General features: G+C 41.0%; 58 protein-coding genes (2 of these 58 cut by a window edge). 36 read left to right on the top strand and 22 right to left on the bottom strand.

Annotated elements, in window-relative coordinates; all coding sequences use genetic code 11:
* Positions 1–168, bottom strand: partial view of a hypothetical protein gene (locus GYM62_RS15085; RefSeq protein ID WP_219957032.1) — the 5' portion only. The gene continues 87 nt to the left of window position 1, outside the view; 168 of the gene's 255 nt are visible here — the first part of the coding sequence; the start codon lies at positions 166–168; its stop codon lies off the left edge, out of view.
* A 54-nt stretch (positions 169–222) separates the two neighbouring features.
* Between GYM62_RS15085 and GYM62_RS15080 the strand changes: the two genes are divergently transcribed.
* The 26 genes from GYM62_RS15080 (at position 223) to GYM62_RS14955 (ending at position 21,305) form a co-directional block, all read left to right on the top strand.
* Positions 223–792 (top strand): GNAT family N-acetyltransferase, encoded by a 570-nt coding sequence (locus GYM62_RS15080; protein ID WP_103923802.1) that lies wholly within the window; start codon positions 223–225, stop codon positions 790–792.
* Positions 789–1,709, top strand: a complete 921-nt coding sequence (locus GYM62_RS21125; RefSeq protein ID WP_103923803.1) for a helix-turn-helix transcriptional regulator — start codon at positions 789–791, stop codon at positions 1,707–1,709. The genes GYM62_RS15080 and GYM62_RS21125 overlap by 4 nt, the downstream gene beginning before the upstream one ends.
* Positions 1,710–1,861: 152 nt before the next feature.
* On the top strand, positions 1,862–2,227 hold the full coding sequence (locus tag GYM62_RS15070; RefSeq protein WP_103923804.1) for a plasmid mobilization relaxosome protein MobC: 366 nt from the start codon (positions 1,862–1,864) through the stop codon (positions 2,225–2,227).
* On the top strand, positions 2,224–3,552 hold the full coding sequence (locus GYM62_RS15065; RefSeq protein WP_219957031.1) for a relaxase/mobilization nuclease domain-containing protein: 1,329 nt from the start codon (positions 2,224–2,226) through the stop codon (positions 3,550–3,552). The genes GYM62_RS15070 and GYM62_RS15065 overlap by 4 nt, the downstream gene beginning before the upstream one ends.
* The gene (locus tag GYM62_RS15060; RefSeq protein ID WP_246388494.1) at positions 3,536–4,189 is read left to right on the top strand and encodes a ParA family protein; all 654 of its coding nucleotides are present in this window, start codon (positions 3,536–3,538) and stop codon (positions 4,187–4,189) included. The genes GYM62_RS15065 and GYM62_RS15060 overlap by 17 nt, the downstream gene beginning before the upstream one ends.
* Positions 4,190–4,191: 2 nt before the next feature.
* A complete protein-coding gene (locus tag GYM62_RS15055) occupies positions 4,192–4,536 on the top strand; it encodes a hypothetical protein (RefSeq protein ID WP_103923806.1) in 345 nt (114 codons plus the stop codon).
* 2 nt (positions 4,537–4,538) lie between these two features.
* Positions 4,539–4,931 carry a hypothetical protein gene (locus GYM62_RS15050; protein ID WP_103923807.1) on the top strand — a complete coding sequence of 131 codons (393 nt, stop codon included), beginning with the start codon at positions 4,539–4,541 and terminating at the stop codon, positions 4,929–4,931.
* Positions 4,928–5,257 (top strand): DUF4134 family protein, encoded by a 330-nt coding sequence (locus GYM62_RS15045; RefSeq protein WP_103923808.1) that lies wholly within the window; start codon positions 4,928–4,930, stop codon positions 5,255–5,257. The genes GYM62_RS15050 and GYM62_RS15045 overlap by 4 nt, the downstream gene beginning before the upstream one ends.
* A gap of 57 nt (positions 5,258–5,314) precedes the next feature.
* Positions 5,315–5,620, top strand: a complete 306-nt coding sequence (locus GYM62_RS15040) for a DUF4134 domain-containing protein (RefSeq protein WP_103923809.1) — start codon at positions 5,315–5,317, stop codon at positions 5,618–5,620.
* The gene (locus tag GYM62_RS15035) at positions 5,620–5,901 is read left to right on the top strand and encodes a DUF4133 domain-containing protein (RefSeq protein ID WP_077353341.1); all 282 of its coding nucleotides are present in this window, start codon (positions 5,620–5,622) and stop codon (positions 5,899–5,901) included. The genes GYM62_RS15040 and GYM62_RS15035 overlap by 1 nt, the downstream gene beginning before the upstream one ends.
* A gap of 2 nt (positions 5,902–5,903) precedes the next feature.
* Positions 5,904–8,396, top strand: coding sequence for a TraG family conjugative transposon ATPase (locus GYM62_RS15030; protein ID WP_103923810.1), 2,493 nt, complete (start codon positions 5,904–5,906; stop codon positions 8,394–8,396).
* 11 nt (positions 8,397–8,407) lie between these two features.
* The gene (locus GYM62_RS15025) at positions 8,408–9,070 is read left to right on the top strand and encodes a hypothetical protein (RefSeq protein WP_103923811.1); all 663 of its coding nucleotides are present in this window, start codon (positions 8,408–8,410) and stop codon (positions 9,068–9,070) included.
* Positions 9,067–9,720 carry a hypothetical protein gene (locus tag GYM62_RS15020; protein ID WP_103923812.1) on the top strand — a complete coding sequence of 218 codons (654 nt, stop codon included), beginning with the start codon at positions 9,067–9,069 and terminating at the stop codon, positions 9,718–9,720. Before GYM62_RS15025 ends, GYM62_RS15020 begins: the two co-directional genes overlap by 4 nt.
* Complete coding sequence (locus tag GYM62_RS15015) at positions 9,717–10,379, top strand: hypothetical protein (protein WP_103923813.1); 663 nt, start codon at positions 9,717–9,719, stop codon at positions 10,377–10,379. The genes GYM62_RS15020 and GYM62_RS15015 overlap by 4 nt, the downstream gene beginning before the upstream one ends.
* Positions 10,376–11,164, top strand: a complete 789-nt coding sequence (locus GYM62_RS15010; protein WP_103923814.1) for a hypothetical protein — start codon at positions 10,376–10,378, stop codon at positions 11,162–11,164. Before GYM62_RS15015 ends, GYM62_RS15010 begins: the two co-directional genes overlap by 4 nt.
* Before the next feature lie 78 nt (positions 11,165–11,242).
* Positions 11,243–12,397: a plasmid transfer protein gene (locus GYM62_RS15005; protein WP_103923815.1), complete on the top strand. Its 1,155-nt coding sequence runs from the start codon at positions 11,243–11,245 to the stop codon at positions 12,395–12,397.
* A 2-nt stretch (positions 12,398–12,399) separates the two neighbouring features.
* Positions 12,400–13,008: a conjugative transposon protein TraK gene (traK, locus tag GYM62_RS15000; RefSeq protein WP_111390939.1), complete on the top strand. Its 609-nt coding sequence runs from the start codon at positions 12,400–12,402 to the stop codon at positions 13,006–13,008.
* Positions 12,986–13,417: a hypothetical protein gene (locus GYM62_RS14995; protein ID WP_219957030.1), complete on the top strand. Its 432-nt coding sequence runs from the start codon at positions 12,986–12,988 to the stop codon at positions 13,415–13,417. The genes traK and GYM62_RS14995 overlap by 23 nt, the downstream gene beginning before the upstream one ends.
* On the top strand, positions 13,407–14,630 hold the full coding sequence (traM, locus tag GYM62_RS14990; RefSeq protein WP_219957029.1) for a conjugative transposon protein TraM: 1,224 nt from the start codon (positions 13,407–13,409) through the stop codon (positions 14,628–14,630). Before GYM62_RS14995 ends, traM begins: the two co-directional genes overlap by 11 nt.
* A gap of 6 nt (positions 14,631–14,636) precedes the next feature.
* Entirely contained in the window at positions 14,637–15,473 is an 837-nt protein-coding gene (gene traN / locus GYM62_RS14985; protein ID WP_219957028.1) for a conjugative transposon protein TraN, read from the top strand.
* A gap of 32 nt (positions 15,474–15,505) precedes the next feature.
* On the top strand, positions 15,506–17,497 hold the full coding sequence (locus GYM62_RS14980) for a type IV secretory system conjugative DNA transfer family protein (RefSeq protein ID WP_219957027.1): 1,992 nt from the start codon (positions 15,506–15,508) through the stop codon (positions 17,495–17,497).
* 12 nt (positions 17,498–17,509) lie between these two features.
* On the top strand, positions 17,510–18,142 hold the full coding sequence (locus GYM62_RS14975) for a M23 family metallopeptidase (protein ID WP_219957026.1): 633 nt from the start codon (positions 17,510–17,512) through the stop codon (positions 18,140–18,142).
* Positions 18,143–18,152: 10 nt separating this feature from the next.
* A complete protein-coding gene (locus tag GYM62_RS14970) occupies positions 18,153–19,079 on the top strand; it encodes a DUF4099 domain-containing protein (protein WP_219957025.1) in 927 nt (308 codons plus the stop codon).
* The gene (locus GYM62_RS14965; protein WP_219957024.1) at positions 19,057–19,722 is read left to right on the top strand and encodes a hypothetical protein; all 666 of its coding nucleotides are present in this window, start codon (positions 19,057–19,059) and stop codon (positions 19,720–19,722) included. Before GYM62_RS14970 ends, GYM62_RS14965 begins: the two co-directional genes overlap by 23 nt.
* Before the next feature lie 39 nt (positions 19,723–19,761).
* A complete protein-coding gene (locus GYM62_RS14960; protein ID WP_219957023.1) occupies positions 19,762–20,511 on the top strand; it encodes a hypothetical protein in 750 nt (249 codons plus the stop codon).
* Between the two features lie 299 nt (positions 20,512–20,810).
* Entirely contained in the window at positions 20,811–21,305 is a 495-nt protein-coding gene (locus tag GYM62_RS14955) for a hypothetical protein (protein ID WP_219957022.1), read from the top strand.
* Between the two features lie 152 nt (positions 21,306–21,457).
* On the opposite strand, the gene GYM62_RS14950 is transcribed toward GYM62_RS14955, so the two are convergent.
* Positions 21,458–21,976, bottom strand: coding sequence for a hypothetical protein (locus GYM62_RS14950; RefSeq protein WP_219957021.1), 519 nt, complete (start codon positions 21,974–21,976; stop codon positions 21,458–21,460).
* 591 nt (positions 21,977–22,567) lie between these two features.
* On the opposite strand from GYM62_RS14950, the gene GYM62_RS14945 reads away from it, so the two are divergent.
* From GYM62_RS14945 to GYM62_RS14935, 3 genes are all read left to right on the top strand, one after another.
* Positions 22,568–22,894 (top strand): hypothetical protein, encoded by a 327-nt coding sequence (locus tag GYM62_RS14945; RefSeq protein ID WP_219957020.1) that lies wholly within the window; start codon positions 22,568–22,570, stop codon positions 22,892–22,894.
* A 334-nt stretch (positions 22,895–23,228) separates the two neighbouring features.
* Positions 23,229–25,061, top strand: coding sequence for an ATP-binding protein (locus tag GYM62_RS14940; protein WP_219957019.1), 1,833 nt, complete (start codon positions 23,229–23,231; stop codon positions 25,059–25,061).
* Positions 25,062–25,586: 525 nt separating this feature from the next.
* Complete coding sequence (locus GYM62_RS14935) at positions 25,587–25,808, top strand: hypothetical protein (RefSeq protein WP_219957018.1); 222 nt, start codon at positions 25,587–25,589, stop codon at positions 25,806–25,808.
* A 75-nt stretch (positions 25,809–25,883) separates the two neighbouring features.
* On the opposite strand, the gene GYM62_RS14930 is transcribed toward GYM62_RS14935, so the two are convergent.
* The 17 genes from GYM62_RS14930 to GYM62_RS14850 form a co-directional block, all read right to left on the bottom strand.
* Entirely contained in the window at positions 25,884–26,705 is an 822-nt protein-coding gene (locus tag GYM62_RS14930; protein WP_219957017.1) for a hypothetical protein, read from the bottom strand.
* Positions 26,706–26,931: 226 nt separating this feature from the next.
* Entirely contained in the window at positions 26,932–27,381 is a 450-nt protein-coding gene (locus GYM62_RS14925; RefSeq protein WP_219957016.1) for a hypothetical protein, read from the bottom strand.
* 123 nt (positions 27,382–27,504) lie between these two features.
* Positions 27,505–30,471: a type I restriction endonuclease subunit R gene (locus tag GYM62_RS14920; protein WP_219957015.1), complete on the bottom strand. Its 2,967-nt coding sequence runs from the start codon at positions 30,469–30,471 to the stop codon at positions 27,505–27,507.
* A gap of 68 nt (positions 30,472–30,539) precedes the next feature.
* Entirely contained in the window at positions 30,540–33,053 is a 2,514-nt protein-coding gene (locus GYM62_RS14915) for a S8 family peptidase (RefSeq protein ID WP_219957014.1), read from the bottom strand.
* A 3-nt stretch (positions 33,054–33,056) separates the two neighbouring features.
* On the bottom strand, positions 33,057–34,031 hold the full coding sequence (locus GYM62_RS14910) for an AAA family ATPase (RefSeq protein ID WP_219957013.1): 975 nt from the start codon (positions 34,029–34,031) through the stop codon (positions 33,057–33,059).
* A 91-nt stretch (positions 34,032–34,122) separates the two neighbouring features.
* The gene (locus tag GYM62_RS14905; protein WP_219957012.1) at positions 34,123–34,653 is read right to left on the bottom strand and encodes a hypothetical protein; all 531 of its coding nucleotides are present in this window, start codon (positions 34,651–34,653) and stop codon (positions 34,123–34,125) included.
* Positions 34,650–35,129, bottom strand: a complete 480-nt coding sequence (locus tag GYM62_RS14900; protein ID WP_219957011.1) for a hypothetical protein — start codon at positions 35,127–35,129, stop codon at positions 34,650–34,652. The genes GYM62_RS14905 and GYM62_RS14900 overlap by 4 nt, the downstream gene beginning before the upstream one ends.
* On the bottom strand, positions 35,126–35,743 hold the full coding sequence (locus GYM62_RS14895; protein WP_219957010.1) for a hypothetical protein: 618 nt from the start codon (positions 35,741–35,743) through the stop codon (positions 35,126–35,128). Before GYM62_RS14895 ends, GYM62_RS14900 begins: the two co-directional genes overlap by 4 nt.
* Positions 35,731–36,420 carry a hypothetical protein gene (locus GYM62_RS14890; protein WP_219957009.1) on the bottom strand — a complete coding sequence of 230 codons (690 nt, stop codon included), beginning with the start codon at positions 36,418–36,420 and terminating at the stop codon, positions 35,731–35,733. Before GYM62_RS14890 ends, GYM62_RS14895 begins: the two co-directional genes overlap by 13 nt.
* Positions 36,421–36,434: 14 nt before the next feature.
* Positions 36,435–37,535 (bottom strand): hypothetical protein, encoded by a 1,101-nt coding sequence (locus tag GYM62_RS14885; protein ID WP_219957008.1) that lies wholly within the window; start codon positions 37,533–37,535, stop codon positions 36,435–36,437.
* Between the two features lies 1 nt (position 37,536).
* The gene (locus tag GYM62_RS14880; protein WP_219957007.1) at positions 37,537–38,097 is read right to left on the bottom strand and encodes a hypothetical protein; all 561 of its coding nucleotides are present in this window, start codon (positions 38,095–38,097) and stop codon (positions 37,537–37,539) included.
* 97 nt (positions 38,098–38,194) lie between these two features.
* The gene (locus GYM62_RS14875; RefSeq protein WP_219957006.1) at positions 38,195–38,554 is read right to left on the bottom strand and encodes a hypothetical protein; all 360 of its coding nucleotides are present in this window, start codon (positions 38,552–38,554) and stop codon (positions 38,195–38,197) included.
* A gap of 30 nt (positions 38,555–38,584) precedes the next feature.
* On the bottom strand, positions 38,585–39,715 hold the full coding sequence (locus GYM62_RS14870; protein WP_219957005.1) for a restriction endonuclease subunit S: 1,131 nt from the start codon (positions 39,713–39,715) through the stop codon (positions 38,585–38,587).
* 2 nt (positions 39,716–39,717) lie between these two features.
* Positions 39,718–41,178, bottom strand: coding sequence for a class I SAM-dependent DNA methyltransferase (locus GYM62_RS14865; protein WP_219957004.1), 1,461 nt, complete (start codon positions 41,176–41,178; stop codon positions 39,718–39,720).
* Complete coding sequence (locus GYM62_RS14860; protein WP_219957003.1) at positions 41,175–42,980, bottom strand: DUF262 domain-containing protein; 1,806 nt, start codon at positions 42,978–42,980, stop codon at positions 41,175–41,177. The genes GYM62_RS14865 and GYM62_RS14860 overlap by 4 nt, the downstream gene beginning before the upstream one ends.
* Before the next feature lie 2 nt (positions 42,981–42,982).
* Entirely contained in the window at positions 42,983–44,464 is a 1,482-nt protein-coding gene (locus GYM62_RS14855; RefSeq protein WP_219957002.1) for a class I SAM-dependent DNA methyltransferase, read from the bottom strand.
* Positions 44,465–44,473: 9 nt separating this feature from the next.
* Positions 44,474–45,022: a DUF6642 family protein gene (locus GYM62_RS14850; RefSeq protein WP_219957001.1), complete on the bottom strand. Its 549-nt coding sequence runs from the start codon at positions 45,020–45,022 to the stop codon at positions 44,474–44,476.
* Positions 45,023–45,794: 772 nt separating this feature from the next.
* Between GYM62_RS14850 and GYM62_RS14845 the strand changes: the two genes are divergently transcribed.
* The 3 genes from GYM62_RS14845 (at position 45,795) to GYM62_RS14835 (ending at position 47,381) form a co-directional block, all read left to right on the top strand.
* The gene (locus GYM62_RS14845) at positions 45,795–46,700 is read left to right on the top strand and encodes an ArdC family protein (RefSeq protein ID WP_219957000.1); all 906 of its coding nucleotides are present in this window, start codon (positions 45,795–45,797) and stop codon (positions 46,698–46,700) included.
* Positions 46,701–46,825: 125 nt separating this feature from the next.
* Positions 46,826–47,041 (top strand): hypothetical protein, encoded by a 216-nt coding sequence (locus tag GYM62_RS14840; RefSeq protein ID WP_219956999.1) that lies wholly within the window; start codon positions 46,826–46,828, stop codon positions 47,039–47,041.
* Between the two features lie 112 nt (positions 47,042–47,153).
* Positions 47,154–47,381, top strand: a complete 228-nt coding sequence (locus GYM62_RS14835) for a hypothetical protein (protein ID WP_219956998.1) — start codon at positions 47,154–47,156, stop codon at positions 47,379–47,381.
* 38 nt (positions 47,382–47,419) lie between these two features.
* Here the strand turns inward: GYM62_RS14835 and GYM62_RS14830 are convergent, their stop codons facing one another.
* Positions 47,420–47,620: a hypothetical protein gene (locus tag GYM62_RS14830; RefSeq protein WP_219956997.1), complete on the bottom strand. Its 201-nt coding sequence runs from the start codon at positions 47,618–47,620 to the stop codon at positions 47,420–47,422.
* Between the two features lie 395 nt (positions 47,621–48,015).
* Here GYM62_RS14830 and GYM62_RS14825 point away from each other — a divergent pair, with 395 nt between their 5' ends.
* The 4 genes from GYM62_RS14825 to GYM62_RS14810 are packed head-to-tail and all read left to right on the top strand — an operon-like array spanning position 48,016 to position 54,103.
* Positions 48,016–49,080 (top strand): ComEC/Rec2 family competence protein, encoded by a 1,065-nt coding sequence (locus GYM62_RS14825; RefSeq protein ID WP_219956996.1) that lies wholly within the window; start codon positions 48,016–48,018, stop codon positions 49,078–49,080.
* Positions 49,077–50,414, top strand: coding sequence for an ABC-three component system protein (locus GYM62_RS14820; protein ID WP_219956995.1), 1,338 nt, complete (start codon positions 49,077–49,079; stop codon positions 50,412–50,414). The genes GYM62_RS14825 and GYM62_RS14820 overlap by 4 nt, the downstream gene beginning before the upstream one ends.
* A complete protein-coding gene (locus GYM62_RS14815) occupies positions 50,392–50,949 on the top strand; it encodes an ABC-three component system middle component 1 (protein ID WP_219956994.1) in 558 nt (185 codons plus the stop codon). The genes GYM62_RS14820 and GYM62_RS14815 overlap by 23 nt, the downstream gene beginning before the upstream one ends.
* Complete coding sequence (locus GYM62_RS14810) at positions 50,939–54,103, top strand: hypothetical protein (RefSeq protein WP_219956993.1); 3,165 nt, start codon at positions 50,939–50,941, stop codon at positions 54,101–54,103. Before GYM62_RS14815 ends, GYM62_RS14810 begins: the two co-directional genes overlap by 11 nt.
* Positions 54,104–54,270: 167 nt before the next feature.
* On the opposite strand, the gene GYM62_RS14805 is transcribed toward GYM62_RS14810, so the two are convergent.
* Together GYM62_RS14805 and GYM62_RS14800 are read right to left on the bottom strand one after the other, a co-directional pair.
* Positions 54,271–55,869 (bottom strand): hypothetical protein, encoded by a 1,599-nt coding sequence (locus GYM62_RS14805; RefSeq protein WP_219956992.1) that lies wholly within the window; start codon positions 55,867–55,869, stop codon positions 54,271–54,273.
* Positions 55,870–56,749: 880 nt separating this feature from the next.
* On the bottom strand, positions 56,750–57,671 hold the 3' portion of the coding sequence (locus GYM62_RS14800) for a Fic family protein (protein ID WP_219956991.1). The gene runs 458 nt beyond the window's last position; the window shows 922 of its 1,380 coding nt (coding positions 459–1,380); its start codon lies beyond the right edge, outside the window; the stop codon is at positions 56,750–56,752.

Below are 57,671 nucleotides of genomic sequence, written 5' to 3'. Positions count from 1 at the left end.
GAGGAATGTTGAAGAAATATCTTTGCTTTTTTCAGCATGTAAAATTGAAAGAGCGTGTTGAGGAACCTTTTGCGTGTTCCTTGCAAGTTGTGTATTTGTGACACAAATTCTGCCGAATTTTTCTCCCAAACACGCACTTGCCATTCCGATGTTTCTTTGCTGAATCATTCAAAATGGAGGGATTTAACCTCGCAACTCGGTAAAATTTAAATTGACTGAACCATGAGAAAATTCATTGAACAGGATCGAGAAAAAGTCATTACTATTTTAGTGAATTCTTTTGAAGGCAATAAATCGGTTGATTTTGTGGTTGGTAATTCGGCCACTTCCAGGAGAATTTTGATGGAGTACAGTTTGGCAAACTGTCTGGAAAACGGAGAGGTGTATATCTCCGAAAGTGGAAAATCATGCGTCTTGATCAAGTATTCTAACCGAAAGCGAAAGTCTTTTAATCTATGGATTTGGGACTTAAAACTGGCTCTCCAGGGAATTGGAATTTCAAAAATTTCGAAGGTGCTCAAAAGGGAATCAAGCATCGAAAGGGTCCAACCAAATGAGCCATTTCTTTACGTTTGGTTTATCGGTGTAGAGCCAGAGAACCAAGGTAAAGGAGAAGGATCTATGCTTCTCAAATCTGTACTCGAGTTGGCGAAGAAAAAGAACCTACCTGTCTGCCTGGAAACTTCCACCGAGCGAAATTTCAGATGGTATGAGAATTTCGGATTCTCAGTTTATGCATCTTCCGATGAATTTGGTTTTCCATTTTACTTCTACAAAAAGGATTTGCTATGACAGTGTTTGGAACTGACATGCATCTGGCGACATTTATTTTTGTCGTGTGCGAGGTGCTATTTTTTGTTTCTCAGTTGGTTTTATATCTCCAAAATCCTGCTGAAAAGAATCGACAATACTATTTGATCCTTTTGGGATTGTTGATCATCTACAATATTGCAGGTGGCTTGTTCCCAGATCCAGAGCTCCCTATTTCATTGAATCTTCAGATCAACTTGGCTTATGGAACCGGGTTTGTAATGGGAGCATATTTTCCATACTATTTTTATCGGGTTTTCGAACTGGATGATTTGAGGTGGAATGCGCGAATTGGGGTCTGGATATTCTTAATAGCTCCATTCCTGCTTTTCTTTTGTATTGGGCTTCCATTACTGGGTGATCTTCCCGCAACCATTTGGTATGGATTGGCGATCCCTTTGGTTTATGCGATTTATCTGATCGTGATCATTTTTCTGAGTATTAGAAAGAAATTTGAGGGGTCTCAAAATTCACTGGAAGCAATTTTGACTTATTCTGCGGCGGTGCCTTGGGTATTGCTGCCAGTTTTTAGCTATGTCGATGCTTCCCAATTTGTGGAAGTAATTTGCACAAATGGTGGCTTTATCATCATTACTTTTTTGTTTATCCGAAAGATGATCTTCGAAAACAGAAAGGTATTTGCAAAAATCAATGATACCGACCAGAGGCCACCGATTGATCCCAGTACTTTTTTCGGCCAACGATGTGCTGAATTGGGCTTTACCAAGCGAGAGTGCGAAGTGGTTGAGAAAGTAGCCCAAGGACTTACTAGCAAAGAAATCGCAGAAGTACTTTTTATTTCAGAAAGAACAGTCAACAAACACCTTCAGACGATTTTTAAAAAGGCGGACAGCAAAAACCGAGTTGAGCTGATCAACGCCCTAAACTCCTATTCATAAAACAGATTTTAAGGGACGAACCCATTGATTAAGCATATCTGCGTATAGGCGATTTTCTATACGCAGATATGCCTATTTATCGCATTTACGCAGTTCTAGGTATTTTTTTTCGCCTAGAGAATCCAATTCTTTACCCCCATCAACATGTAGCCATGAAGGAGAAAAGAGAAAATCTCTCTTGGGTATCTGTCAGGTTAAAGCCGGATGTTTTTACCCGATTGAAGGAGGAAAGTAGGTCCCTTGGTGTGTCTTTGAGTCACTTGATCAGAATGAAGCTTAGCTCTGAAACGATCAAGATCATTGACACCAAGGGAATCCTAAATGCAATTGATAAGGTGGTTGCCGAACAGGCTAGGGTTAACAATAATATCAACCAGTTGGCCAAGCATGCCAATACGTATCGAGACAAAATTTCCCCGGAGATTTTTCTGAATCACACCAAACAGATGGCCAAGCATCTTGAGCATAGGGACTTCATGAACAAGTTTTTGAAACAGATTTATCAGGCAATCAAATGAGAGTTAAAATCCTTTCCAGCGCAAGTTCATTTAATGGGGTGACCTACAACACGAACAAAACCCAAAATGAAAAGGGAGAGCTGACTAGGCTCCGGAATTTTGGGTATTTGCAGGACACCAAGGATGTGGGCCCAAATGAGGTAAAAAATTTCCTGATAGCTCATTCGAATAGAAATACCCTAGTCAAGGACAAGCAGTTTCATGCCATGATCAGCTGCAAAGGAAGGGAGTATTCCAAAGAAGAGCTGACGGATATTGCCCATGAGTGGATTGATAAAATGGGCTATGGAGATAATCCCTTCTTGATCGTTTTTCACAAAGACACTGCAAATAACCACGTCCACATTGTGTCGTCGAGGATCGACCGACAAGGCAAAAAGATCAGTGATTCTTTTGAAAAGCTCAGGGCACAGGAAGCACTCAATGAGATAATGAGACTCAATCCCAAGCATGAAGCAGTGAAGGCTGCGGATAGTTTGATGGAGTTTCGCTTCAGTACCAAAGCCCAAGGATTCCTGTTTCTGGAAAATTTGGGATTCAAAGTGCGGGAAAAGGGCGAGCAGATCGAATTGATCAAGTACGGTTCAGTGAAAGGTCAGATTCCTGTTTCAGCATTTAACCAAAAGCTTCAGTCCTATCAGTTGGATAAGGATCGAGCCAAACAGCTGAAAGCGATTTTGGATAGATATTCCAAGGTCTACCAAACTAAGCTCACTTGTCTATTTGAACCTAAACCCGGCGGTAAAAAAGGAAACCAAACCGGGTATCGATCGGATCTAGGTGATTTTATACGGGATAAATTTGGGGTTCAGCTCGTATTCCATGGCAAAGATGGAAAAAGGCCTTATGGTTATTCCCTGATTGACCATGCCAATAAGATCATTTTTAAAGGCATTGAAGTATTCCCAATCCAGCGATTTTTTGAACAGGAAGGTGAACGTAAATCCTATCAATCCCAGAAACCGAACAAGGATAAGCCGATCGATTTGATCGAGGCAAAAGTAAGGCTCCAATCTGCTCTCAATGATTTCTCGACAGTTCGGCAAGGCTTGGAACACCACGCTTTGAAGTTGGAGAATAGAGATGGGAATTCTTACCTGAAAACAGCCCAAGGAGATATCGCTGCCAGTGACATTCTTTCTGCCGAGCAGCAGCTGGCATTAAGTCAATACTTCCAAGATAGCGAAGCCCATAGAGCCATACAGAGTCAAGAGATTTTTGACCTGGTTCTTGTACTCCAAATCGCCAATGACATCGATGATGAAGCTGTGCACGGTAGGAAAAGAAGCAAAAAGCGCAAGGGAGACAATGAAATCACTAGATAAAAAGATAGCCATGATCATTCTATTCGCAAACCAAAAAGGTGGAGTGGGAAAAAGTACGCTCGCGGTGCTGTTTTCAAATTTTGCCGTCCAGAAAAGGAAAAGAAAGGTGAAAGTCTTTGATATGGACTTTCAACAGTCACTTTACAACAAGTATCTCAATTCGGACCTCTTAGAAAATGAGAAGTTGTATGAAGTTGAGCTATCGAATATTCCAGGATTCAAGTCTATCCAGAAAAGAGCTGCTCAAGATCCTAAAATTCTCACCGTGATTGATCTTGCTGGGAGAATGGATGACGACAACCTGGTGCCGGTACTCAAGGAGTCTGAATTGATCATCTGCCCTTTTTGCTACGATGAATACAGCGTCACCAGCACGTTTGAATTTTGCTACGTGGTCAAAAAGGTGAATCCTGAAAGCCGGATTATCCTAATCCCCAACAGAGTCAAAACATCAGTCAAATACGAAACCTTGGAGAGCGTCAATCAGGCACTTGGCCAGTTTGGTGAATTGACCTCCCCGGTATCGGATCGGATAGACTTCCAAAGACTCACTACCTCCTACACTCCGGAATCGCTTGTGCCTATCCTGGATCCCATTTTCAACAAATTATTTGATGACCATATAGAAGCAGATTAGCCATGGCAAACGGGGACTACATAAGCAAACTTGTCCAAGGAGTAAGGTCAGAATTGGTATTGCCTGAACCTGAGGTAAAGCCTTTGGTAAAGTCTAAAAGTAATGAGACTGACAAGATCGGAAGCCAAGGAATCCATGAGCTGATAGAGGCCATCAAGAATTTTGAAGTAAACGGAGATTCCAAAAGGCTGATTCGGATGGACGCTCGAACGGAGGAAGTACTGAAGCTAATCAGTCCCACTTTTGGAGTGGACGTGACCTCCTTCGTGAATTTCCTGTGCTGGGACTTTCTGGAAAATAATCCAGAACTGGTCAATGAAATCAAACAATCCATACAAAAACTATAGCCATGAGCTGGACAGACTTCTTTCTATACCTATCCCTTTTCTATGTGGTGTACTATGCGGTAAATGTCGTCTTCGATGTTTTGCGCAAACCACAACTTTCAGAAGTGTCGGCAGGGAATGCCTACACATTCCAGACGGACCTCAATGAGTTTGATGAAAGTCCAACGGTGATTGAGGATAATGACCCGGTGCCTGATCCTGTGAAGCCCAAGACAGAATCTGCTTCCCAGACGGAAGTATGGGTCAACAGCGAGGAGGATTCAGAAGATATCGAATTTGAAATCAATGATCCCAGCCCAGTCAAATCTACAGGAGGGGTGACTACGCTCAATTCCCTCTTTGTACTCGCCAAGGAAGGCAGTATTGAAATGAAAAAGAAAGTCGTGTTCTCATGAAGCTCCTTCATCGGCTATTCCTATGTGCTCTCCTTTCCCTCTTATTCTTTTTGTCGGGATCGGAGACTTATGGCCAATCCCCTCCGGGAGTTTCAAAATTTCAGGAGGTCGAGACCGATATGAAAAGTTTCTATGTCGCTATTTCCAGACTCTCATTTGTCGTGGGCGCAGTCTCAGGATTGCTTGGCGGTCTTCGGGTTTACAACAACTGGCAAATGGGAAGACATCAGATCGATGTTCAGGTCATCAGTTGGTTCGGAGCCTGCCTATTCTTGGCCACTATTGGCTTTTTTCTCAGCGGACTGTATGCTGTCCCACTGATTTGACACCCCAAAAAAAGCAAAATCAACAGTCAATATTTTCTCACTTAAACTATAAACACCATGTTCAACAGAACCAAAAAAATGATCTCAAGCGCATTGTTTGTGATGCTTGCAACTACAGCCGCCAGAGCCCAAGGTGTTCAGGGAATTGTCGCAGCAGAATCGTCTCTACTCGCCTATGTGGATCCCGTAGCCAGTCTCTGTCTTGTTATTGGGGCGGTAGTAGGGCTGATAGGAGGCGTAAGAGTTTACATCAAATGGAATTCCGGTGATCAAGACATCAATAAAGAATTGATGGGATGGGGCGGCTCCTGCCTGTTTTTGGTCTTGGTCAGTGTGATCATCAAAGCGTTTTTCGGTGTCTGATGGCTAAGCAATTTCCGATATATAAGGGGCTTCAGAAGCCTCTTATATATCGGGGCTTTCAGGGAAAATACATCGGATGGGGAGTCGCTTCTTTAGTTATCGCGGTCGTCTCAGGAGGATTAATCGGAAGCTTAACCAGTATGGTTTTAGGTGGGGTGATTACCCTATCAGTCATGACTACCGGACTTTTCATCACCTCTCAGCAACAGAAAAAAGGCCTGCATAGCAAAACAAGGTATAAAGGGGTATTTCAGATCGCTACATCCTTAAAATCAAAGTAATCATGTTTGGGAAAAAAAGGAATGAATTTAAGCTTCCCTATCTGGGGATTGAAGATCAGATCCATGGTTTTCATTGTCTATTCAATCTGAAGGGTGACTATGGTGTCATCCTTGGATTGGACAATCCTGTCCTGCAATATTCAGCGGATTCTTCCAAGTACGATTCCTTTCATCAGCTATACACCAACCTGATCAAAATACTTGGTGAAGGGCATCTGATCCAAAAGCAGGACATTTTTTCCAGAAAGACCTACAGCGAAAAATCCTCAAAAGAATACCTACAGCAAAAGTATGATGACCATTTCCAGGGGCGGCCCTATACTTCAATGAAGACATTTTTGGTGATTACCAAACGGGTAAAAGGCAGATACAGTCAAAAGTCAGTAATGGACTTTATTCAGACACTGGGAAAGGTGACCGACCTTTTTGAACGTGCAGGAATCAAGACAGAGGCACTCTCAAGAATTGAGACTGACCGATATGTGAAACGGATTCTCAGCATGAACTTCCACGAGGAAAAGATTGTGCTGGACAACCTGCTTGCTGAAGAAAGCCAAGTGGAAAGCGGAGAAAGAGCTTTTCGGTCGATCACTTTGGTAGATACCGACAAAGTAGAACTACCGGAAAAGGTGACCACCCATTTGGAGCGTAACGATAAGGATAGCCTCAAAGGGTTTCCTGTTGATAATATGGCCTTCCTTTTCGATGTCCCTAATTTCCAAACCATAGTTTATAACCAGGTCATTGAAATTATTGAGCAGAGATCAACGCTTACCAAGCTTGAATTGAAGCGAAAGCGGCATTCCGGGATACCCGATCCAGCCAATAATATCTGTGTGGAAGATATCGACAGGCTATTGGAAGACGTGGCCAGACATAACCAGCTTTTGGTCAATTGCCACTTCAATGTGGTTGTTTCTGCCAAGAAGGAGCACATCCAAGGAGCTTGTAATTATGTGGAATCCTCCCTTTTCCAACAGGGCATTGTGGCCAATAAAAATTCCTATAACCAACTGGAGCTTTTCAGGACACTGCTTCCCTGCAATACCGCTGAGTTGAAAGTTTACGATTACTTCCTGACCACATCGGATGCTGCATTATGTTTTTTCTTGAAGGAGTCACTGAACAAGGATGAGATAAGTGGATTCCAAATCCGATTTACGGATCGACAGGGAATCCCTTTGAAGATTGATCCCGCTGATTTGCCGATGCAAACCAATCGGATCAACAATCGAAACAAGTTTGTACTGGGGCCTTCCGGTTCGGGGAAATCATTCTTTATGAATGCCCTGATCGAGCAGTATTGCATGTGGAATAAGCGGCCCAATCCTAAGTGGCTGATGGATGTAGTCATTGTCGATACCGGCCACTCGTATTCCGGACTTTGCCAATACTACCAAGGGAAATACATCACTTACACCGAGGAAAAGCCAATAACCACCAACCCTTTTTCCATTACTGAAGAAGAGTACAACATCGAGAAGAAAGACTATCTCCTGACCCTGATTTCCCTCTTGTGGAAGACAGCGGAAGGAACAGTCTCTCAGGTTGAAGCCGATGTTATTTCCAATACGATCTCGGCCTACTATTCCTCTTTTTTCTCCAAGGAAAGCACTATCGATCGGCTTTGCTTCAACAGCTTTTATGAATTCGCCCTGGAGAAAATCCCAGAAATCAAAGAGCGTGAAAGCATTGGATTTGAACTTGAAGAATTCCGCTTTGTACTCAAGAAGTTTTACAAGGGAGGTGAGTTTGAAAACCTACTCAATGAGGAAGTTGACCAGTCCTTGTTTACCGAATCTTTTGTGGTTTTTGAAATTGACAGCATCAAAGAGCACAAGGTGCTTTTCCCGATTGTGACACTCATTATCATGGATGTTTTCATCCAGAAAATGAGGTTCCGAACCAAATACCGGAAGGCACTCATCATCGAAGAAGCTTGGAAGGCCATAGCCTCCCCGCTCATGGCAGGCTACATTCTATACCTCTATAAAACAGTCCGAAAATTCTGGGGGGAAGCCATAGTGGTAACCCAAGAGCTGGGAGATATCATCGGAAATGCGGTAGTCAAAGACAGTATTATCAATAATTCGGATACGATCTGTCTTTTGGATCAGACAAAATTCAAAGACAATTATTCTCAAATCGCCTCCCTGCTTTCCATCAATGAAAATGAAAGGAAAAAGATCTTCACGATCAATCAGCTGGATAATCATGAGGGCAGGGGAAGATTCAAGGAAGTATATATCCGAAGAGGATCTGCCGGTGAGGTGTATGGGGTGGAAGTTTCCTTGTACCAATACCTGACCTATACCACGGAAAAGCCAGAAAAATCAGCCATCGAAATCTATATCCAAGCCTTTAGAGGGTACCAAATGGGACTGGACGCTTTTGTCGAGGATTTTAAGGCTTCTGAGCTTTCACTCCATGAGTTTTTTGGAGAGGTCAACAAGCAAGGGGCCCCGGTAAGAGAAACACTAACTGCCACTTTTTAACCATTACAAAGATGAAAAGCTTGAACATACTGGTATTTCTGATCCTCTCGGGATCTGCCTTAGGGCAAACTATCTATGTGGATCCAGCGGTAGCAGGAGCAACGGCGGCACATTCTGCGGTCATCAATTCTCAGCTGAATGCCACTAATGAACGATTGACTTTGATTGAACGGGGACAGCTGGCGATTACCGGAAACCTGACCATTGTCAATACGATGCAGGACAAAATCTACAAGGGACTTTCTGAGGTCAGTTCGATTTTGACCAACCTTTCCAATGTGCAGGAAATCGCTCGAATAGCCACCGGGATTTCAAGTGACCTTAGCCAGGTGATGGACTTAGCCGGAGAGAATCCCGCTTTACTCCTGTTTGCCGAACGGAATGCTACCCTATTTCAGCAAAGGGCAACTTCTTTGGCCTTGGAGGTCAGTTCATTTGTGTTGAAGGGAGGAGAAAACAATCTCATGGATGCAGGTGAGCGGTCAAAACTGATCAATCAGATTTTGACTGAGATGGTCATCCTGCGATCCTACTCTTATGGCATGTATCGAGCCATGTATTTTGCTCAGATGAAAGGATTTGTGAGGGCTCTAAATCCTTTTCAAGGGTACATCAACGTAGATATCCAGCTTGCGCAGGATATAGCCAGAAAAGCCAAAACCCTCCAACCATGAAATCTTTTTGGCTTTTACCCTTCGTTTTTTTGGCAACCCTTGGGATGAGTTTTGCTCAAACCAATGTGGCCCTTCTCCACCAGCTAGTCGAGGAATCCAAGTCTGAATATAACCTTCAAAAAGAGGCAAAAGGAAATCAGGGAAGGAACTCGGTCAACGAGGAGGTCAATACCAATTTGGTCAAGTCTGTAAAGGAGAAATACCGAGCCGTCCAGGACCGATTTGCCAAACTCTCCATTGTCATCGATGCTTTTGGAATTGGTGCTGCGGCTGAGCCCTTGGTCAATTCCATTATTGATAACCAGCAGCAAATCGTTTTCTACTGTAGCCAAAATCCGGAATTAGTACTTTTTGCGGTAGAGTCGGAACGGGTTTTCGTCGAAAGATCCTATTCACTTTTGAATTATCTCTTTGGCCTTTCGGCAAGTATCGGAGTGGTCAACCAGATGAAAGTTTCGGAAAGAAGAATCCTTTTCCAACATATTCTGGACGAGCTGAGGGAGATCAACGGACTTTCCTACACCGTTTCCAAATCACTTCAGCACTATCTCGAAAGGAAGAGAGGAATCAATCCTTACCTACAGTATGTAGCAACGGAAATGGCCTTGGTAGAAGAAATCATTCAAAACGCCAAAACCCTAATCCGATGAAAAATCTCCTTTTTCTTTTCATGTGTTTCGTGGCTGTTGAATCTTATCCCCAGACCGTGGTATTTGACAAAGAGCATTTTTCGATAGTCAATGCCAACGCTGCTGTACGAAATGTCAGTGAAATAGGGTATCACCAAACTTTGGATATCATCAGGCAAAACACTGATGATATCATTCTCAATTCATCCAGCCTGGCACTGGTTCAAACCATGATTGTCAACTCCCTCACCCAAATCAATGAAGGGTTCAAGGATGCAATACAGGTAAGGATGATAGCTGAGACTGTCTTGGATATCAGTTCCATTTCCGCAGAGGCATTCCAGTTGGCTGGCGATAATCCCATCCTTTTTCTTTTTGTCGAAGAGTACACGGGCCAGGCAAAAACCAGAAGTCTCAACCTGGCTACGGAAGTTTCATCACTTATTCTCAAAGAGGGCGATAATCTACTGATGAATTACAATGTCCGGGACGAGCTTCTTGATTCGGTACAGGAGGAATTACAGGTAATTCTTGCTTTGGTACTAGCTGCAAAAAACAGCATCTACTGGGCCAAGACCAATGGGATAATCCGATCCCTCAATCCTTACCAAGCCTATATCAATCGTGATTTAGGATTGATCAATGAAATCATCATCAAACAGAAAATCCTTACCCGATGAAGCCGACTCTCTCATTTTTGATCCTTTTTTCTGTTTGTATTCACAGCTACGGACAGACTCCAATCCATGATAAAGCGATTGTCGCTCAGCAGGAACGGATGGTCTATAAGCAGTGGGATGAGGATAAATTCTATCCTGAACCCAATAGACTGCTCGGAATCCCAACGAATCCGATTTGGTATATCACCTGGGGCTTGCACCCCAATTACCCGGATCTGGACCGAAGGCCATTATCTCCAAGGGGAGAACAGACTCAAAGGCTGGGATTGGCAGCGGCCATGCAGATTTCTTCTAACTACTACAAGCAGCACTCAGATACGGTCAAAAACTTGGCAACGGCTGAAATGGCTCGCATTTCAGGAGCTTTTTCAGCGACAGATCCTCTTTATCAATTCTACTATAAGCGAGAGCTCAGGCCTCTGGAAAATCCTGAAGCCACTGCTTTTCAGGGTGTTCCTGCGGAAGTAATCCATTACATGACTGATCATGGGGCTTACCAATGGTACTTAAACAACATGGCTTCGCTTTCGGAGCGATATGAATTTGCAAAGAGCCTGGATATGGAAAGAGGACAACGGATTCTGATGTATCACAGAATCATGCTTGAAATGAGAGATATCCTTAAAAAGTGGCAATACAAGCTGGACATGTCTTCCAATATGCTTGCCTTCCGAAAGCTGAACCAGCGGAAAATCAGCGGAGAGATTACCCTTTCAAATCCAAAAAGCGAGGAGGATAGAGCCAAGAAAATTGCTAACCAAACCCAAGTCCTAAAATGCCCATGAGAAAGGCTCATCACGCATGGTTATGGCTATCTAGGGCATTCCATGTGGCCATTGAAAATCAATTAATAATCACATGAAATGAAGAAGCTGATCACAGGACTATCTATTCTCCTTGGCTTGTCAATCCCCGGATTTGCTCAATCGGCCAACCATGACCAGTACAAGGAGACCATAAGCTATTTGCAGGGAAACAGCATTTACGACAGGGGAGTGATGACCTTCTTTGAAGAAATGAGGGATTATGGCTTTGCTCATTCCGACCCTTTCATGAGAGATGCTCAGACCTTGGCCTGTATTTTCATGCTGATTTTTTTTAGTCTCAAATGCTACGAAATGATGGCAGGGGATAAGAAGCTTGAAATTATGCCCCTTTTAAGACCTTTTGCGTTGGTGATTCTTTTGATGTGGTGGCCAATTTTCTGCCAGATCATAGCTTTTCCTACCGATTTGATCGCTGCCAAAACAGAAGCGCTTTTCGGGATCCAAAATGACACCAATAATGCTTTGCGACTTGACCGGGCGGCCTACATGATCGAGATGGCCGATCAGCTGGTGGAATATCAGGCAGTGACCGAGATGGCATCGGAACAGGCGCAAGAATCCGATAAAGATTTGGGGATGGTGATTGTGGATGGGGTAAAAGGATTTTTCTCCGATCAGATTCTAGCTCCTATTGTCCAAATGAGGATTAGGATGCAAACCAGCCTTCAACTGCTCGCTACCCAAATCATCGAATTGGTGGCCATATGGATTCTAAGGGTTTGCGTCTATATCATTTTCATGTTGCAGATCATCTATTCGACGGTGTTGGTGATACTTGGGCCATTTTCAGTGGTGGTGAGTATTCTTCCAGCCTTTCGGGATGCGTTCACTACCTGGATAGCAAGGTTTGTCTCCGTCAACCTTTATGTAGGAGTGGCATATTTGATTCTCTACATAACAGGAAGGCTCCAACAATATGCTTTGGAGGTAGAGATTGACAAGTACGAGTATTTGCTTTCAACCGGTGGTGGAGCAGATCGGCTTGAAAAAATGGCTTGGCTGGCATCCAATGGCTTTTTGAGTTTCGGGCTGGTGATTGTAGCATTTTTTGTCAGCGCAATTGCCATCACTACCGTGCCCTCGATTTCCACTTGGATCATTTCCACTTCAGGAATTTCCTCAGCAGCAACCACCGCCGGAAGGATGGGATCTTCCGCTTCAAAATCAATTTCAAGAGCTAAACTAATCTAACCATGATCATCCAAAACATTGAATCGAAAATCAGATTGGCAACGGTTCTTTCCCTTGGGAGCCTGATTACCTCAATCATTATCTGCGGCTTTGTTTCGGTTTACGCCTATAAACAGGTAGCCAACGCAAGGCAGTCCATTTATATCCTGGACAATGATATACCCATTTTGGCCAAGCAGGCCAATATGCAAATGAATAGGCCCGCTGAGTACAAAGCAGCCGTGGACTTATTTCATAGCCTTTTTTTCAACCTGACTCCCGACGATAAGCACATCGAATACCAAATGAGCCGGGCAATGTATTTCGTGGATGAGACAGGAGTCGGCCAATACAATAACCTGAAAGAAAAGGGCTACTTCAATTCCATTCTTTCCTCAAGTTCAGTGCTGTCTATCCAGACGGATTCGATTGTCTTGGATCAGAATAGATTCCGGTATTACGGCAAGCAAAAGATTGATCGAAGAAGTGCCACGATCACCCGGTCGATCATCACAGAAGGTGAATTGATCGATATCCCGAGAAGTGAAAATAACAGCCACGGGGTATTGATCACGAATTGGAAAACTATTGAAAATAAAGACCTGAGCAATGTTTCGAAAAACACCTTCTAAGGATCGGGATATTACCCTATTCCAAGAGCTTAAAAATGAGCTTTATCCTCACCTGGCAGGGGTAAATGGCCAGTTGAAGCGGTTGATGGATCGACATGCCAAAATCATTTTTTGTGTCATGCTCCTTTTTATCGTAGCCTCTTTCATCCTGACCTTTTTTGTGCTAAAGCCTGACTCGGAGAATCAGGCAAACAATTTCAAGAAAGAGCTAAAAGCCATACCTGGAGAGCTTTCAAATGAATTTTCAGCCTTACAGGATTTGACTCTAAGGGCTGCGAAAATGGCTGAGTTAAAATCTGTGATCGAACGGATTATCGCTCAGGATTCTATTTCAAAGACCGATTCAGCCTATCTGGAAAAAGCAATTGAGCAACTGCAATACTTTGACAACCACTCCCATGAAAATTGACTTCAAACAACCCAAATACATCCTGCCGATTATCATGCTCCCGTTTTTGTGTTTGCTGTTTTACGGGTATAAATCCTTCAGCAAAGACGGTCCGGCTGAGCCTATTCAGGGGCTCAGTGGAATCCAATCCGAGATTGGCAAAGTGTCGGAACAGATCCAGAAAAAACCGCTTGATTCTAAATTGGATGCTTCCAGAGAAACCTATAAAAGGGCAAATGATGGATACACGGCAATCAAAGGCTTGGAACTCGAGGTTGAAGAATCCAGCCAAATCAAAACGCTGTATAACGAGGAAGAAAAAAGGCTGCTGGATTCCATAGACAACGCTTTAAAAAGTGCAGGGTTGTACTCGGGAAAACCCGATAGGGGCAATTCGATTCCCTCTGTTTTGATTCAACCTTCCAGACAGCAAAGCTTTTCCAAGGAAGATGAAGAATTGCTAAATGCCATCAATCAGTTGGAAGGAAAAAAGACCCAAGTTCCCGCCAACAAATACGAAGATCCCATGGATCTATTTAAAGCTCAAATGGCAGTAATAGACTCCATTTCCAAAGCGAATGATCCGGCCTATCAGGAGTTACAGCAAAAAGAAAAGGAGAGCCAACCTTTAGCAAATGAGATTGAAAACGCAGTTTATCGGGTTCAGAAGTCAGAGGGGACCGCTACTTTATTCAATACCGTCACCAAAGAAAAAGAGGGAAAGTTCATCGACGCAATCATTGACCAGGATATCAAGAGCGGTACCCTTGGAGCCCGATTGAGAATCCGACTTTTGGACGATATCCTGATCGGAAATGCCATTGTGGGCAGAGGGACTTATCTCTATGCCTTGATTTCCGGATATGAAGCTCAGCGAGTGAAGCTGACTATTTCTTCGGTCATGATCAATGATCGAATCTTCCCGATTAAGCTCTCCATCTATGATGTGGATGGGATGGAAGGACTGTATGTTCCGGCCAGTGCCTTCCGGGAATTCTCCAAAGAACTCGGAGGAAATACCACCGGGGGAATGAATCTGACCATGCAGCCAAACTCAGACGAATTGAGTCAACTGTATATGTCTGCGCTCCAACGAATGTTCACCTCAACCTCCCAGGCTGTTTCCAAATCCATCAAAAAGAACAAGGCCAATATCAAGTATGGGACTTCTGTCTATTTGATCGATACCAACGACTTGCAGGAAAACGGAAAAATGATCCAAAACCAAAACTGACCTACCATGAGACAAAAGATTATAACCCTTATCCTTTGGGCGATATCCATTTCAGCATATACCCAGCAGAATGGGACGCTTTTAAAAAGCCAACTTCCCAAGATCTATATCGACGAGGAAATCTCCCTTCACTTTCTTTCTCCCGAACCCATCCAATACGTGGATATCTCGACTGACAATATGATCGGTGATATTCCATTAGAAAGTGTTTTTCGGGTAAAAGCCATCCGGGACAGTGTTTCCAACCTTAATGGATACAATAAGTCTTTGGGAGTGGTTACCATTATCGGGCAGAAATTCATCGCGCAGTACGATTTATGGTATGCCCATGATGAGCGACAGCTAAAGACTCAAATCGAAATTCTTCCTGTCCACACCAGTCCCTTGGAGGTTGGTAAAATCCCCATGAGCGACCAAGAGCTTCGGTACTTTTCCATAGAAGCATTTAAAACGAAGACGAAGGACAAGATCACCAAGAGCAGTCAGTATGGGGTTTCCGGTCAGGTGAATAGTGTCTACACGGTGGACGATTATATCTTTTTGGACATTTCCTTTACCAACAAGACCAATCTCAAATTTGATCTGGACCAGTTGAGGTTTAAGATCGAGGACAAACGAATTGTCAAAGCAACCAATGTCCAATCCATTGAGATAGAGCCGGAATACCAGCTTTTCACCCCGGAAAGCTTTGATAAGAAATACCGCAATATCTACGTGTTCAAAAAGTTCACCTTCCCCAATTCCAAGGTGTTCACAATCGAGCTTTCCGAATCCCAAATCAGTGGAAGAACGCTCTCTTTGGAGATCAAGTACGCAGACCTTTTAGCTGCAGACACACTTTAAAAATGATTTTTCCCTTCAACTGAGCCTTTGCCATGAATGAGAAAAGAGAATTAAAAAGCCTTCACGCAAGTTTCCAATTCATTGTTTATCTGATGGTGTTTCTGGACATTCTGATGTTTGTCTATTCCCCACAGTTTTTGGCCATGGATGGGGTGGGAAGGTTTCTTCTTCCCCTTTTCGAAAAGCTGCAAAACCTGAAGATTTACAGTGATGTGCTGCTTGGTAAAGTGGCCATTTTGATAGCGATTTGCCTTTCAGCCATCGGTACAGTTGCCAGAAAGAACCTGGATTTAAATCCGAGAAATCAGATCATTTTTCCTTTGGCCATCGGGTTGATGCTGTTCTTTGGTTCGACCTATCTCTATGCGCTGGAAGATTCATTTTTGGTAATGGACTTCACTTCCATCCAAGACCTGGGGTACAGCCTGTCTTTATTTATTGGGGCTGTTTTGATCCATACCTCCTTGGACAATGTATCGAAACTGATCAAATCGGGACTGGGAAAAGATGAATGGAATATCGAAGGGGAATCCTTCATGCAAGACACCAAAAAAATCGAAAACCCCTATTCGGTCAACATTCCCATGAAGTTCTATTTCAGGGGAAAAGTCCGAAAAGGATGGATCAACTTGGTCAATCCATTCAGAGGGACTTTTGTGATTGGAACCCCCGGTTCGGGGAAGTCATTTGGGGTGATCAATCCCTTTATCCGACAGATGATCGGCAAGGGATTCACCATGTGTCTTTACGATTTTAAGTTTCCTGACTTGGCTCAGATTGCCTATTTCCACTATCTGAAAGCTCAGGACAAAAAGAAAAACTCCAATTTCAAATTTCATGTGATCAATCTGGATGAGGTAGAATATTCCAGGAGGATCAATCCGATCAACAGAAGGTATTTGAAGACAGTGGCCAATGCTTCAGAAACCGCAGAGGCTATTTTTCAATCCCTGCAAAAATCCGATTCCACAGGAGGAGCAGATAAGTTTTTCGAGCAATCAGCTATCAACTTTCTCTCTGCCTGTATCTTTTTTGTGTCTCGATATGAGGAAGGCAAATATTCCACCTTTGCCCATGTGCTGGATTTTCTCAACAGAGACTATGAGGATATTTTTAACTGTCTGACCAAATACCCCGAACTCAGATCTATGGTGTCGCCCTTCCGCAGTGCGTTTGAAAAGAAGGTTTACAAACAGCTGGAAGGGCAGGTTGGTACATTGAAAATTTTCCTTTCCAGACTTAACACCAAAGAAACCGCTTGGGTCTTCAGTGGGGATGATTTCGACCTCAAAATCTCGGATCCAAATAGCCCCTCCATTCTAGTCCTTGCCAACAGTACCGAAACCCAAAGTATCACAGGCACCTGCTATTCGGTGATCATCAATAGGCTAACCCGATTGATCAATACCAAGGGAAATCTGCCAACCGCGTTGATAGCGGATGAAGCGCCTACTTTTTACATCCATAAAATCGAAAACCTGATTTCTACTGCCCGGAGCAATAAAGTAGCGGTTTTGCTCGGTCTGCAGGAATTGCCTCAGTTAAATCAGCTTCAGGGAAAGGATACGGCATCGACCATGACCTCGGTGATCGGAAATGTCCTTTGTGGCTCAGTCCGCCATAAGGACACGTTGTCCTGGTTGGAGATGATGTTTGGAAAGCGAAAGCAGCTGGGGCAAAGCGTTTCGATTGATCGGGATAAAACCTCGATTTCGTACAGTGAGCGATATGATCCGCTGATTCCTGCAGGAAAAATAGCGTCCATGCACACCGGGGAAATAGCTGGAATTATCGCAACGGAAGGGACTCAGTTTGACGGGAAATACAAGACCTCCAATGTTCATTGTCGAGTCAATTTGGATATGAGGGAGATCAGGCAGGAGGAAAATTCCTATCGAGCCACTCCGAAATTCTATGATTTCCAAGGCAAGAAAGAAGAGATCCTGACCAAGCACTTTGAGAAAATCCACCGTCAGGTTACCGAGATTATTGAAAAGCACCGGGAAATGGCAATTCTAGATTAAGTCATTGAAATCATGAAAAGGAACCTACCGATCATACTTCTTCTTTTTGTCGCTAATCAGGCATTTCCTCAATTCAATTCCATTGAATTTCGAAAGGAAATGACTTCAGTGAACGTGATCAGGTCCGCTGAATTCAAGCAAGAAGCGAAAGGGTCTGAAATTCCTACTTTGTCCCAACAGGAACTAGCCGTGGAACATGGGGAGGAGCTATTGTTGGCATCCCTTCCCTTAGAGGATTTTTTTCTGACTTCAGAGTTTGGCTACCGATCCGATCCATTCTCCGGAGAAACGAAATTTCATCGGGGAATCGATCTTAAAACCAAGCGATCGAAGGTGCTTTCTATGCTTCATGGAACGGTTGTGTCGGTAGATAATGATCCGGTTTTGGGAATTTTTGTCAAGGTTCAACACGGCAAGTATGAGTCGATTTACGGTCACCTTTCTCAGTCTCTGGTAGCAAAGGGCGAGCGCGTCTTACCGGGTACAATCCTGGGAATTTCCGGAAGTACAGGAAGAGCTACCGGCGATCATTTGCATCTGAGCATCAAAAAGGGAAAGGAATATGTTAATCCAGTCTTATTCATTCAAATGATCTCAAGACTATCGACCAAAGAAGAGGCAATCACTTATTTATCAAAACCATAAAGCAAGCAATATGAAAAGCCAAAATGGATTACCGATGAAGGATCTGGAGATATTCGGAGTCGTAAAAGATGGGAAATTCACCATCCCAGAAAAGGAAGTTAACGCATTGAAGAATGGCGGAATGACCGATATCGTGGAATTAACCGACCTGAAAGGGAAGGATATTTTCATCGATAAATTACCAGCTAGACTTTCTATTGTAAGAGGTGAAGATGGGAATCCCGCCTTGAGGATTGATCCGGTTTATAGGGAACCGAACTCACATTCCAATTTGAATGACGTTGAGCGGAATCAGCTGGTTCGGAAAGAATTGGCCAACATCAAGAAAAGCTATGTGGACAAAGAAGGGAACATTCAAACCGAAATCATCGAGTACGATCAGCAAACCAAACAATTTCTCTCCTACAATCCCCGAGATATCAAAGCTCCTCAATCGGTCAATGGGCAGGAACTCGATCCACAGCAAAAGAAGAAATACAAGGAAGGGGAAACGGTGCTGTTGGCAGATGGAACAGCATTTCAACTTTCACCGGCTGCTCCAAAAGGCCTCAGATCAAATAAGTCAGGGTTAGTCCTTTCGGTTTTGTTGGATGGAGGCTTGTCATACTTACTGATTACCGGTGTTCAGAAAGTGCTCGGAAAGGAAAGCCAGGAGGAAAAAACGTATAGCGAAGGATACCTTCAAGCCATCAAGGAGGTTCAAAAACAAGTAGAGCGCCGAATCGCTAGAAACCCAAAAGACAGAGATGCAATTCGTGATTTGAACAATATCAAGGAGGAATACTCCAAAATTTCAGCAGATTCCTCACTTCCAAAAGCCGTTAGGGAAGATTTTGATATCAATGCAATCAAGCGGCTAAACAGCATAGATACGGAAGAGGGAAAGAACCCAAGAAAACGCTCCGAACAAGACAATGTCTTTGACAGAGACCTTTGATATTTTGAGCTATAAAGGGGTGGATAAGGCTATCCAAGTTCTGTTTTCCAAGTTTGCCCATCAGGATAAAACGGGCCAGATCGTTTTTGACTTCTTTGGTGAGCAAGGCGAGAAGTTGGATTGTGAAATCCTGAGCCTTTACCGGAATAAGCAGGCTTCAAGAGGGATTTCTACACTCAACCTTTCAGAAGATTCTCGGGCAATTTTTGTCTCAGACTCCTATGCTTCCCTGATCTGCTTTGTCAATCAATTCAAAGCCAGGATCTCCTTTGATGAAGCTGGGTTCCTGATCATCGGGGCTGAGTTTGACTTGATCTTATTGAATCAAGCATTCAAGAAGATTTCAAAAAAGGTCAAGATCAATACCGTTTTTAGCACCTCGATTTTGGGAAGAATGATGGATTGTAAGGTTCAGGATCTGATTTATGGTCGGGACTGCGGGTATTATTTGTCCGACGATTATGTTCAGCTCAAAAACCAAAAGAGGGATAAAGTCTCGAAGGAATCGATATTCACCTTTTCACTTCGAAGCTATTGCATTTCGCAGGCGATCATTCAAACCGTTCGGACATTTAAACCTAAGCAAAAGGGAGTTGAGTCCTTTTATCAGCTAAACCAACTGCATTGGAAAGACCTTAATTAATATGGTTTTGCTATATTTAAACGCTTGTCACTCAAAATTATGGAGAATAATAATCTTGAATTCCTCAAAAAGAACCTGAAATTCCTTGGCTTTGGTACTTCATTAAATGCTGCCCTGGAAGCTAAAGTTTCTGAGCGACAGGAGTCCTTTAAAATCGGAGTTTCAGCCGATTTTAATGCGAGGCAAAAGGATGGAAGCCAGGGAAAGGACAAGGTTAATTATGAGCTGAATTTCTCGAGATCTTCGAAGCCCTACCATTATTTTCTGGATAGCGTAAAAGTCGCTCTTAACGATCAGATCCAGAACACTTTTTCGTATGGAAAGGGAAATGACGTGACAGCAAAGGAAGCCTATAATTTGCTCAGAGGGGCATCTATCCATAAAAAAGCCATTCTAAATAGGCAAATGGATAATAGGGTATTAGCTTCGAGCGAAGTCGGTCAGATGAAGGAAGGCTCAGGAGAAAAGATTGATTCCATCTGGATCAAACTGGATTTTGAAAAACTGAATGAGCAGGGGAATTTCTCCTACAAAAAGTTCTATCCTGATCATGGGTTCCAACTGGAATCTGAACTGAGCAGATTCCCGATCAAGGAGCTTGAAAATTTTCAGGAAAAGGAAATGCTACTTTCCAGCTTAGGACGGGGTAATACCCAAAAAGCCACTTTGGAAAATGGTCGATCCGTATTTGTCGAAGCAGATCCGGAATCGAAGAAAATCCAGTTTTATGACATGGATTTCAGGAAATTGGACGTTTTACCTATTCAGACCCAAGAGATGGGGAGGTGAGAGGTCCAATAACCCCATTGATTTTCAAATAGTAATCTTTTGACTTTATAAAATTCCTAATAATGTATATACGCAATTCTGCCAGTAACCAAATTTTATTAGGTCCCACCTCGACTTCGCTCGGTGTCCGTTCTTTTCGGTTGTTGGGGAGGGGAGGAAAATGCGGCTGCGCCGCATTTTCCTCCCCTCCCAATAATAACCTGAAATCCGGTGGCCGAGCGAAGTCGAGGCCATTTTGAACTACTGGCAAAGAAGCGGATAATCAAATTCCTAATCTTTAAACTAAACCATTTTACGCCATGAGAAATCTGAAATGCCTGTTAGTAATCACTTTAGCTGTTTTTGCTTTTAGCTGTTCCTCAGAGGATGAAGAGCCTAAATTGGTGGAGAAAAACGTTACCATCGAAGTTGAAATGGATGGTAATTACGCTGACTATCTGGTGACCTTTTCGGTTCATAGTATGCTGAGCGGTACCTCTACTTTTGTCGCTCCGGTATTGGATCAGCCAACTGAACTCAACTGGACCCAAGTGATCGAACAAGGCAATACCTACACACTTTCTTTTGAACCAGAAGTCCCAACTATTTCAGCCACTTCTTCAGCTCCGATCCATAGCTTAGGCTTCGTTTTTAATGCCGTTCATTTGGGAGGAAGTACTGACGATTCTTTCCAGCCACTTTCAGCGGCCGTCAATGTTTTGGCTGATGGGAAAGTCTATCGACAGTTTGAATATAAGGCTTTACCTCCTGGAGAGGTTACCTTGCCACTTGCTGAGGAGGTTACTTTTGAATAGCTTGGTAAAAAATATTTCAGTCTGTAAAATTGCTGGAGATAATCAGATTACTTGTATTTTACCAACTCTTTGAGAGTTAAAGATAGGATGTTTTGAGTGCTTTATTTAAAAAATGATGTTAAATTGATATAAAAAAAACAAATCATTGTAGCCTAATTGATTTTGTATTTTTTTAAAATATCCTTCTTAAGACTCAAAGTGCTCTTTAATCCGTTCGCAAAAACAGAAAAGAATTGCATACCAACAGAAAAATCACCTAGAATAATTTCATTTTCTGCATTTAGGTTTGATTTTTGTTCAAATATTATTTTCGATATTATTAAACCCAACTGCGCCCCATTTTGATGATTCTTTACCCAGCTATTGTAGCCGAAATGGTAATCTGCATAAGTATCTTGAATTCTTGAATAAAATTTATCTTGTTCATCCAGATAAGGGTATTTGACAGATACAAATAGGTTGTGAAGAAGATCTTTTTGTTTCTTAGTTTCTAATGCTAAAGAAACTACCCAAACAGAAAATATGTCGGCATCTAATTGAAGTTTTTTTCGTTTTCCGGAAAAACCCAACGAGCTAACAACTTCGTTTATTTCTTCGGAAATCGAATAACATTGATAAATAAATAAGGAAACAAATTTTTCCTCGTCGATACTTTTTTTAAAAAACCACATAATTATAAGAGCTTGGCTATCAATAATTTATGAAATAATGATAATCGTTAAAAGGCGATTCTTCGATCTTTAACTTTCTCAAGTATAAACAAAAAAAGTCTCAATCCAATAATGAGCCGCAATAAATAAAAAACCTAAGCTGGAATGTGGGGTTCTTTAATCGATAAACTAATTTTAAAAATAATATTTATTTTTCTTCATTTTGAATAAATATTTATATGTATTTTTTTTATTAAGATTGGTCTTCATTATTTTTAAAATTGGATTAAAGTATATGGTATTAGGTGATTTACTAAGTGGTTGATGTGATTTTAATGTGATGTTAATGAGTTTTAATGTTTTTTGATATCCTAGAGTTTTACTAGTTAAAAATTTGAAAGCTCAATATTTAATAGCCATAATAAGATTGTTTCATTTTTTTATAAGGGAGTTTTTGTTGATTGTGAAAGGCCTGATTGAATTTGAATTGTTTTACTTTAATATCTGGTTTTTTTCTTTTCTTCTATTTGTGAATATTCCCATTTAATACCAGAAGGATTAAACCTTTTCAGATAATTTACTAATTTTAAAACAGAAACTTAATACACCCCTATGAGTATTAAAAAAGTAGTAGAAAATGCCTTGAAAATGCTTGACAAGGCTGATGACGGAATTGTTCTGATGGACATGTATAATGAAGTAGTACATCCGGCTGATGCTGCGTTCAAAGGTCAGGTGGTCTATCCCTATAATGCCAAATCCTTTATTGAGGAGTCATTTCGGCAGAACGGAATTGATCTAACCGATAAAGACCTGAGATTTATGTTGATGAAGCTTTTGCTGTCTTTCGAGCAGATGGAAGCCAACAAGGTTAGAAAAGGGAAGGTGAATGAATTATTGAGGGAAAACGCCTTCCATGATTTTGGTAAACTGATGTAAGTTCCGCTTTCCAACAGAGCAGAAGTTTTATGTCGTAGGCTGGTCTTGATTATTTGCTGGCAATAGACTTCCTAGTCGTTGTTTTCAAAGCAATCCCAACTGAGTAAACGATGCCCAATTCCGGTTTTATCCAATTGTATGCACAAAGGTCGGACGGCCTGTCAGTTTCAAAAAATTGAGGCTTCCAGCAGAATTTCCTAAAAACAGGGTCTCCTACACAACTTTTAGTTGTACCTACTTTCATTCTGAATCAGGTTTATTTAGACGGGAATTGACTGGCCTTTCTCTAAATAGCTCTATCTTGATTAATGATTGAAACATTTACTTTTTAGAAATGAACAGAAAAGCAATCCTAAATGAGATCGATATTGCCATACAAGAGGAAGTAGCATCTACCAAAAGCAAGTACAAAAAATCACCACTTTATATTTCCGATTTTAAACCGCTTGGAACACTTGGCCCGGCCCCATATTATTTTCAGGCTGTAGTTGATGTTGACGAAAGTGGATTGTCTATTTCAGAAGGGGTAGAAATTCGAATATTTTGGTCTTTTTACAACTCTCTTATTAGAATGAAAGATGAAGAAATGGTAGAAGGAACATTATTGGTGTATGATCCATCTTCATCAAAAATAATTTGCTCAGCACAAAGACGATTTTTTCCTCCTAACAATTCTTCTATCAAGATAGAGCCACAATCCCATAAGCTACTTTATATAATTCGCGATAATATCAAAAGGATTGATGTCAAAGGGAATTTGCTCGTTTGGCAAATTCTGCAAAATCACTTTTCAAGTTTAGAATCGTTTTACCCTATTTATGGAGCAGATATTTCTGGGATGTCCCCTAGGCAGGCAGAAGCTTTAATTCGAGCATTTAAACAGGACATTACCTATGTCTGGGGACCTCCAGGAACAGGGAAAACCCAGACACTTGCAAAAATCATCATTGAGATGATGAAGTTGGGCAAAAAAATCCTTGTAACAGCAATTTCAAATGTTGCAGTTGATCAGCTTGGCCTGAGAACGGAAAAACTATTGGATTCAGAGGTTAATTTTAATCCATTTTTGTTGAGGTATGGATATGCTCGGCTGCCTGAGGCAAGAAAATCTCCCAAATTGTATCCCAATAAAAGTAGGATAATACAGAAAAGAACCGAGATCGATTTGGTTGAAGAGGCGATCAAAACCGAGGGTAGTTTTGAAATGAAGGCAGTGTTAAAACAGAAGTTGGCTTCATTGCAACAGGAACTAAAGAAGTTGACTACCGAGCCAATTTTACATGCAGATACAACATTCACCACAGCAATTCAGGCAGCATTGGAGGATACCTTCAAAGAGGTTAATTACGATGTGGTTATAGTTGATGAGGCGAGTATGATGTCAGTGGGCCACGTGAGCTATTTAGCCTCACTTGCCCGGGAAAAGATCATCATTGCAGGTGATTTTCAGCAATTGAGTCCAATTGCGATTTCTTCCCATTATTTGGTTACCAAGTGGCTTAAAACTGATCCATTTACATTATCTGGAATTTCTCAAACCATCAATCATTCACTGCTTGTCATGTTGGATGAACAGCGAAGAATGCACGAAGATATCGCAAAAATTATCAGTGCTTCTTTTTACTCTAACAAACTCAAAACATTGATAAGTGAGAAAAATAGAATTGGTGCTGACTTTGAGCCAAATTCTGGAGAACCTATAGTTTTTTGGAATCTGAATGATGACAAATGCAACCATTGTCAAAAAACAGATAAGGGTTCAAGATATAACAAGTACTCTGCTGAATTATGTGTTGAGATTGCCAAAAGAATAGCGAGAAGTGCCAAGTATTGTACCTTGGGTATTATCACTCCGTATAGGGCCCAGTCCCAAATTATCAAAAGAAGTATTACAGATCTTCGCTTACATGAAAAGCAAACCTCCAAAATAAAGGTAGGCACCGTGCATGCATTTCAAGGAGATGAATCTGATGTTATCTTGTTTGATATGGTGGATACAAAAAGGGTTGGGCCTGGAACACTTTACAAAGGAGAAACAGGATTACGACTTTTGAATGTTGCGATTAGCAGGGCCAAGGGGAAAATTGTGATGATTGGTGAAAAGGACCTATTTTCAGTAGATCCGGATTGTAAAAAGCTTGACACGATTATCAAAAAATTCTTTTAACAATAGGAAAATTCTGTTCATTAAGTCATACTCATTTGGTTCAGTTCAATTTGTCTCATTTTGAGAATGGAATTATTTGACTGATGCGGGAAATCTTGGATAGTCTAGGTGGTTGTTAAACTTAAGGTGCCCTATCTAAGAAGTTTGAATCCAACAAGGTTAGAAAGGGAATTATTGATCGAAAACGCCTTCCATGATTTTGGTAAACTGATTTAAGCTCCGACCTCGAACAGAAAAGGAGGTTTCTGTCGAAGGCTGTGACTTAATTTTTTATCGCAAAAGATTTTCTAATCGTAGTTTTCCTAGCAATCCCAACCGAGTAAACGATGCCCTATTACGGTTTTGTCCAATTGTATGCACAAAGGTCGGATGGCCTGTCAGTTTCAAAAAATTGGGGATTCCAGCAGAATTTCCTAAAAACAGGGTTTCCTACGGACTGCCTCCCGGTTTTTAAATTCTAATTTTTTATCACTTTCCCTGCCATCCTAAATGACCTGCATAGATTTTAACTAAAACCAAAATACTATGGCATTCTCAAAAAAGTACATCGGTAAAGGAAAGCAAGTCGAAAACATGGACATTGTGGAAGTGAGCCTGAATATGGCCGAGCTTCAAAACCACACCTTCAAATATGAAGGAGAAACCTTCGTCAAATTCAATGTCGCCAAGCTAAAAGAACCTGATCAATACGGAAAAACCCACACCGTTTACGTTTCCGTCAAAGAACCGGATTCGGAAGAATCCTGAGAAAAGCCCGAAAGGGCTTTTTTTAAAATCTTGGTTAGATAGATTATTTATATTATCCTTGGCTCAAATTACCTTTTAGAAATGCAAGTCATTATTATCATCGGTATCTATTCCATATGATTTGTTGTAGCATTCTCTAATATTTTGTAGATCGTTAAAATCGATTTTAAATGTTGCATGACCATCTCTCGGGTTGTCACCTTGGTAATATGCGTATGCAACTCCAATATTTAAAGACTCAACTTCGAATCCATTTCGTATCAGCCCGCCAAAATAACTTCTGCTCGTTGAGTGGCTTAATCTTCCTTCTTCATCTATTATGTCCTTAATGAACCCATGTTTTATTAAAAAGTAGTATGCACTACTAAATGACTCAATGTTTCCTATAAAAACTAAGCTTGATTCCTTTGGTGATCCAAATATCTTATTGTCAAATGCGCTATAAATGTTTTTATGATCAAATGAAAACCATTGTAAAAATTCACCTAGATAAATGTTTGTGGAATTGTGAAAGAAGTCTCGCAAAGACTGTGCTATTGTTAAATTTAAATTTTTGTAATCTCTATGAAAAATGAGATTAAAGGCCTTTACCCCATGTCTCAAAGAGGATTGAGGATTTTGGTGGTTTAAGTCTATGCTTTTATTATAGTATGCAATAAAAAATAAATCTGGTTCTTTCGCAGTAAAATCAACAAACGAAATAAAGTATTCATTCCAACCTTTGTTTAAGCCTGATTTTGAATAATAGATCACGTGCAGAAGGTCCTTGAAGCCATCAAAACCTGGATATGAATAGGGCTTTAAAACGAGATTGTTGTTTTTCAACTCTCTTGAAAATATTGAAGGCAAATATGATACTTCATTTATTTTTAATATTTCAATCAGCTTTTCAATCATAATTTCATTATGGTGTTCTTGTTTTTAATCCCTTTTTGGTGTGATTTATTCTGTTGAAATATATTTTCTTTGAAACTTCAACTCTTAATTATTTTAATGTTTATGGTCTAATATTTTTTTAACATTGTGTAATGTTGTATTGCTAAAATATTTTTTATAAAGTCGTTTTATTTGCCTAGATGCGATATTTACACGGGTTTCCATAGTCTATACTGATCAATATATTCTAATTTTTCGATGAAACTTTTTTCCAGGTTTGTTCGGTTCCTATCCATTCTTTTCCTTTGGTATAGCCTCTTATTGTAATAATAGAATCATTTAAAAAAACCAGTCTAGATGGAGAGTATTCTGTTTCGTGTATTTTGCCCAAATCATCTACTGATTTTGTCAGATCTTCAAATTCATAATTTTTATCGTTTAACTTTCTTATGTCTTTCCACTTTACATCGTCAGTTACAAAGCCGCCCAAAATTGCTGAATCAGGTGAAAAAATAATCAAGCCATTTGGATAATCATTCAAACTTTTAATTTCAACTCTCATTCCTTTGAAGAAATCGTTTTGCCTTTCCCAAATCCCATTTATCTGATCAGATTTCTTGCATGAGAAAAGTAAGATTAATGAAAACATTAATATATTTTTCGGGCTAATTTTATGCTTGATTGATCTATTTGTCATTTGATTTTGTTGTTATTGAATTTTATTTGTGAAGTTTTTTACAGCCTTATTTTATAAAAAATCTTGAAAAAAACCCATCTAAATTATTTTGAATATGTTTATATGTGGTTTAGTTAAGGGTGTTTAATAGTACTCCTTGATATACCCATAAGCCCGGTCAAAAAGGACTTGGTCCTTATGAAGTTGGTATTTCAGTAATGCTTTACGAAGAGATTTTTGGACCTCTCGCTCTCCTCCTGTAGTTTTCTGCCAACCGGGGAAACTTACCACCCTTACGATTTGATCGATGTCATTGACGATCCGCTCGACCACCGCAGGAGTCTCTTCTGTTTTCAATTCAAGGAATAATTCGGTTAATGCTGCCTTGGGAGATTTTTCTTGAATTTCCTCAGCTAATTCCTTTTCCGCTTGAACTGTCTCTTTTGCGATTTTACAAAGTTCCTTGACGAATTCTATGGATGTGATCAACCCCTTTTCAGCCCGGTCCCGCAGTTCTTCGAGTAGCTCACTGAGCTTTTTGAACTTGGGATTTCCTTCATGTTTCTTGAATCGTTTGACCAAGATTTTTTCAAGTTTCTTGGCATTTTTAGGATCGGGATTGTTAAAAATGTCCTCGATAACATCCGCATCTAGGATAAACTCTTCCAAGTGGTGTATATCACCCACATGTATGTTTTCATGAATCAATTTGGTGGTTTGCGCACCAAGCGTAATCCAAAGTAACTTTCCGATGGTGTCAGAAGCTGGCCTCACAGATTCAAATACCTGAGAAAGCCATTTGTAATCCTGTTGGTAAAGGTTGAGGATATTGTCTGGTGAAAGGGACTCCCAAAGCTTGGTTAGGAATTTAAAATCCTTGGCAAAAGCATCCTTTTTCTCATCAGTCTTGATGGCATTTTGGGCTATTTCCAATCCCTCAAAACCCACAATGGTCCGATCAACTCCTGTGAAATGAGCCAAGGTATCTGCCACTGCTTGAGGTAATTTTTCTCGAAGTTCTGAAAGGTTGGTGATGATTTGAAGCACGGATTTTTCGTCAAACTCCAATGCTTTGGCCGTGTCATCAAAAACCCCAAAGTAATCCACGATCCTACCAAAATACTTTTGCGGAAAAAGTCGGTTTGTTCGACATATCGCCTGTAAAAGAGTATGGTCCTTTAGGGACTTGTCCAAATACATGGTTTGGAGGATTGGTGCATCAAATCCAGTAAGAAGCTTGGCCGTAACAATCAAAAATTTCAAGTCGGAAATTGGATCATTATACTCATCGACAATCCTTTCTTGTTGGGATTTGTCCACTGCCCATTTCTGCTTAAAGTCATACTCATCATTGGCAGAGGTGGAAATCACTACTCTACTTGCTTCCTCCGGAAAGTATTTATCCAATTCTTCTTTGTATTGGATACAGGCATATCGATCAGGAGTCACGATCATGGCCTTGAATCCATGCGGATCGACTTTTTCTTTGAAATGAACCGAAATATCAGCTACAATCTTTTTGACTCTCTCGGGTGATTTCAAGAACGCCGCCATCTTCGCAGATTTCTTATTCAAAGCGTCAGCTTCCTCATCAGTCAGTGCGGCCTCTTCCTTAAAATTTTCAAAAAGTTTATCGATCGTTTCCTTATCTACGTGGACATCAACCAAGCGAGGTTCGAAGTGAAGTGGAAGGGTTGCTCCGTCCCGAATTGAATCTTGAAATGTGTATCGAGACAAATAGCCACCTTCATCTTCCTCCGAACCAAATGCCCAAAAGGTGTTTTTGTCGGCCTTATTCACTGGAGTACCAGTAAGTCCAAAGAGAAAGGCATTAGGTAGTGCCGATCGCATTTGACGACCCAAATCACCTTCTTGGGTGCGGTGGGCCTCATCCACTAATACAATGATATTCTCCCTTGTATTCATATTGGGCTTGGCGTCCCGAAACTTATGAATCATCGAAATGATGATTTTCCGGGTGTCTTGCTCCAGCAATTTTTGCAGATCCCGGATACTATCCGTTGGTTCCACATTGGGAATATCTGCTGCATTGAAAGTGCCGGAGATTTGGGTATCCAAATCGGTTCGGTCAACCAATACAATAACTGTCGGACTCTTCAATTCCGGCATTCTTCGAAGTTTCTGAGCAGCAAAAACCATCAACAAGGATTTGCCAGAACCTTGAAAGTGCCAAATCAATCCCTTCTTTATCCGGCCTTCTTTTACCCTTTCTACTATTTTATTGGCTCCCTCATATTGTTGGAATCGAGGGATTACTTTCATCCGCTGTTTCTTCTTATTGGTGCTGAACAGAGAGAAATTTTGAAGAATATCCAGCAGGCGTTTGGGGTGTAGTAAATCCCCCATCTCTTTTCCGATTTCACCTAGTCCAAGTCTTTTTGCTAAAGCTTCCTCCTCATCTTCCAACCTCCATGGTGCCCAAAAATCCAAGGGGCATCGGATACCTCCATAATAAAGTTCCTTACCTTCTGTTGCGAAAGAGAGGATATTGGACACAAAAAGCTGGGGTATGGAATTCTCATACACTTGATGGATTTCGCTCGCCCCATCTAACCAACTTACGCCGGGCCGTGTGGGTGTTTTTGCTTCCCCGACTACCACCGGAATACCATTAATGAAAAGGACGATATCCGGGATTTTGGTTTCCCGGTGGTGAACCCGAAACTGATTGGTAAGGGTATATTGGTTATTCGTCAAGTCCTCAAAATCGATCAATCGGATGGGTACATGTCGGTTGTTATCTCCAAATGGCATGGTCTTATCCCCGGTCATCCACTTGAAAAACTCCTCATTGGCCTTAACCAAACCGACCTGCTGAACCGAGATCAAAATTGCCCTCAGCTTATAAATTACCTCATCTGCCAAATTCGGATTGATCTGAATCTCTGGATTCAACCGGATCAAAGCCTCTTTTAGGTCCGATTCTATCAGGACTTCATTCACCGAACGATTTAGATCTGAGGCTGATCTAAATTGCCAATCCGTCCCATACCGTGGCTTAGCTTCGCCAAAGTTTCCTGAATTGAGATTTACCCCGGTTAGTTCACGGATGATATAATACTCTACGCTATTGAGTTCGGTAAAGGACATAAAAAAGGTTTTGGTTCAAATTAGCAATTTTGAACTATTGATGACTGATAAATCTGCTAAAAACTAATTTAAGGTCTGATTGGAATTGCTATCAGGTTTTCTACAGGTGTATATATATCAACGCTCTCCACAGGTGTCTCAATACTTACTATCAATGAATACCGTACCTCTTCATCGTATTTTCTCAAACTCTTTCTGGATCTATACCAACCTGATTTAGGATAAACCGCTAGTAGATTGCGGGACGCCAAATTGGCTCCATTGGTTTCTAAAAAGTCTTTTTTGATAGAACCTTTCGAGCGTACTCTTTCTTTGATAGTCCAATCCTCATCACTCAAATCAGGTCTTTCCTCTTCGTCTTCTACCTCTGTTGCTGCGGAAACTCGTCTTTGAAAATCAGCCGGGGTTTCTCCTTCCTTTATCAGTTTAAAATCCAAGGCATGAGAATGATAAGAGAAGCTTTTGGCATATTCACGAGCACCGGGATTTGGCTCGATGAAATAAGACAAAGTAACTTTGATAGTCACATTTTGGTCAAAAAGTTGATCTTGCAAAACCTCAGTTGGCCAAGGAATCTCATAAAGGTGATACTCATTGTATCGAACATTACTTCCGTTTAACCGATAGGGTTTTAACTGAGACTGAGCAATCAAGGTTAATGAGTTTCCCGCACTGTAAAGTGCCTTAGAAAGATTAGGTACCCCATATCCAACAGATCGTATTAGAGCCCTTCGCTCTCTTTCATTAGTTATATCTTTCCCAGCAAGCATTTGTGGGGTCCATCCAGCAGAGTGAATCATCAATCCTCTGATTGTCTCTGGCCAAAAGTTGGGATAAGCAGTCAGTATTTCAGCAGCCATCTTTGAAGCAAATGCGACAGCCGAACTTGTTCCGCCAAAAGGTCTAAATAGTCTGGTTGAAAAATCCTTATTCACAGATAGGGGGTCTAATTCATCATGTGCCAAAAGAAAGTGTCCATCAGTCACTTGGTTTCCTCCCTCTAGGACCAGATCTGGTTTATTTGGCCATTGGGGCTCCCATGCCGCTGAAGTTGAATTTCTCGGAGACATTTCACCCAATCTCGCAATAGGACTGTACCTACTTGCCCTTGAAAGTCGGTCCTTTTGTGTAAATGCTCCTATTGTCAAAACATTGTATGCCTGACCAGGATCTTGAATGCTTCTGATGAAATTTTGACTTGGATAATCACCGTGATTTGTCAATTCCACATTTCCTCCGCTGACAAGAACAAGTTGGGGACCGGCTCCTTCAAAAGAGGACCCAAAGGCAATTTGATCAAGAGTACTTGAAGCTGAACTGGGTCTACCTGATTTAATAACTCCGTCATTGGTGACTGAAATACAGAAAACTCTATTTACCTCTTCATTTGAAATCGAAACTGTTGATACTCCGTCTAGGTAGATGATGCCATGTAATTCTTTTTTTGTGGTGACTCCGGGATTTACTATTTTAAAAGATTCTATCCCATGCAAAATTCTGATTGGTGCAGGACTGGCCAGTGCTTCAGTTAAGTCCCCAAAAAGGACCAATGCCGCCATCCCAGTTCCATGCCCTCCATCAGCTCCGGTATCCTCTACTCCCCAAGCAGGATTCCAAGAATGAAGATTGGATTCATCTACTAAAGGTTCAATTAATGGATGTCTATGAGTAAGCCCGGAATCAAAAAGGCAGACGAACACTTTACGGTCTCCCGCGCCAGGAATAAACTCAGTTCTCGAAATCAAATCTTGCAACCAAGTCTGTTGATCCTCATAGGAAATATCTCCTGAGGTGATAAAATCATTGATTTCTTGCGGTCTCCTTAATTCTGCCAAACTGTCCAAAAGAAAAACCGAAGAAGATAGTTGTTTAGCAGTTCCTTTGACCATTCGGATCACATGTTCTGGAAAGTATAGGTCACGTGGACTAAAATTTAATCCAGCTCCTTCCAATTGCTGATTAATCTTATCCTCTTGGTAAGCAGAACGTCTGAACCAAATTTCCCACCAGACTTCCTGATCAGGCATTGGAAAAGAAGTTGTCTCAATATCTACCCAAAAAGCCTCAAGAGTCGCCAATTTAACTTCATTCAAATTGGCAATAAGAGGCTGAGCTTGGGGGGTGCCGGTATCAATCCCGTCTTTCTTTGTGTTTTTTGTCAAATACTCTTCAACTCTCTTTAAAAAATGGGCCACACCTCGCTTGGCCAACATCACTAGAACCCTATAACGCTTTTGTTCCCGATCCTCCAAAGTCCGGACCTCCTTCGTCACTTTAAGGATTTGGTAAAACCCCTTTGAATCAGAGTGTAGTTGTTCGTATTTGAATTCAAAGCCCCATTCGGAGAAAAATTCCACATAGATCACTTCATCTCGAACCAAACCTTCCGGAACTTCTTGGTCCTGATTTAGCTCAAATTGATCTCTTATGGCTTGGATTTGGTTCTTGATCCGATTCCCATGAATAGCTCTATTTTGACTCGCTATAGGGAATTTTGGAATTACGGGTCGAGGGTACTTATAACCCTGTCCGGAGGCAAATCGCTCTATTCCTATTAAATGTCGTTTGGGTTCTTGTGCCATCGATTACTTTCTTTTGGAAAGGGCATCGATCAGGTCTTGTGATTGCAGTCTGGTTTTACCACTCAAAATCATGGCTTTGATAGTTTCTTCACAAGCACGAACGATGTCCGAAAAATTAAGTCCTAAAAACTGTCTTGAAATGGAATGAAAATCGACAGCTTGTGCAAACTCAAAAGCTTGAAGCTGTCTGGTAAGCATGGTAAAAATCTCCTCCTCACTGGGAAGAGGAAATTCGATCACCTCATCAAATCTTCTGAAAAGTGCCTTATCCAACATATCAGGCAGGTTGGTGGCGCAGATGATAATGCTGTTGCTCTGGTCTTTTTCGATATTGATCAGAAAGGAATTCAGCACCCGCTTGATTTCTCCGACATCCTGTCCCTGATTTCGATGACTACCGATTGAGTCAAATTCATCAAAAAGATATACACCACGGTGATTGACCATGGCGTCAAAGATCACCCGCAATTTTGCAATCGATTCTCCCATAAACTTAGAGACAAGCCCATCCAGCCTTACAATAAATACCGGAATTCCTAATTCTCCGGCAATGGCCTGTGCTGTCATAGACTTACCACAACCCGGAGGTCCTGTCAGGAGTAGTTTTCGCTTGGGTTGGAGGTTGTACTGACGAAGAAGCTGCCAGTTGTTTTGCTCCTCGATCAATTTTTCAAGGGAGGATCGAGTATTCAAATCCAAGACCATGTCTTTGAGCTTGATTACGGGCTGAAAGACATCCAAAAGTTCCTTTAAATCCCGCTGGGAGGGAAGAATAGGGATGGTTTTACTTCTGTCAGCGAATGGCTGAGTCCGCTTAACTCTTGCCTTGTCAATTAGTGATTTCAGTTCTTGGGCTAGGGCAGTATGTCCCTTTTGGGCTTCAGACGCAGCAATTTGCAGGGCAGACGAAATGAATCGCTCATCGTCTCCCTCTCCAAAATGTTTGATCAGACTCTTGATTTGTTCCGTCGCTCCCATGGTACAAAATTAAACCTAAAACCAATACTTACTAACCGTTCAAAAAACATGCTTAATATCCACAAATCTAGTTGAAATTCAAGTTTGACTGCTATAATTCCGAAGTCTTGAGATCACTTCCGGCAGCAGTTGTCTCAAAAATCAAATTGATAAACTTGACGATCATTTCGATATGCATTTTGTATAGTGTTCCACCAAATGCATGTTTCTCCGGATGGGCTTTTTCATTCCTGTATTCCAGAACCTTATCGAAAGTATATCTGAAGATTTCAAGATCAAGTCTTTTCATTAATTCAATATGCAATGTCCCCAAGTTCTTTGGCTGGTCTTTCTTGCCAGCTTTTCCTTTCTTAAGCAACTCAATTCCCAACTCCTTACATCGAAGCTTAACCGCCATTTCATGAATTCCCAACACTTTGCGAAATGCTTCATCATACATTGGAGTGTAAAAATACGAGTGAGCCATAAGGTATTCAGCAGTCTTGAAACTTTCCTTCACATCTCGTGGTACGCTTTGGCCAAAGTTCCCTTTTACTAAATAAGCATTAATAAACTCTTCTTTGGAGCGAACCCCTTCAAAGAAAAGTACAGGATCTGGCTCAAAATAGGATCGCTCGCTCATTGAAGTTCTGCTAATAGTTCATCGGCTATTCTTATGGCCTCCTTCTTAAATTCATTATTGAAATGAATTTCATTCTGGTACAGTGGCCATTTTCCGGTGTGGGTTCGGATTTGAAATACCAATTCAGCTTCGATTGCCTCGAAGTATAGCCGACTTTCTTTGGCAGAGGTGTCTGCTAGTATGGGAAATACAAAAACATGAACTTCAACCTGTTCAAGTTTCTTCCATTTGTAGCCATGGTATCCGTTTTTTCCCGCAGCACGAAATCCCTGACCGAAACGAGTAATCAGAGATTGAGAGGCGTAACCCACATAGAGAAACTCCTTATTCGATTTGACCACATAGATCTTGGGTTGTTTGGATCGGATAAGTGATTCTGAATCAACAGGAATAATTTTTTCAAACCCAAAATAGTATTGCCCGGAATCTTCTCGGGTAACTAATGAAAGGGAAAGATGAAAAAAATGATCACTCATAAAGTCTCTCTGGGAATCACGATTCCAAAGGCTTTGGAAAATTCTGTCTTCAGCTCTGAAACAACTTTCATGGTAGTATTCTTGTCAAAGAAATCGTTTAGCGGGTAAGCAATTGCGGCCCAATCCCCTTCAACAATCAAAACCCTATTTTCCAAGCTGTTTACCTTGTCTTTTAAGATAAATTGAAGCGGAGCCTCGTTGGTATTCTTACTAAAAGTGAAAAAGAGCTTGCTTTCGGAAATTGACACTGGGGCAAATTGATCTACATCTGTTTTATTGATTTTGGAGGATTTAGCTACATCAAAATAGCCTGAGTCTGCCATATGGACAATCTGCAAATAGTATTTGTCAGCTCCAATCTGTTGCTCTAAAGATTTGAACTGCGAAAAATACATGGATAACCAATCCCAACTCCAGCTTTTCAGACTTAAGGATTTAGCGTTGGTTGCAGGATTACTAAAATGACCATACCATTTTCCCTCAGAGGTACTAAACTGCTTGAAAATAAAATCTACAGTGTCCAAAAGTCTTCTTTGATAAACTGCCAAAAGCCGATAGGCAAGGCGGACATCCTGAAGGGATCGTTCGAATTCTGCTTGAGTTATTTTGTCCATGAATTAAGGATTTGGAGACTTTGAGGATTGAAGTTGATTTTCGTTGGAGAAATAAAACGGTCAAAACCATCGGAGGTGGAAAAACCATACATAGAAAAGCAAAGAATCAAATCATCTAAGATTCTAAATATGGCATGGTTCGTATTCAAGAGACCAGCGCCATGTTCCAGATTTATTTTCACCTCCTTAATTGCTTGGAGAAGCTGACTCCAATCACTTTTATAAATCAAAAAAGATCTGCCTAATACCTCCAAAGTGGATGATGTCAATTCATGGATTCCACCCAAAGCAATATAAATCAAATCTTTTCCGTCCTCCCCGTATTCATTATGGTAGGCTTGAATTTGATTTTTCCATTGAAAAGAAGATTGCTGGTATCGATCATAACGTTTGGCTTCTATAATCACATCAATTTTTGGTGTGCGAATAAAAACGTCAGGTTCCACCCGGTTGGAATTGGAAGTTTCAGAAGGGTCCCAATTGGGCCAAAACTCCATACTCTCCATTTGATAAAGGTCCAATCCGGGAATGTTTTGATAGACTGCTTGATTGATAATATGATGAATTAGTTCCTTGGGGAGGTACCTCAGTCGCTCGAAAACCGCTGCTGTCAAAGAGTCCTCATTTCCCCGGAATAGGTCTCTTGGAATTTTATTATGGTGGATAGCGTGAAGCATGAAAAACTTTCAATTTAAAATTCGGTATAAAGGGTCAATTCCTCATCTGCTTTGGAGGATAATATAGTTAGAAGGAAATAGAAGTCCTCCTTCGTAGACCCAAAAGAATTATCATTTACTACAAAAGGTTTCTTTTCATTTGAGTAAACAAGAGCAACAATTGGCTTATCTGTATTATAAAATATGTAGTAATCAGCTTTACATTCTTCCCAATTTTCATTCAACTCCCTGCCCCATTTAGCAGCCCATTTGAGTCTTGCATCTATCCAACCCTCAGATTTTATAATTTCTTCAGGCTGAAAATTAGCAAATGGTCTTTTGAATTTCTTGACATCTTTTATTGCGGATGAACATGAATACAAAATGGAGTCTCTCACTTGTGTCATTACAGGTCTTATGGCTCCGAAAATTTCCGAAACTTGATTGTTCTGAAGCTCCATACCGTTGTAAGAAAATGGAAAAAATACCAAATCCGGCTGCCAAGCAACTCCGGTTCTATCCATCCTGATCCCTGAAAAAAAACCTCCCACTCCTTGGGAAATGATATCCTCTTGGAAACAAAATGACTGAGCTACTGCAATTATTGAAGCCAAAATTTGGTCATCATTCCAATCGTTTTTTGTGAATTGAGAAAATGCAGATTGTGTTTGATCTTTAAATCTTTGATGAATGGTACCCGAATGCACAACCTCATATGGTGAATGTTCAATAAATGATGGATATCCATTACAGTGACAAGAAATCAGAACTGGCTCTTCATTCTCTATAAATCCGATAATTATACCAGCTTCCTTTCCGAAAAATGAGTATTTGATTTCCTGCCTTAAATCAAATTTGGCTTGGGATGCTATAGCTTTATTGAGCGATTCAATTCCCTCATATGCATCTCGGACATTGCCTGAGATAGCGATGATAATCTTGCCTTTTAAGTCATATAGTTTAAGCCACTTTTCTGAAACCGTTTTCCCATCCTCATAAATATGATCCTCTCCAAATGACGTCTGATTTCTAAAGGTGTTTTTATTTCCATCAACATTGGGATGCTCAATGGTAATCACACTATCCCCGACCAAAAAAACAGAGGTATAATTCTTCCAACCTAGTATATAAGTCATATCAAGAGGAAAAGAAAACATTCAAATCCTGAATCATCTTACTCAAGGATGAATGCCAAAAGATATAGTTCTGATCCGAAAATTCGAGGTTACTATCAACTTTATCAAGATGAAGGTGAATTGAATTTCTGGCTGCCCATAGCTCTTTAAGGTCTTTTGGATTTTCAATTAAGCCATCCTTAGCAAGTAAATCAATTCTATCGTATACGTTATCCTTTTTTTGGGGCATTCTTGGAACCAAATGCTTAACAATACCTTCGAGAATAGAAGCAAGATTGACAAGCTGGAATTTGATTACCATCATTCGAGCATGGGCGATGATATCAGTTTTTAGCCATAACCAATGCAAAGTGTCCCTGTGAAGCATGTGCATTACAATCTTTTCCTTCATGACATCATCTTCTATAAAATCAAAGTGCCTACGATAGCTATCGAAAGTCCTCAAAAACCCCCTTGGAAATTTAATCCTTCTCGCACGATCTATTTCATAAGAAAACACATCCCCTGCGGCATGTAAAGATGCGATCGCATCATTTAACTGTGTTAATGCTTCTCTTTCCATATTTCAAAAATCTGTCATGCATATTGCTGCCAATAATCCTGAATTCCGCACGTCGGTTTTGTGGAAAAACATCCACCTCCTCACCGATGAAACGCTTTCAATATCTTATTTCCTCCTTCACATACCTCCTAAAATCAAAACCAGTACCCCCGGATTTTACATCTGCCAAATACCTGGTGTTTTTATCTGCAGAAATCTCCAAATCCACCGCATTTTTATCTTCTCGTATTCTAAACGTGCTCGCCAAGTCCCTTACAAAGCCTTTGGGCAAACTGATCCAAAGAAAATGGTCAGTGTCAGCTAGCAACAAATGAACTTCATCTGCAAATTTGGAAACAGGAATATTTGCCCACCATACCCGTTTTGACTTATTGATACTAGCGAAGCAGGTGTTGTCTGTATTCAAGTTTCCTTTAAACTGAGTATTAATCTGGTCAATAAGCTGCTTCTTGGTCATGGTCTCACTAGCATTAGTTACTCGAAAAGACTAAAAAATCTGATTGATTAAGGATTTTTGAAGGGCTTTGGACTCGGTGATTTGCAATTTCAAATTATTCTCGTTGTTCTGAAAGCCTCTCATTTTGCCGAGTAAAAGATTTTCATCTTCTAATATTTTGATTTGAAATTCTCCTATAATCTTATCGCTAACTCTAGGCATTTTCGTGCCGAATCCCTTTCCAGATACAAATTGGATAAATGGAATGCTATGAAAGTGGTGTAGGACAAATTCTTTCGAAGCTGATCGGGTATCATATACTAGAAGTTCAGTGGTAGAAACCGCTTTAAATTCAGCAATGAATGCTTTATCCAAATAAGGTCTCAACTTACTGTAGCAGAGATCTCCCTCTTCAATTACATTACATTGAGCGAGTACCTCATTTGAATCTCCAAACTGGGTGCATCTAAAAGACCCAGATTCAATATGCTCCAGGCCAATATATTTTTTAATGGCATGCGGAATTTGGCTTTTCCCTTTCTTAGGAATAAGGACCTTTTTTAAAGGCATGTACTTCCCCTTTGATTTCTTTACTTCATTTTCAAAAAATACTTGAGAGGTAATTTTTAACCTCTCCAACACCTCCTTCTCCCTCTCAATCACCTCATCCATCGCCCAAAGCAATTCCGCCAAGCGGGCTTGTTCGGATTTGGGAGGAAGGAGGAATTCTTGATGCTTGAGGTCGCCCCAGTTTATCGTAGGAGAAAGTCCGCCCACCGAGATGTCCACCATCCGGTGCATAAATTGATCGGAATGAAGAAAGAATGGGAATAGCTTGGGATTAATAACCTCTGGATTGGCACGAAATACAAAGGCATGGGCAGAACAAATCCCTTCAAAATTCACTATGGCGGCCTTTCGCTGATAGGCACGTCTTTTCCCAAAAATCACATCTCCGGGATAGCATTTTAGCTTGCCACCGCTGACATCATCCGGTGAACCAAATCTTCGGATATGAATATCCTCCGGATCGATATGTTCCAATCCCACGTAGGTTTCTAAGGTGGTGGAGTTAGGATCGACTGTCTCGGATAACTTTTGGGCGATCTCCTCAAATCGGAATGCTTCCCAAATAGATTTATCCAGGTGATTCAGGTTGATTTTTTCCAAAGTCTCTTCCATCCTTAGCTCAATGTTTCAAATAGTTGTTTCATACTCGCCTTGAGTTCGAATGATTTTTCCTCCCAATTCTTTAAAGCCGCATCAAAAGAAATGGTGGTTCCTTCGGTATTCACATTGCTGACATATTGGGCAATGTTTAGGCTACCTTTGTTTTCCAATAGCGTATCGATATCCAGCACCTTAGAAAAACCTTCCTCATCTCGGAAGTTTTGATAGCTCGCATAAATCCGTTCGATATGCCTCTCTTCCAAGTAGGCAATATTCTTCTCTTGCTTGACCTCTTTTACGGCATTGATGATCAATACTTTTCCCTTTCGATCTTTTGACTTGTTGGTTTTGGTGATCAGAAGGCAGGCCTCCATGGGGGAGTTGTAAAATAGATTAGGTCCCAAGCCAATCACACATTCCACCAAGTCGGCTTCGATCATCTTTCTGCGCATATCAGCTTCGGACTCCCGAAACAGAATTCCATGCGGCCAAAGTGAAATGGATCTGCCGTTTCGATCATCCAAGCTCTTTTGTATATGCTGTTGAAAAGCATAATCCGCACAGCCTTGAGGCGGGGTACCCCAGATATTTCGGCCATAGGGATCGTTTTCGAAGCTTTTTCGGTCCCAGGCCTTGATGGAGTAAGGTGGATTGGCAAGGATCACATTGAACTTCTTGAGTTCGTCATTTTCCAAAAATGCAGGTTGGGCCAAGGTATCTCCCCTCACGATGCTAAACTCCTCGATCCCATGCATAAACATGTTCATCCGGGCGATGGCCGAGGTGATCAGGTTGATCTCCTGTCCGTAAAGCCTGAGTGTTCGGTACTCTTTTCCTTCTTCCTTCAGGTGCAGGGCACAGTTGAGCAAGAGTCCACCTGAACCGCAGGTAGGGTCATAGACGGATTCCCCCGGTTGAGGGTCCATAATCTTGGTCATCAGCTTGACCACCGTCCGGTTTGTATAAAACTCCGCTGCCGTATGTCCACTGTCATCGGCAAACTCCTTGATCAGGTATTCATAGGCATTGCCGAGTTTGTCATCGGCTACGGCACTTAGGTTGAGCTTTTGCTTGGAAAAGTGCTCGATCAGATTGTTCAGTGTCGCATCGGACAGTCGTTCTTTATTGGTCCAACTGGCATCCCCAAATATCCCGTAGAGCGTATCAGGATTGGCCTTTTCGATTTCCCGCATGGCGTTTTGGAGTGCCATCCCCACGCTGGTGGTGGTCTCCCTTACCCGATACCATCTAGCCTGTTCGGGTACCTGAAAATGGTGATGCTCCGCAAAGGCAGCATATTCCATGTCTCCATCACTTTCGGATAGGGCATTTTCAAACTCCTCATCGTACACGTCACAGATCCGCTTGAAAAAGAGCAGGGGGAAAATGTACTGCTTGTAATCTCCGGCATCGATGGTCCCCCGGAGGATTTTAGCCGCTCCCCAAAGGTATTTTTCGAGTTCTTGTTGGGTCATTGATCGTCGTCTTCAGAATCAAGTATTTCTATTTCTTCCCCAGCTTTGACATTAAGTAGTGCCATCAATTTGGATTTGAAATCAGCTCTTCTCTTATCGTAGAATTCCAAGAAGTCCTCCAGTTTCAAGGATGTCTCTACGCCAATGTGATTAGCTGAGAGGTAGCTTGATTTTTCAGCTTCGGTTTTAAAGTTCTGATTAATCCATTCTTCAAAAGGTTTATCTTTTTTCTCCACATTGGTGGTAGCCTGTAGGAGTTGAAGGTTTGCCAGTTTATTGAACCGGGCAATGAATTCATCCTTCTTTTTTTCATCGGTGATACCAAGAGTCCCCAATTTTCGCTTGTTGAAAAAGGATTTGGGATGGATATGATCTTGGTGGTATTTGAAAGAGAAATTCAAAGATGAATAAAGAAGAGAAAGCGCACTGTAACTTCTCTTTGTGCCATATTGAATCTCCAAAATACTTTCGATGTCATCTGAAGAGAAGGAAATGGATTTTCGTTTTCCTCGATAGTGTTCAATTATTTCCGGTAGCGGGAACCCTCCAGGATTTTGGTTGATAAGATTTCTCATTACCGGATAGATACCATCCGGTGTACCGCCGAAGGTTCCTTTCAAAAGGACTCTGGCCAACCACTCCATGATTGACTTACGATCACTTTCCAATGAACCAGAATGGAGAATTTTGTCCGAAAGAGCGTTTTTGTAAACGAAATAGGCAATTGGGATGATGGCATTGGATGCCAACAAGTTTTCTCTGTAATATCCATATTTCGCCACCAACTCCACCGAGGATCGGATCGCATTTGAGATTTTATCCCAATTCTTTTCGATTTCCTCCATGTTCTGTTTGGTGAAATTGTCCACCTTAAACTTGATATCTGGGAAATCACATAGCACCAAGCATGCTTTCAGAATAAAGTCCTTATTGAAGTCAAATCCATCCCCAATCTTATTGATATCATCCACAAATTCATGAATCACTTCTCTGGCGTCCTTTTCATTCCATTGAGCTGTGGCAATCGATAATAGGAGATCCGAGTAACTTAATTTAGTCCCACCGCTATTTATCCGAATAAAAATCTGAAGGACTTTATCCAGCTCTTCCCCTTCCTCTAGGTAATAGCTAATGGTTCCTTTTTGGTGGATTACATTAAATAAATTGGTCAGAGTTCTAAGGGCAAACTTTCCTTTTTCTGGCTCATATTTAGATGAATCCGTGAGGCCATGAGTCATTAAAAATTCCATTACGGTTTCTGGACCTATGAATTCTAATATTTCTCCAACCTTAAACCAAAATTGGTCAGGTGTAAGAATTGCAGCTTCTTCTTTTGTCAAAAACTTGAAATCAAACTCAAATTCAATGTTTTTAGATTTTCTCAATAAGTTTAGATAGAGCTTTTTCTCAGGGTAACCATGGCGGCTGTTTTTGGAATAGTAAGGTAGTTTTTTTGAATATGACCCCGTCAATCCCAAATACATAGATGTCATTCGCTGTTGGCCATCAAGTATTGCGGTTACATCCTCATCCCATCCTATATCTGCTTTTTTATTATGTTTACCATCCAATTCGTGATAGCTTTTCAAAAATTCATAGAATTGAAAATCTTTGATTTTGTGCTTTTCAACTTTCCAAAAGAGAAATGTACTAATGGGATAATCTCGCATCAAAGAATCAAAAAGCTTTTCGATTTGATCGGTATCCCAAACAAACTCCCGTTGGATTGAAGGGAGGACATAATGTTTTTTTCGGATGTGCTCAATTGCTTTTTTGATTGGAATTGGTGTTGCGTATGCCATGTTTATAAAAATTTTGATAAAATCGTTTTGAATCGTTCTTCTGCCTTCTGACTTTCCTCCCAAGCTTTTTTCAAATCAGTAAGTGCTTCTTCCACAGTAGGAAGATTATCCTCAATGACTTTTTCGACATAGAGGGGGATATTGAGGTTGTAGTCATTCTCTGCGATATCTGCCAAGCTCGCTACTTGGACATAATTGGGAACATTCTCGTATTGACTATACCATTCGAAAATCTGCTTGACATGCTCAGGTTCAAGGAAGTTTTGAGCCCGACCTACCCGCACCTGATCCGATCCGTCGATGAATAATACCTTTCCTCTTCGACTTGGTGATTTCTGTTGCTTAAATACCATCACACAGGCCGCCAACTGAGTCCCATAGAAAATATTGGACCCCAATCCAATGACTGCTTCCAACAAATCCTGTTTGAGTAGTGCCTCCCGGATCTTCCCCTCAGCACCTTTTCGGAACAATGCACCATGAGGGAGAACGACCGTCATCCTTCCGGTACTGTTCATAGATTTGATCATGTGCTGCACCCAAGCCATGTCTCCATTGCTTTTCGGTGGTACTCCGGCTATGTTACGGCCATAGGGATCATTTGCCCAGTTTTCACTTCCCCAATCGTCCAAGGAAAATGGAGGGTTTGCAATGACACAATCAAAAGTTTTCAAACCATCGGCAGAGAAAAATGCCGGATTTCTTAAGGTATCTCCACGAAATATTTCAAAATCCTCTATTCCATGGAGAAACATGTTCATCCGAGCGATCGAACTCGAAGTCAGGTTTTTTTCCTGTCCATATAGTCTGAGTGTCCGATAATCTTCATTCGCTTCCCGAAGGTGATCAACACATTCCAAAAGCATTCCGCCGGTACCACAGGCAGGATCGTAAATGCTTTCCCCTTCATGCGGATCGAGAATCAAACCTAGAAGATGGACCACAGATCTTGGAGTGTAAAACTCACCTGCCTTTTTATTGGTCAAATCGGCAAAGTGCTTGATCAAGTATTCGTAGGCCTGACCCAAGATATCCGGATCAACCAAGGAATTGGAAAGGACGTGTTGAGAAAAGTGCTCAATCAAATCTATGAGATGTCGATCAGACAGTTTGTTTTTGTTACTCCATTGGGCATCCCCAAAAATCCCATAGAGTAGTCCTTGATTGGCTTGTTCAATACCCCGAAATGCTCGTTCAATTGCCTGTCCCACATTGCTGGTGGTTTCCCGAACATCCTTCCAATGACATCCTTCCGGTATCTCAAATCGGTGGAGTTCCGGTAAGGAAGCATATTCCATATCACCTCCCGATTCCTCCAATGCCTCCTGATATTCTTCATCGTAAACGTCCGATAGCCGCTTAAAAAAGAGAAGAGGGAAAATATAAACTTTAAAGTCAGAAGCATCCACAGGACCTTTCAGAATCCATGCTGCTTTGGACAGGTATTGTTCAAGTTGGGAGAGGGTAAGTTTTTTAGTATTCATCTAAATTTATCAAATCACTTTGAAGCCTAGCCTTTTCACTAGAACTGGATGATTTCTTTTAAGGAAATCATCTATATCTCTCGGGTCTTTGTACGCCATGATTTTTTTGAGATAGGCCATATCAAGTAAAGAGGACTCAAAGAAATCAACCCTTTTGGTGTACCCTGATACCAATTTGGCACGTGTTGATTTTTTGAATTCTAATAGTTTGGCTTCTGAACCAAGAAGAGTCTTACAACTTCCAAAGTGAATTATCTTGCCTTGAAGTGATTCCCCGACTAGTTCTGCTAGTTGAATTAAGTTGAGGCTATCAGAATGGTCAAGTTCAATCAAACTCCTATCGCCATGGAAGGCCAAATAAACCACTTGATATTTTTCGTATTCCTTTTTTTTAAGGGTAGTCAGATATTTTCCTAAGGAATCAGCTGAATTAACTTTCCTGTAGATATACCCAATACCAAAGGCCTCATCTAGATAGTTGAGATAGGATTCCACTGAATACTTGGGTTTTAGGGATTTTTCCCATTCCCCTTCTAGACAAAATATTTTTTTGGTCATGGATTATTGTAACTAAAGCTCAAAATAAAGACTTAAGAGGTGTTTTAAAAGTAAATTTTTAAAGGGATTAAACAATTGTAAATTATTCCCCCCGTTTCGCCCACTCCTTTCGTTCCGATTCAGTCGCACCATTTTTCAAATGACAGCTCCTTTCTCTACACGCTAGGAAAGGGCTTTCACTCTACACGGCTACCGCTTCACTCCACTTACCCTTCTCCTAAGTCCCGGCAAGCCTGGGACTCGGGAAGGCCGTATCGTGAAGCCGTAGCCCGGGCCTCCTTTAGGGGGCAAGCCTCTTTTCGATTTTTCTTCCGAGTACATCGAGATTTTTGTCCGTTTCGGTCGGTGAGCGTTCCGTTCCATTTTTTCCTTCTCAATCCCCCGGTCTTCGGGGTCTGATACGACGATGCAAAGGTTGAGTGCGAACCTGCAACAGTCAAAAGTGCGCTCCGCCCTGATCTAAAAAACAGGGTCTCCTTCGGACTTCCTCCCAGTTTTTTATCCCAGGCTTTTGCCTTATGCAGAGCCACCCTCTATGGGTTGCATGTCGGTCAGAACCTCAATACCAGTGGATAAAAAAAATGTCACTTCGAGTCCACATATCGCCCTTCACTTCCAAAAAATTACCCCTTGTACTCGGGAAAAATCTCGGTTTAAGTGTCGGGTCGATCTTCCTAATATCCTTGGATATTACTGGGCTTTATGTGGCTGATAGACAAATCAATAATCGCTTTATCAATCCTTTTCTGTCACATTTTAAAACTCTACAACCATGAAAGCTTGGGAAAATTTCAACCAATTAGCGGAGACCGTTACCAACGAAATCATCGAAGGCATCCAAAATGAAAACCTTACTTGGGAACAAGTATGGAGTCCTAAAAACTCTCCGAAGAATTATGCTTCCAACCGTCCTTATTTGGGATTCAATGCACTTTGGCTGGCCTGGGTGACTATCTCCAAAAAATTCAAAAGTCCTTATTTCCTGACCTATAATCAGGCAAAGCACCTTGGCGGAAATGTCAAGAAAGACGAAAGAGGTTCAAAGGTTGTATTTTGGAAAATCTCCAAGTTTGTCAAAGGTCAAACCACCAACGAAGATGGACAGGACCAAGATATCTTTGGTAGAAAATTCACTCCGTTTATTTGGACCGTTTTCAATGTTGATCAGATTGAAGGAATTGATTTCTCTTTCAATGAAGAGGAGCTGAAAATCTTTTCTCCGATTGAGGCTTGCGAATCCATCATTGCAGGCTACACCACCTGTCCGAATATCTTTCATGAGGGAGACGAGGCATTTTACAGCCCATCCAGAGATTTTATCAATATGCCGGAAAAGGAATCCTTCAAAGGAGACGAGCAATATTATTCAGTCCTTTTTCATGAAATGATCCATAGCACAGGCCATGCCCGCAGATTAGGAAGATTTGCAGAAAGACCGGCTTTGGTTGGCTTTGGTTCTGTTGAATATTCAAAAGAGGAATTGATAGCCGAAATGGGAGCCAGTTTTTTGAATGCACTTGCCGGAATCAAGGATGCCAATTTCAAAAACTCCTTGGCCTATCTGAAGGGATGGTTTAAGCCACTACAGGAAGATCCAAAAATGCTGATCTATGCTGCGCAAAAGGCACATCAAGCAGCCAATTACATCCTTGGAATTGACCAGGAGGGGGAGGAGTAATCCCCCTTTTTTACTCATTTTTTCCTTTGACGCGCCACCTAAAATTTCAACCACCTCCGGTGGTACTTCTGAGAAATAGAAAAATTCTTATAGGAAGTTTATTGCTCCACTAAAACAGAAAGACCATGAGTAATGGAGCAAAAAAACAAAAAAAATCAGGTTGCTGGATACCTACTCTAAATCAAGTCAGGCTATATTTCTTAATCCACAGATTCGTAAAAGAAGAAGGGGAAGTTTTCTTTTATTTTCACCGATCAACTTATTGGAGTTCGCAGTTCGGAGATCGAATTGGAGATTGGAAACTAGCTGCCAAAAGATGGATGTGGAATCTAGAAAACTAACAGGCTATAAGTTTTGGTTAGAAATCCCCATTCCATAAACTTTGAAAACCTTGTCATTTTTTAAAAGGGAGTAATTCTTGCAATAGTGATTTCGAGCGTTTAAAATATTGACATGAATTTGTCAAGAAAATTAACATTTGAAGAAGAGCGTCTCCGGGAGGAATTGGTAATCTTGGAAGAGCATATCCGTTTGAACATTCGGAGAATTTGTGCTACTAATTTGAAATTACCCTATGAGCGACTTGCAGCTGGACGCCGCCTAAAGGAATTGTGTTTGTTAGCGATTTCATCACTTGACGATGGAGACGCAATCAAGCTAGCAGCGTGCTTTAGGGAATAAAGAGAGAGGGGGATGCCTATTTGAAATTAGGGAAAATTTTAAAGCTTGTCCAATATTTCCCGTATTAGTCGCTCTCTGTCTAATTCCTTTTTTCTTTTTGTCCGTAGACTTACGATATAGAGTATCCAAATCCCCCAGGCCACCGCAAAAAGCGGAAAAGGATTTTCTGCTCCCAATGCTCCAATCATTGCAATGAAGCTGATGAAAATGGTTCCTAAAAATTTAATTGTATTCCACATAGTCAAGCATTCAAGATTTCATTATAAGAATTTACGATCCTAATTCAAAGTTGTTGCATTTAAAAATGTAAATGTATATTTATATAAAAGTATAAAGATATTTTGATTTTTTTATTGAAACAGAGGTCTAATTATTTAATAATCAGGATTCTTTTCGAAGTCTTAAAATGGTGGGATTTAGTTTTAATTGAATTAGCAAGGCTGACTGAACCAGTGTTTTATTGAGACATTATTCACATTCGTCCTTTTATCATTCATTTATTGATATAAAAAACTGATTTACTTTTACATTAAAATGTTTTTCAAACATATCGTTAACTTAGGATTTAGAATGTGACTGGCCACATTTGGAACCTTTGTTAATTTGGAGTTAGTATCAAAAATATTTCACAAAATTGAACGTAAAATTTCTCAAAGCATTTAACGGGGACGCTATTCTAATCTCTTATAGAGATAAGGACGGTGTCCGTAGAAACATTTTAATTGACGGGGGGCCATCGCAAACCTATTTACGCAAAGGCAAAAAAGGCAAGCCAGAATACGGTGAACTTCATTTATTGGTTCAGGAGCTGCGATGTCAAGATTTAAAAATCGACCTTTTGATATTGACTCACGTGGATGATGACCACATCGATGGAATTCTCTCCTGGATCCAAGACGATTCCCGTGCTCACGAAGTTATTGGTAAGGTCTGGTTCAACTCTGGCAAGATCATCGCGGCGCACTTGGCGATGGCGGAAAATCCTGAGCTTGAGATCTCGTTACACATCAAAGCGGATTATAAAACCAGTATTCCCCAGGGAGCAACCTTCAACAAATGGCTAGAGGAAAATAACCTGATCGATGGAATTGTAATTTTTGGAGGCAAGAGTATAGAATTAGGTGAGCTCAAATTTGAGTTTCTCTCACCTGACATAGATAAAATGACCAAATTGTTAACACTCTGGAAGAAAGAAGATCCCAATTACAATACCTCAGCCAAATATGCAGGCTACTCAGAGACTCTAAAAGAATGCCTTGCAAAAGACACTTTTGAAGAAGATGACCGTGTCGCCAATGGGAGCTCCATCGCATTTATTCTGACGTACAAAAATCAGGACAAATATCTCTTTTTAGGGGACAGTCATCCCGGTGTTGTGCTCAAACAGCTGAATGAACTGGGATACAACAAAAGTAATCCCCTACCGGTAAAATTTGTCAAGATCTCACATCACGGAAGTAAAGCGAACACGAGTTCAGAACTCCTCAGAGCAATTGCTACCGATAGGTACGTGATCAGTGCCCATGGCCTTAGCCACGGTCATCCGGACAAAGTGCTATTGGCGAGGATCATCGAGAATAACCCGGAATCCAGGATATATTTCAATTATCCTGAGCTGACCGGTCTAATTTTTAATCCACAGGACAGGATAGATTATAATAAATTCCAGTTTTTTGACGCAAACGACATCAATATATGAGTGATCAGCTTAGACCATATGTGGTGATCGTCAATAACGGCAGTGGGTGCATCTTTCAGCCAATGGATATCGGCTATAGCTATATCCTTACCGCAAAGCACAATCTGTTAGATGAGGGCGATCAGCTGAACATGCTCACCCGGTTTGAACAAAACGGTGCGAGCTGGACAGCAAGAGAAATACCTTTCCAGACTCTGGCGCTCGGTCAAAACTATTTTCCCCATCCCCAGCTGGATATCGCCATCATCACCGTACCTCGCATTCAAGGAGTCAGCTCAATTTACCGTAGCGACGAACTTAATGAACAAATGAACGCAGGTTATGCTTTATTAGGATACCCCGCCACCAGAAGACAAGCGAATTTAGCCAACAAAAGTCTTTGGTTCCGTTCAGATGCAATTACGCAGATCATGGGCCACAATGACAACGCCAGAGAATTTACGTTAGCAGGGAACGCCAATCAGGAGGAAGTGACTGGACAGTCCGGTGGTCCCGTACTTATTCTTCACCAAAATAACGTAATGATTGCAGGCATTGAAACCAATATGGCCAGGGCATTTGGAGAAAACATGGGCAGAGCAGAATTTTTCCCCCTAACATCCTTTGATGAAATCATTGATCAAAATCCTGATACACTTTGCCAGCTGTTACCAGCACACCTAAGCTGTTTCTCCTTCCTGATGGACGAGGCTTTCGATCTGGATGCCGGGTTTTCGCAAAACAATATCGCGGGCATAAAAGCTTTTCTGCTAGATAAGGCGAGATCAGTTACCCAAAGCGGGGCAGCGCCACACATAATCAAAAAACAATTTGCAAAACGGCTGCTGATAGCAGAGCAAAAAGAAGAAATCCTTCAGGGCAAGGAAATCTGGAAAATCTGGCTGGAATTCATAACAGTCATGCAAATCATTCAAGACAGGATAATAGCGGAGAAGGATCTGGAAGACTTGTTCAATACCGTCCGCCTGTTACACTCCGATTCGGATAAAGACTGGAGCAGCGAACTCTCCAATATCGCCTATTCCGACTATCTGGGGCTCGCAGATGAGGGAACGGTAGTAATTTCTACCCGTAAACCGCCAGCAAGAGATGATCAGTATATTATTGATGGTAACATTCCCCTGATCGCCAGCGCTAGAAAAACAAGAGAAAGACACAAACTAAAGATTAACGATGGAAAGATCTTTCCCTTCGATCACTACAAGTTCGTACACATGGATTATTTCAAAGGAAAATCCATCAGTAGAAAACATGACGAGTACAGTGCGCTGGAAACCGACCAGGAATACCTAGATAAATTAAAACTAGAATATGGAGCAGTATTTAATCCTTAGAAATAAAGCGATAGAGATATTAAAAGACCTTTTCCCAGGGGCAACAGTTGAATTCCACCGGATTGAATATGGTGGATGGGTAACAACGGTATTCGTCCGGTTTGAATTGGACGAACTGATCCAGCTGCTATGGGAAGAAATTTCCAATGCTGTCGCATTATATTACCAGACCAAAATCGAAACCGATTTTGAGCGCTGGAACCTTTATCTTTTTTACCTGAGCAAGCAAAAGATGGAGAAAGGATTAAAATACCGGATAGAAAATGATCCGATCTCCAGCAGGAAGATCGTGATAGAAGAATTTAATGAAGCGCTTGATCGCGGAAAAATGGAGGAAATTATTTCTAACCATATCACTAATTCCAGCCTCACCATCAATACCCCGCAGCCGGCGCCGAGTCCATTTGTACAGGATCAGGCAATCACTGCAGTGCTTAACAAGATTCTCGCTGACGTTGATGATAAAAAGAAAAAAGCGATTGATTATGATGACCTGCTAAAAAAAATAGAAAGGAGCTTTAAGGATGAAATTTAAAAAAGTCGAGATACAGGCCTTCCGTGCTTATGATAAAGCCGAAGACGGTACATTTGATTTTCAGCTGAATAACCAGCGCAATGCGGACTTCATTTCAATCTATGCTCCAAACGGATTCGGTAAGACCTCTTTTTACGACGCGGTAGAATGGGGATATACCAGCAATATCCACCGTTTCCTGAGAAAGCAGAAATTCAACCAGGAAAGCAGCAAGTCTCAAAAAAACATTAACAGCGAGGAAGGTAGCCCTGAGCACAAAAGCAAGTACCAGATTCTGCGCAACCACAATGCCGACGATGCCACCCAAGGATATGTAAAGCTCTTTACCACAAATTCTGATAAACCAACCGTCCGCAACATCCCCATACCCCGGAGTGGTATGGTCGATTATAAGTTCGACAGCAAGGAAACAGAAAACGATTTTTTCCAGAAAGTTATCCTTTCCCAGGAATGGATTGATGCATTTTTAAAAGAAGATGATGCAGCAGAACGTTACAAAACCTTTATTAGCTATTTTGGCAACCAGCAGCTCGATAAGTACTATACTTCGATAGTCAGCCTGATCAAAACCACAGATGCGAAGATCAAGCAGTTAACCACAGATCTTAAAGGTGTCCAAAAAGAAATCCAGTTCAACGGCGACCATGAAATCCTGAAAAAGGTCAACGATAAAATCACCGGCCTTAGAAGCATTTATAGTGAGCTAACGCTGATCGATTCTGACTTTAGCGATAAAGATTTTGTGCACTATGATAGCCAGTTGATCGAATTACAGCACGCCCTAGTCTTCCAGCTCAACAAAAATAACGGCGTCCTGAATGTGATAAAACTTGCTTTTCAAGGTAACGAAGAGGTATTAGGCCTGAACCAATACGAGGCCCAGCAGGCAAGAATGCCGGAAGTACGAAAACTATACGAAACCTACAAATCCCGCCTGAATAGTCTCGACGACTTGAGCAAATTGAATGACGAGCTGAACGTCCTGCTTGATCAGGTGGCAGAAATCCAGAAGAGCCAGGCAGAAGTAAAGGAAATCCAGCGCATTTTTCCTGGATACGTCCAGACCCAAAAAGAAATTGATGCAGAAAAAACCAATGCCCGAAATGCAGCGGATCAACGTGATAAGGCTGAGGCTTCGCTTGCTGAAGCGAATAATGCAATCCTAAAGGCTGCAGAAGCGGAAAACAATAAACTGAACCAGATTTCCGCGACTCTGAACCGAAAAAAAGATGCCCAGTCTATCGAGCAAAAAGTAAAACAGGATCAGTCAGAGGAAACTAAGCTGTTCAACCAAAAAAGCAATGAGCAGGACAAGTTAACGGAGATCGGTCAAAAAATCGTTACCACGCAGCAACACATTAAACGTGTCGAGGATAATTTAACCGGCCTTTCCATCGGAAAATACCCAAATACCGCGGATCAACAATACGCCAGTTTTGTAGAACGTATTGAAAAAGCCGAACAAGAGCAGAAACGAGACGATCAAATCCGCGCACAACTCATCAACCTGGACACGCAGATCCAAAGCAGGGAAGAATTCAACAGTGAAATTGAAAGACTGGTAGCCTTGGGATCACAGATCGTTAACAGAACCCAGACCAGCGAATGCCCGTTGTGCAACCATGATTTCAAAACTTATTCTGATCTAGCCAGCAACATTGCCGGAAATACACTGCTAGCTAAAGACCTCCAGATAATGCTGGAACAGCGTACCATTCTTCAGCAGCAGCAAAACCAGACGCTCGAAACGATCAATCAGCTGCGTCAAGAAATGGAAGCTGATTTCAGGAATGAATTGGACGGCTTTGACGATAAACTGAAAAAACAGCTTGCCGAAGAGTCTTCGATGAAAAGAGACTTGGAAACTATCGATAGAGCTCTTGCGGAGATCAACCAGACCAAGCTTGATTTTAAAGGACTTTTAAACAATAACACATACACTGACTACCTGTCCGAATTAGATCGCCAAATCGGACAACAGGAAAAAGAACTGACAACAGCCAAGGAAAATACGATTGAGGCTAAAGCCAAGGCAGACCTGGCCAGAGAAAAATTCGAAACCACAAAAAAACAGATCGAGCTCTTTGTAAGCCGCCAGGAAGAATTGGCCGAGCGGCAGGACTATCTCCGTGTACTGGAATATTCCTTAAAAAACCTAGAGCTAGGAACTCCAGACCCGGAAGAGTTAGAAGCCTTTTCAACAAAACTCGACCATGCAAAAGATGATCTGGAAAAACAGCGAGCAGAAAAAGCTCTAATGGTAGCAGAAACCTCTGCACCCATCATTGGCATGAACCGGGAAGACGTGGACGCACAGGTGCGACAGGCAAGAAAATCTTTAAACCAGGCAGAAGAAGCCATTAGTTCCTTCGAATCCTTCCTAATTAGGGAATTCAGTTACTTTCCAGATGAACCAAATACTGCAAAAGATTTTCTTCTGGAATTCGACAGACGCCTGAAAAGCGATATAGAAAAAGACCAAAGGACACAGCTAGATCTCCAGGTGCTAAAAGAGCAGCTCAAAGCAGTATTGCCATATTTGAAATATCAGATGTCCGTACGGGAAGAGCGGGATCTCAGGGAACAGCTCGGATTTCTGAAAGATACCGTCAGAAAAAGGCTAAACACCGAAAAGAATAAAGTAGCAACACACCTGGACAAAGAGATCAGTTCATTCTTCTACCAGGACCTGATCAACGACCTGTACGAAAAGATCGATCCGCATCCAACTTACCGCAAAATCCGCTTCCTGTGTGATTTTAAGGACGATAAGCCCAAGCTCAATGTTTGCGTAGTTGGAGATACCGGAGAAGAAATGCTCATCCCGAACCTCTATTTCAGTACCGCCCAGTTGAATATTCTCAGCCTGAGCATATTTTTAGCCAAAGCGCTAAACGTAACCGATAAGAGTGGCAAGTACGTGGACTGTATTTTTATCGATGATCCCATCCAGAGCATGGACAGCATTAATATTTTATCTACAATCGATTTGCTCCGAAGCCTGGTTCACAATAATAAAAAACAAATCATTCTGTCAACACACGATGAGAATTTCCATAATCTATTGCAGAAAAAAATACCGACAAATCTCTTTGATTCCAAATTCATAGAACTAGAAACCTTCGGTAAGGTGAAACGAGATGAAATTTATTAGAAAAATTTTAATAATGTCGATAGGTCTCAGTTCGCAGAAGACCTAGTGTGATTAAGCCTGTATTCATAGCAATTATGGAATCCGAAAAAAAACGGATTATGTCATTGGGCTGATCCTAGTTCGCTTCGCCAAGTTGACTTTCGTCAAATCTCGCAAAATACCATTCTTCAGTCTTCCCAATTTTTGAAATGTTTTTCCTTAAAGCTGTCAAAAGCTGCTCGCGCTCTTTTAAGTTGAGCTGTACTTGTTTCGAGATCATGGAGTGATTTCCATCCTTGAATAGTTGGGTTATTGCTTGAGGATAAGAGTTCAGATCTTTCGAATTCTTCAGAATCCATTCTTTTAATAAGGTCTCTTCTTCTTGTTTCAAATTCTCTTCCAATTTGTTCCTCAAACTCCCTTGTGCTTTTAATGATTCCATTTCTTCGTTCGTCAATTGACTCCTCTTCATTTTTAAACTGCTTGCTAATTGATTTAAAGTCGCAGAGTTCTCTTGCTTTATTTTGCTCAAACTCATTTGGAAGCTCTTCTCTTCTTTTAGTATAGTTTTTAATAAGGTTTCTTTCTCCGTCGATATCTTTTGATACTCGTTCTGTAGTTCTGTTATTTTCAGATCTTCTTCCTTCAATGCTAAGTCGACTTTGTTCTTCTGCTCCGAAAAGATTTCTTGATTCTTCATCAACTTTTCTTTGCTCGTCATCAATTTTGCCTCTTTTTGTATAATATCTTGTGACCAAGTCTTCAGATTTTTTTCTAAAGTCTCGTTCTTCTCTCTTAAATTTTGCCTCTTCAGTTTTAATTCTCTCCAGTTCGACGCTATTTCTTGATTCCCAATCTGCTCTACTGAAACTTCGATATTCTTCTTGTTCTGATTTAATTCGCTCTGTAGAACTCTCAACCCTTTGTATTTCCGATTCAAGGTGTTGTTTAACTGTTCTATATTGTTCTGATTCCAAGCAGACTCCAATTCTCCGTATAAGGTCTCTAATTTGCGCTGCTCTACACTTAAAAGATTCTTTGAAAAAGTAATCCGGGATTTCATCAGTAGATAATATTCCCGTTCCATTTGATGGGGGTAGTTGTATATACTCGCTTTTTTGCTCGACATGATTATAGACCCATTTAATGTATTTGATATGTTTATTGAAATTTCTAATGTCCTCTATAGATGCTTTTGGGATTACAACTTGAACCGTGTCGATTCCTAATCTCTGAAGTTTTAAAAATTTCTCTTCATCAATTTTATGGGTTGCGACGATTTCTATTAGTAAAGTAGGCTTTCCCTCTTTGTCAAAAAATGAAATGTCAGGTTTGATTAAAAGATTTTTTTCTTTAACATTTTCATTTTTGCCCCATCTTATCTCGCAATTTTCATCTTCGTAAAATGTCAGTTCTGTTTTTGCGATTTCTGCGGAAATTACATGAGATGCCTCAATCAGGTTTGGAGGAGAGTTTATTCCAATAGGAGGATGCTTTAGGATATCTGGAACTTTGATTTGTTTTTCAATTTGAAGTATGTCTTTGGCTAGCTTATGCCTGAAAGTTTCATCTTTGTAGGTGCATTTTGGTAGTCCTTTACTCGCGCTGGCATCATGCCTAAAATAGGGAAAAAATGTCCCTTTCTTAGATTTTACTGCTTGCATAACTCTATTGCAACCCATACAGAAATACCCATTTCGTCCACTTTCCGCGTCTGGAGCAAAAACAATATCTCCTTTTACATTGAATGCAAATACGTTTTCATTTTCCTTGAGCCAATTATTCATAGTTGAATATAAGTATTCCTCTATTTTGAGGTATTACAAAGAACTTGATTAATTGAGAAAGTGACACATAATGTCGGTAATGCAAGGAGGAGAGGTCGAAAAATGCTGTGCAATGCCGATTTTTGAAACCTCCTAATGATTTTTCCTAGGCGAAGAAAATGGGTCGAGGATTGAAGGAGTCAGATAAATAAGAGGATAGGAAAATCAATCCCTTACTTAGGTTCTATTGACAAACGATATCAATAATGGTGAGAAAAATGAGCTAGTGATTCGTACACCTCGTACGCTTCGTACCTCTCGTACCATACGAATTGTTCGAGGATTGAAATTCGAAATCATACAAATCTGTTAAAACCATAGTACCCAAAATTTGACTTACCGCGGAAAGAATCAAAAATGAATGTTCGATTTTGGCAAAAGGTTAGCAGAAGTCTTTAGGTTTCCAGTCCTTATCACCAAAACGAAAAAAACCGTCCAACTTTCTAGCCTTTAGAATGGCTTAGGGATCTTAGTTTTAGAAAGAATTCGATAGCATGATTGAAATAAGTTTAAAAGAATTTGAAATTTTTTGACCAAAATGAACCTGTTCCCCTATTTGTCTCGCCTGAAATATAAGATTCAGTAAATCAACAATTTACAACAGTACTGCTCAAACTAATAAACAGGTGATCGTTCTGTGGTCAACTTTTTGGTTTTTTTAGGGATTTTGATCCAGCTTGTAATTTCAAATCGATTCCATTTGATTTAAATTGTCCCCAAATCTGTCCTACGATTTGTCCCGCTTTTTCCTTTTTTGGATCTCATAACTTTATATTTAAAATGATTTAGCGGTTGGGAATTAGAATTTCTATGGGTTACGATTTCGACTTGACTGCTTTTTTTAAGAATCCCATTTCATTTTCCAAGCAGTAAATTCGGAAGGTCTGATTCGGTAGCGGACAAAATTTCCTTCATGTAATCCCAAGAGTTCTGTTTCTACTACTTCGGAGAGCCTGGATTGGTCTGGTTCTGGTAATTTTTTGACTTCGGATTTTATTGCTTCGGATGCTGCTTCTTTATCCATTGCATTGCTTACAATTTGGCTGACGATCCCGCGTATTTCTTCTCGGTATTTTAAGCGAAAAGGATCCGGCTCGCCAAGAGATTGACGAATGGCTGCATACCTTAGGGCTGACCGCTCATAGGCCCACAAAAAAACATCCTTGAATAATTCGATGCGGTTTAATTCATAAATGCCTAGCATTCCTTTGATATAGCTTTCTTCCGGTACGTCTATAAATGAAAGAGGAGCAAGGTTGTGTCGGTTCAAAGGAATATTGGCAGCCAATCTGGATACTCGCTTATTGACATCATCAAATGGTTGGAGATAGGGAAGCTGAACCAATACAAAAAAAGCCTGCTCAAATGGATTTTGGATTTGGCTTGCCTTTGCTAGTATTAGGTCAAAAGATTCTTCGATGAGTTGTGGAATTCCCAACGGAGTAAATACCGAATTGGTGATTCCCACGCCAAATGTTCTAAGCCTGCCGGATGCAGCCGGATTTGGCAACAGGTTGTTTGAAAGCAGGGCATGGAGATTAAGAAAAGTGTAGCGATTGAAGCCCACCTCATCAGACGATTCTACCAAAAACTCGATAGCCTCCTTGTGATTGAGAATCATCTGGGTTTCCATCGGAGACTTGTTCGAGGGGGTTTTCCCGTTATGGATTAACAGCTCTGTATCCAACAAGGAATAGGTGTTCCCTTCCAGTCTGCTTGAATTCCAAGAAAGGTCGATCAAAAGGCGATTTAATATTTCTCTG

The sequence above is a fragment of the Algoriphagus sp. NBT04N3 genome, from assembly GCF_019443765.1.
Taxonomy (GTDB): domain Bacteria; phylum Bacteroidota; class Bacteroidia; order Cytophagales; family Cyclobacteriaceae; genus Algoriphagus; species Algoriphagus ornithinivorans.
Note: the sequence above shows the minus strand (reverse complement) of the source record. Positions and strands in the feature narration are given on the sequence as shown.

Bases quoted from the DNA above. Each gene is read 5' to 3' on its own strand.
- GYM62_RS15080 (WP_103923802.1), top strand. From the start codon at position 223: ATGAGAAAATTCATTGAACAGGATCGAGAAAAAGTCATTACTATTTTA.
- GYM62_RS21125 (WP_103923803.1), top strand. From the start codon at position 789: ATGACAGTGTTTGGAACTGACATGCATCTGGCGACATTTATTTTTGTC.
- GYM62_RS15070 (WP_103923804.1), top strand. From the start codon at position 1,862: ATGAAGGAGAAAAGAGAAAATCTCTCTTGGGTATCTGTCAGGTTAAAG.
- GYM62_RS15065 (WP_219957031.1), top strand. From the start codon at position 2,224: ATGAGAGTTAAAATCCTTTCCAGCGCAAGTTCATTTAATGGGGTGACC.
- GYM62_RS15060 (WP_246388494.1), top strand. From the start codon at position 3,536: ATGAAATCACTAGATAAAAAGATAGCCATGATCATTCTATTCGCAAAC.
- GYM62_RS15055 (WP_103923806.1), top strand. From the start codon at position 4,192: ATGGCAAACGGGGACTACATAAGCAAACTTGTCCAAGGAGTAAGGTCA.
- GYM62_RS15050 (WP_103923807.1), top strand. From the start codon at position 4,539: ATGAGCTGGACAGACTTCTTTCTATACCTATCCCTTTTCTATGTGGTG.
- GYM62_RS15045 (WP_103923808.1), top strand. From the start codon at position 4,928: ATGAAGCTCCTTCATCGGCTATTCCTATGTGCTCTCCTTTCCCTCTTA.
- GYM62_RS15040 (WP_103923809.1), top strand. From the start codon at position 5,315: ATGTTCAACAGAACCAAAAAAATGATCTCAAGCGCATTGTTTGTGATG.
- GYM62_RS15035 (WP_077353341.1), top strand. From the start codon at position 5,620: ATGGCTAAGCAATTTCCGATATATAAGGGGCTTCAGAAGCCTCTTATA.
- GYM62_RS15030 (WP_103923810.1), top strand. From the start codon at position 5,904: ATGTTTGGGAAAAAAAGGAATGAATTTAAGCTTCCCTATCTGGGGATT.
- GYM62_RS15025 (WP_103923811.1), top strand. From the start codon at position 8,408: ATGAAAAGCTTGAACATACTGGTATTTCTGATCCTCTCGGGATCTGCC.
- GYM62_RS15020 (WP_103923812.1), top strand. From the start codon at position 9,067: ATGAAATCTTTTTGGCTTTTACCCTTCGTTTTTTTGGCAACCCTTGGG.
- GYM62_RS15015 (WP_103923813.1), top strand. From the start codon at position 9,717: ATGAAAAATCTCCTTTTTCTTTTCATGTGTTTCGTGGCTGTTGAATCT.
- GYM62_RS15010 (WP_103923814.1), top strand. From the start codon at position 10,376: ATGAAGCCGACTCTCTCATTTTTGATCCTTTTTTCTGTTTGTATTCAC.
- GYM62_RS15005 (WP_103923815.1), top strand. From the start codon at position 11,243: ATGAAGAAGCTGATCACAGGACTATCTATTCTCCTTGGCTTGTCAATC.
- traK (WP_111390939.1), top strand. From the start codon at position 12,400: ATGATCATCCAAAACATTGAATCGAAAATCAGATTGGCAACGGTTCTT.
- GYM62_RS14995 (WP_219957030.1), top strand. From the start codon at position 12,986: ATGTTTCGAAAAACACCTTCTAAGGATCGGGATATTACCCTATTCCAA.
- traM (WP_219957029.1), top strand. From the start codon at position 13,407: ATGAAAATTGACTTCAAACAACCCAAATACATCCTGCCGATTATCATG.
- traN (WP_219957028.1), top strand. From the start codon at position 14,637: ATGAGACAAAAGATTATAACCCTTATCCTTTGGGCGATATCCATTTCA.
- GYM62_RS14980 (WP_219957027.1), top strand. From the start codon at position 15,506: ATGAATGAGAAAAGAGAATTAAAAAGCCTTCACGCAAGTTTCCAATTC.
- GYM62_RS14975 (WP_219957026.1), top strand. From the start codon at position 17,510: ATGAAAAGGAACCTACCGATCATACTTCTTCTTTTTGTCGCTAATCAG.
- GYM62_RS14970 (WP_219957025.1), top strand. From the start codon at position 18,153: ATGAAAAGCCAAAATGGATTACCGATGAAGGATCTGGAGATATTCGGA.
- GYM62_RS14965 (WP_219957024.1), top strand. From the start codon at position 19,057: ATGTCTTTGACAGAGACCTTTGATATTTTGAGCTATAAAGGGGTGGAT.
- GYM62_RS14960 (WP_219957023.1), top strand. From the start codon at position 19,762: ATGGAGAATAATAATCTTGAATTCCTCAAAAAGAACCTGAAATTCCTT.
- GYM62_RS14955 (WP_219957022.1), top strand. From the start codon at position 20,811: ATGAGAAATCTGAAATGCCTGTTAGTAATCACTTTAGCTGTTTTTGCT.
- GYM62_RS14950 (WP_219957021.1), bottom strand. From the start codon at position 21,976: ATGTGGTTTTTTAAAAAAAGTATCGACGAGGAAAAATTTGTTTCCTTA.
- GYM62_RS14945 (WP_219957020.1), top strand. From the start codon at position 22,568: ATGAGTATTAAAAAAGTAGTAGAAAATGCCTTGAAAATGCTTGACAAG.
- GYM62_RS14940 (WP_219957019.1), top strand. From the start codon at position 23,229: ATGAACAGAAAAGCAATCCTAAATGAGATCGATATTGCCATACAAGAG.
- GYM62_RS14935 (WP_219957018.1), top strand. From the start codon at position 25,587: ATGGCATTCTCAAAAAAGTACATCGGTAAAGGAAAGCAAGTCGAAAAC.
- GYM62_RS14930 (WP_219957017.1), bottom strand. From the start codon at position 26,705: ATGATTGAAAAGCTGATTGAAATATTAAAAATAAATGAAGTATCATAT.
- GYM62_RS14925 (WP_219957016.1), bottom strand. From the start codon at position 27,381: ATGACAAATAGATCAATCAAGCATAAAATTAGCCCGAAAAATATATTA.
- GYM62_RS14920 (WP_219957015.1), bottom strand. From the start codon at position 30,471: ATGTCCTTTACCGAACTCAATAGCGTAGAGTATTATATCATCCGTGAA.
- GYM62_RS14915 (WP_219957014.1), bottom strand. From the start codon at position 33,053: ATGGCACAAGAACCCAAACGACATTTAATAGGAATAGAGCGATTTGCC.
- GYM62_RS14910 (WP_219957013.1), bottom strand. From the start codon at position 34,031: ATGGGAGCGACGGAACAAATCAAGAGTCTGATCAAACATTTTGGAGAG.
- GYM62_RS14905 (WP_219957012.1), bottom strand. From the start codon at position 34,653: ATGAGCGAGCGATCCTATTTTGAGCCAGATCCTGTACTTTTCTTTGAA.
- GYM62_RS14900 (WP_219957011.1), bottom strand. From the start codon at position 35,129: ATGAGTGATCATTTTTTTCATCTTTCCCTTTCATTAGTTACCCGAGAA.
- GYM62_RS14895 (WP_219957010.1), bottom strand. From the start codon at position 35,743: ATGGACAAAATAACTCAAGCAGAATTCGAACGATCCCTTCAGGATGTC.
- GYM62_RS14890 (WP_219957009.1), bottom strand. From the start codon at position 36,420: ATGCTTCACGCTATCCACCATAATAAAATTCCAAGAGACCTATTCCGG.
- GYM62_RS14885 (WP_219957008.1), bottom strand. From the start codon at position 37,535: ATGACTTATATACTAGGTTGGAAGAATTATACCTCTGTTTTTTTGGTC.
- GYM62_RS14880 (WP_219957007.1), bottom strand. From the start codon at position 38,097: ATGGAAAGAGAAGCATTAACACAGTTAAATGATGCGATCGCATCTTTA.
- GYM62_RS14875 (WP_219957006.1), bottom strand. From the start codon at position 38,554: ATGACCAAGAAGCAGCTTATTGACCAGATTAATACTCAGTTTAAAGGA.
- GYM62_RS14870 (WP_219957005.1), bottom strand. From the start codon at position 39,715: ATGGAAGAGACTTTGGAAAAAATCAACCTGAATCACCTGGATAAATCT.
- GYM62_RS14865 (WP_219957004.1), bottom strand. From the start codon at position 41,178: ATGACCCAACAAGAACTCGAAAAATACCTTTGGGGAGCGGCTAAAATC.
- GYM62_RS14860 (WP_219957003.1), bottom strand. From the start codon at position 42,980: ATGGCATACGCAACACCAATTCCAATCAAAAAAGCAATTGAGCACATC.
- GYM62_RS14855 (WP_219957002.1), bottom strand. From the start codon at position 44,464: ATGAATACTAAAAAACTTACCCTCTCCCAACTTGAACAATACCTGTCC.
- GYM62_RS14850 (WP_219957001.1), bottom strand. From the start codon at position 45,022: ATGACCAAAAAAATATTTTGTCTAGAAGGGGAATGGGAAAAATCCCTA.
- GYM62_RS14845 (WP_219957000.1), top strand. From the start codon at position 45,795: ATGAAAGCTTGGGAAAATTTCAACCAATTAGCGGAGACCGTTACCAAC.
- GYM62_RS14840 (WP_219956999.1), top strand. From the start codon at position 46,826: ATGAGTAATGGAGCAAAAAAACAAAAAAAATCAGGTTGCTGGATACCT.
- GYM62_RS14835 (WP_219956998.1), top strand. From the start codon at position 47,154: ATGAATTTGTCAAGAAAATTAACATTTGAAGAAGAGCGTCTCCGGGAG.
- GYM62_RS14830 (WP_219956997.1), bottom strand. From the start codon at position 47,620: ATGTGGAATACAATTAAATTTTTAGGAACCATTTTCATCAGCTTCATT.
- GYM62_RS14820 (WP_219956995.1), top strand. From the start codon at position 49,077: ATGAGTGATCAGCTTAGACCATATGTGGTGATCGTCAATAACGGCAGT.
- GYM62_RS14815 (WP_219956994.1), top strand. From the start codon at position 50,392: ATGGAGCAGTATTTAATCCTTAGAAATAAAGCGATAGAGATATTAAAA.
- GYM62_RS14810 (WP_219956993.1), top strand. From the start codon at position 50,939: ATGAAATTTAAAAAAGTCGAGATACAGGCCTTCCGTGCTTATGATAAA.
- GYM62_RS14805 (WP_219956992.1), bottom strand. From the start codon at position 55,869: ATGAATAATTGGCTCAAGGAAAATGAAAACGTATTTGCATTCAATGTA.